Origin of the sequence: Vibrio atypicus, assembly GCF_009811315.1 — a bacterium.
Lineage (GTDB): Bacteria > Pseudomonadota > Gammaproteobacteria > Enterobacterales > Vibrionaceae > Vibrio > Vibrio atypicus.
The window spans coordinates 451,530-509,200 of sequence record NZ_BLID01000002.1 but is presented as its reverse complement, the minus strand read 5'-3'; the positions used below and the strand labels follow the sequence as shown (position 1 = coordinate 509,200).

The following is a 57,671-nucleotide window of genomic DNA, read 5'->3' as shown; positions in this document are numbered from 1 at the left end:
CTACTTCTGCTCGTTAGTGGTTTGATGAATAAGGTGTGGGTTGATGATCTTATTCAATGAATGCAGTAATAAACCAACGCCACTGATGGCCATAAAGAAGAAGGAAAGAGGAATCATAGCCTTGATGATCCAACGGTAAGGTAAACCACCTGGGTCTCCTGATGTTTCACCTAAAGAGTAACTCTCTTTGGCAAAATCAATTCCGTACCATGCCACCAATAGACAAAATGGGAATAGAAAAAACAGTGTACCCAGCAGGTCGATGATCGCCTGAGCTTTGTGGGACAAGCGCTCATAGAATAGGTCTACTCGTACGTGTCCGCCGGCTTTAATCGCATAAGGGACACCAAGTAGGAATACAGCTGAGAATAAATGCCATTCCATTTCTTGGAAGGCGATGGAGACATCGTTAAATGCATAACGCATCACAACGTCATAAACGACATTAGCGAGCAGTAAGATAAATAACACACTCGATAACCAGCCTAGGAAATCACCAAAGCGGTTAAATAGGCGTTCGACATATATCAGGCTTCTCATTCCCAACTCCATGGAATTTTGAAAGTGCGCCATCAGAACATGCTGTGGCGCATTATATTAATTTTTCTTGGGCTTCCCGATGAGCGGTGACAACGCCACCGCCGGGATTAGTTTTATTATTGAGCTTGGCTATTTAGGTACGCGCGGTGTGAAATATCAGTCCACGAACGTACTTGTTGTAGGTAATCAGCCTGAGACTTTTGAATCTCTTTCGCTAGATCATCTTTCTCTGCGTGTTTAGCAAGTAGACGATCATTTGCTTCACGAAGAGCTTTCATTACTGAAGGTGGGAAATCTTTTACTTCTACGTCTGGGTACTCAGATTTCATTGAAACCCAGTTCTTGCCACTTTCGTGAGTTGCTTGCGTGTACATATCATAAGCAGCGGTACGCATCGCAACACGCAAGATTTCTTGCAAGTCTTCAGGTAGACGCTCCCATACACGCTTGTTCACTAGGAACTGAAGCTCTGAACCTGGCTCGTGCCAACCTGTGTAGTAGTAAGGCGCAATCTTGTGGAAACCCATGCGCAAGTCAAGAGAAGGACCAACCCACTCCAGCGCATCGATAGTACGGCGCTCAAGAGACGTATATAGCTCTCCTGGAGCAATATTTGTTGGCTTAGCTCCTAGCTCAGCTAAAATTTCACCCGCGAAGCCTGGGATACGCATTTTCAGACCTTGAAGGTCTTCCACTGAGTTGATTTCTTTCTGGAACCAACCACCCATCTGGATATCCGTGTTACCACCAGGGAAAGAGAGAAGATTGTGTGGAGAGTAAACCTGCTCCATAAGCTCCATTCCGCCACCGTGGTAGAACCAAGCGTATTGCTCAGAAGGTGTCATACCGAAAGGCATAGAGGTAAAATAAAGCGTGTTTGGTACTTTACCTTTCCAGTAGTAAGAGCCCGAGTGACCTAAGTCATACTGGCCAGACTTAACCATATCAAAGATACCGAGTGGTGCTTTGTGCTTGTTTGCTGAATCGATACGAATTTGTAAACGACCATTCGACATTTTTTCAGCCATTGCCGCCATGTTTTTCGTTGCATCACCAAATACTGGGAAGTTTGGTCCCCAAGTTTCAGCAAGTTTTAAGCGATACACTTTTTCAGCAGCTGTCGCTGAAGTAGCCATTACAGCAAGCGCAGCCGCTATTGCAGTGCCTTTCAACACTCGTTTCAAAGATTGTTTGATTAAACTCATGTTCACGTCCTTTGTTAACCGACATACCTTTATAGGCAGTTTCTGTATCGAATACAGATTGGAACAATATCGAATAGGAAGAAATCAGCGTGAACACGCATAAAGTTTAACAAACCAAGTAAGTATTAGACCAAAGAACTACGTAGTTCTACGTAGACTACTTGCTATGAACATTTATTAGGTTCTATTTTTCAATCAGATAGCACTAAAGGGAATAGAGTGCGCGGGGAGTATATACGTAGAGATGAACCAAGCTAAAAATGTAGCAATAATGTAATAAATGTGATCGAAACAGACGCCATGAGCAAACTGTTCCATAAAAGAAAAAGCCTCGAACGAATCGAGGCTTAAAAAGTATCTGCTACAAATTAGCAGTTAACTGGTGCGGTCATTAAACGGCTTTGTAGATAACTTTGTTGCCCGCTAGCTGCTCTTTCACGACTAGGTTTTCTTCTAGTAGTTTTTTAAGAGCGCCTGTTGCCCAAGATGCTGCTTTAGCGTCTTCTTGGCCAGCTTCTAGGCCGATACCTTTAGGGTTAATGCCTTCAGCATTTGCCACAACGATATCTAGAACTTGTTGTTGTTTTGGCGTTAGTGCAACGTCAGTTGCTTTCGCGACTACAACTTTCTCCGCTGCTGGTGCTACAGCTACTTTTTTCTCAACTACAGGCTTAGCTTTCTTTGTTGCTTCAACGTTAGCAACTGTCGCTTTAATACGCTTTTGCAGTTTCATCTGCACTTTGCGCTTATGAGCAAGTCTCATCGAGTATTTCTCCATTTCACTGCATACGGAGCAGTGGTGAAAATTTGAAGCGCGTTTTATACCAAAATTTTGCGGCCATTTACAGGGTATGAGCGGCTTTATAGGGGAAAAATGCGTGATATGCTGTTATCAGACTACAATTTAATCAATACCATTAATGATCGTTTACACACTACTGAGTATATAAACAGAGGTAAAAGCGCTTAAGAGAACGGCATATGCAAACACGACATTTAACCAATCAACCTTTCAATCCTCACTCTCCAATGAGTAAAATTATTGGTTGGTTGTCTGTCGTTGCTCTGATTTTTTTGCTCATACTCTCACCAGGTTGGCAGCAGACAATATTAACCATCATCTCCGTCGGTGCTGTCTTCGGCTTTAGTTATCTCATGATTCAAAAAGCGACGGTGGGATACACATTAACCGCCACCCACTTTCAGCAACACCTGTTCAAAGGGGGTTGGGTAGTAAAGTGGAACAATGTAAGTAAAATCGGGATCTGCCAATACAATCAAGATGGGTGGGAGCAACCATTACCCTGGATTGGCATAAAACTGAAACACTATTCTCCCTACTTACAAGGCATCTGTCCCCGTATTGCAACAGAGATTTTACTTAGCCAAAGAGCGTTGCTCTATTTAGGGGCAAAACAGCAACAACAAAATGTTCAATTCGAAGATATCGTTCTCGATTCAACACCATATCGAAATAATGACGGAGAAGAATTCTCAGGCTTACAAGCAATGTTAGCCAATAGAATGAAATACCAGCGTCGCTACTTTGACTACGACATTTTTATCTCTGCCCATGACTTAGACAGGCCCGCTGATGAGTTTGTCGGTTTAATACGCCGATACTTAGCCGCTGCCGAGTCAGAATAGCAATCACAATGATAAATTTATCGCATAATAAAAAAGACCGCCGAAGCGATCTTTATAGAGAAAATGGTAATACTCGATTAGTACAACGGCATTTCATCCGCAACAAATGGGTTAGAAGCGCGCTCACGACCGAACGTAGATTCTGGTCCATGGCCGGGTACAAATCGCACATCATTACCTAATGGCCAAAGTTTTGTTTTAATCGAATTAATCAAGGTGTTGAAATCACCTTTAGGGAAGTCTGTACGACCCACAGAGCCGTTGAACAACACATCACCTACAAACGCCAGCTGTGCTTCTTCACTAAATAGGACAACGTGACCAGGCGTATGACCAGGCGTATGGATAACGTCCATTACTTGATTACCAAAAGTCACTTTATCGCCTTCGTTTAACCACTCGTGCGGTTCAAAGGCTTCTGTCAGTGGAAAACCAAACATTTGGCTTTGGCCTTCAAGACCTTGCAACCAAAAATTGTCCGCCTTATGAGGACCAACAATTTCTACTCCACCAAGCTCTGCTGCAAGAGGCTCTGTTCCACCGACATGATCTAAATGACCATGAGTAAGAACCAAGTTGACTACCTTTACACCCAACTCTTTGATCAACATGGCAAGCTGCTTCACATCACCACCGGGATCAACTACTACGCCTTCCATGGTTTCGTCACACCAAACGATGGAGCAATTTTGTGAGAATGAGGTAACGGGAACAACTTGATACTTCAGTGACATATATCGACCTTACTGGAAATCTGAACTGGCAGAACTATGACATCTGCCAACGCCTTTGACAATACTCAGATAACTAAGTCAATTACGACCAGTGTCTAACAGGGCCGGTATCAATATGAATAAAGTTACTTCTCGGGTAATAACCAACCCCACCCGCTTTCAGGCTTATCGCAGCTTCACGAACCTGCTTTAAATTCACACCATCAAGGCGGAAATCTATTGCCTGTCCTAGCATGTGATAACTCTTTTTCGCTACACCACCAGACTTAGAGCGCAATGCTTCATTTGTCGCAGGAGAACGATAGCCAGAAATCACAATCACTTCACTTTCAACGCCTAACTCGGATTGGATTAAAGAAATCTGATCGAACAAATACTTGTCCATTGGGTGAACTTCGTTACGACGAAAATCACGACATAGGTTATCTATGCGAGATAACTCGTCGGCAACGTAGTCGCGGCCATCAAAATAACACGTTTCAAGCGCTTCGCCCGTGTTTAAGCTTGTTAATGCTAAAGCGCGGGATTGGTCTGAATAAGAAGCCAGCGCTACACTCGGCGCGCAGCTAGCAACAACTAGCCCACTTCCTGCCAACTTAATAAAATCTCTACGAGAAAAATCCACAACAAAATGCCTTCATAAAAAATGGTTAATGGAAACGTGTCGAAAAAGGACACTACCTAACTCTTATATGAAGTGCAAATGCATAAAGCGTGCTAGAAATGTATTCATAGCACGCTTTATTTGCTTAACCTTTGAGCTGATTAGGAAATTTCTTACGCTGACAGATTTGTCATTTTTTGGTCAGCTTCACCCTTTTGTGTAACTAAAGGTATCTAGGCGGTAAATATCTTCCCTGTAGTGTGTTTTCCCCTCTTCAAACCATGCCGTTTGGTAAATGATGTGAACGGGAATACGCTTACGTAAAGGGATCTTCTTGTTTGATTTATCTGATGCACCTTTCATTTTTTTACCAGACAAACCTTGATGTTCTAATAATCGAGTCGCAAATACATCTGCATTTTCAACTCGAATACAACCTGAGCTAAATGCTCTTTGAGGCTTATTAAACAAACTTTTACTTGGTGTGTCGTGCAAGTAAATTGCTCGTTTGTTTGGTGTATTGAATTTGTACAAGCCAAGGGCATTAGTATTACCAGAACGCTGCGTCATTCGGTAAGGGAATGCGCTTGGATTTAAGTTATCCCAATCGATCTCTTGTGGGTCAATTCGTTCCTTAGAACCCCACTTTGGCAATATCTCTAGATTCTGTTGAGTAATGTATGCAGGGTCGGCCTGTATTTTAGGTATGATATCTTCAACCATGATTTTCCAAGGCACATTCCAAGTTGGATTCAGGATTAAAGTGTCCAGATTCGTCGTCATCAATGGTGTCGGTCGCGCTTTTCGCCCCACAACGACTTTAGATTCAAATACCGTTTTTCCATCATGCCAATAGGTCATTTCATAACTTGGAACGTTAACCAAGATGATCGTATTTCTATCAGCAGGCCAGTAGCGAACTCTCTCTGCGTTGAGCGCTAAGGTAGACAGACGAGCATCGAGGGGAAGATTCAGCCACTTTAAGGTTGCCGGGCCGATCACACCATCCTCTTTCAGTCCATGTAAACGCTGAAATTGCATGATGGCAGGTTTCAGACTCTTATCATAGTAAGTCACATCTCGACGAACATCGGTAAGATCCACATCAACGACTTCTAATCGCTCAAGCAATAATTCTCGGTTAGTAAGTTTATCACCTTGCTTAATCAACCCGGCTTGCTGGTAACTAGGTAAATCACGTTTATGATGTTTAACGATATGTAGGTAGGTATCAACCAATTGCTGATAATCAGGTGTATCAGGTGTGTAGGCTTCAATTAGCTCTGTTAGTTGCTGGTTAGCAACGGCACGCTTGGTCGCAAATATTGCGCTTTCCAATGAAGGCGTTAATGGTTGATCCAGTTTTTGTTCAAAATACCACTCGCCACCATCTAATTTCGCTTGCTCAGCATAATTTAGATAAAGCAACAAGGTATCCGTTGCGAGAAGGTCATACTCGAACCAACGATTACTTTTACGATAAAATTGTAGGTAGCTCAATTGACGTGACATCAGCGGACTAAATCCAGCGTGTTGAATCAACTCGAGCTGAAACTCAAGATTACTTCCCTGCTGTAGGTCAAACCAGATCAACTGTTCGCCATTTTCTTGATAGATCTGCTCTACCACCTCCGGATATTGGAGCAAGCCGCTGAGTCGGCTTTCAGCACTTGTCCAACCAAGTTGTTGAAAATACTCAGAGGCTAAAACCTGCAGCGGAAGCAAGCAAACCAACAACAACCAAGACTTCCTTATCCTCATTACCTAATCCTTTTTATACGTATCAAAGAAAGTATGGCAGAGAACCATAACGAAAGTATGACTTGTTTTTAAGAATCTAATAGAAGTCTTGATTATTCAATCTGTTGTTAATAGATTACTGACCAATGGTTGTCCCATTGTACGCCCGATTGGATAGTCCGTTTATGGCTAGGAGAATACTGAGTAATCACAGCTCCAGCTCCAGAGCTGACTCTGAAAAATCCATCATGTGAAACCACACCTGATGCATCGGGCAACGGAGAAAGTTCAACCAGCTCTCCCGTCTCTTTCGACCATATACCGTAACAGTTGCCTCTTGGTGAAGTCGCCAAAATCCATTCATTCGTTGCGGCGATGCTAGCAATATAATGGTTGAACCTCGCCCATTGCTCAGGTTCAGCTCTGAGTGGCAACAGTTTTCCACCTTGAGTGTGCATTGCTAGCAGTGATGGGTATTCATCAGGTTCTCCACGGTATTGCTGCCCACAAAGAACGGTTTTATTTCCATCGTGCGCGAGGTGGCGAATACTCAAATGGTGATCAGCTAAACCCACTTGTTCAATCAACTCTCCGTTTGAATCCAAGTAACTCAAGCTTGGAGCCATAGAAGAAAGGTTCAATGGTTTACGTCCATTGGTGTGAACGCCGCCAACACCAATAACCAAAGCGTCATCTGGCATAACAATCACTTCATGAGGTCCCAAGCCGAAGCCAGTAAACTCTGCAACTTTCTCATAGTTTGCTTGCACATCATAAACACCGATTACTCCGCGACTGGTTCCTCTTTCTCCCTCGGTGGCATACAACCATTGACCATCATTGGAGTAGACCCCATGTCCGTAGTAATGACGTTTTGCGGAAGCTAACGAGACTTTGATGTTCTCGCCAGTCAAATAATCAAAAACGACAAAGAACGTTCCTGGCCTTCTTGCAAAAGCAACCGCATGGTTGAGGGCTTTATTCGTCGCAACACCATGGCCACGCTCAGGAAGAGGCAGCTGACGAATAGGCATACCGAATTCGTCGGCCACAACAGCTGAGTAGCGGCCACGGCCTTGAATAGCACAACCTATTAGAGCAGGAGTTTGAGCGTTTGACGTTGAGGCGCAGCCAAAAGGCATCATTGGCGTAGCCGCGCCAAACAGCGCAGCTTTAAGTAGATTTCGCCGAGTAGTATCAGTCACCATCAGTTGCATTAAACCCTATGACAACGCCAAGTTCGATGGCGACTTCTTCATGAATAAGATACTTCAGTTGCTCTAACTTGTTGTAGTTAGAGTACGCTAAACGATAGCCGTCTTTACTTTGAAGAAGATCAAATAGGCTTTGGTCAGTTGGCCAAGTTTCGATGGTCATAGTAAATTGCTGACGAATACTATCGGCTAACCCGCTCTTACCACGTTGGCGCAATAATTTATCTAAGCCGTTGCCATTCGCAATATATAGCGCTTGCAAAGCTTCAACATTCACTTTTAAGTTCAGCATCGAAGTCTCCGAACGCCAAGACTCTGCAAAATATGGACGAGGCTGGCCGAAATTCGCAAGCGGTCGGCTCATCTTCTTCATGCTGTATTCAAGCTGATTAGATAGCAGAGAAATGTATTCCGATGTCCAAGCTTTATCATCCAAGGCAACCCAAGGGTTCACCTTCCAAGCGGTATAAATACTCTTTGCATTGTTCGCTAAATTCTCAGTGATCGCATTACCGGTTTGACACACCTGATTTGAAGAGCCTAATGTTGAAGCGGCATCATAGAGCAGCCATTCAATGGAACCCAAGCCTTGCACCGTAACACTTTGCAATGAGATATCTTGCGCTGTCCATGTTTTGTCTTGCTTAATCAGCGAAGACATTTTTCGCCCTGTTGTGTTCTTTTTATCTGGCCAAAACTGAACATTCCAACTTTGAGCTAAAGCCTGCTCAGACCCTCGCTCTTGTCCTTGCAGTGCCATCCAGCTAACCATGGTGTTATGCCACTGGTTTTGGATCTCATCTTGGCTAATTTCGCCTAGGCAGTACTTTGCAAAATCAGCATGAAGGTTATCAGCGTGTTCAGAAAAACGCTTAGCTGACGCAAATTCAACGGCGTAAACACCTTGGCTAGCGTGGTTTGTTTGCTCAGGAACAGAGCTTTTAGTTACTGTCGAAGATTGGCAACCACTAAGTATCAAAACTGCTGTCGCTAAAATCGAGAGAGTCGTCTTCATAACTAGCCCCTCTTACAAAGAATTCAAGAAAGCGATCAGTGCATCGCGCTCTTTCTGATTAAAGGTCAAGACGGTTTGTTTGGCTTTTTCCGCTTCTCCGCCATGCCAAAGCACTGCTTCCATCAGATTTCTAGCTCGGCCATCGTGTAAGAAGTAAGTATGATCGTTTACTTCCTTGGTGTAGCCGATTCCCCATAATGGTGCGGTGCGCCACTCTTGTCCGTTCGCTAAATACTCTGGACGGTTATCAGCGAGACCTTCGCCCATATCGTGTAGCAAGAGGTCGGTATATGGATGAATAAGCTGATTGGAAATAGCAGGTAGACCTTCACGCTCGCCCGTTTTTACACTCGTTTTATGACAACTTTCACAACCGGCTTTCGCGAAGAGCGCTTGCCCAGCAATAACTTGTGAGTCCTTAGTATTTCGGCGAATAGGCACGGCAAGGTGTTGAGAGTAGAATTCGACAAAATTCAAAATCTTGTCACTGACTTCTGGTTTACCACCATTTGGTAGCTCTGAGCACAAAGTCTGTTTTGTCGTACAGTTTTCATTTGGGAACAAATTACTTGTTAAGCCCACATCACCGTTGAATGCAGCTGCATTTTGCTGCATTAACGTTGGTTGGCCGGCTTTCCAGCCAAATCGACCAATAGCGAAGTCTTCACGCTGTACATCCCAAACTTTGTTGGGTTTGCCAGAGATCCCATCGCCGTTTGCATCATTTTCATCCGCCCACTCAAGCAAAGTTTCATCGGGAATGCTTTCTAATAAACCCAAGCCAATCATAATCGGAGCAACACGAGCAGAGAATTGGGTATCTGGATGCATTTCCCCATACCCTAAATCAATGATCTTCAAATTTGGCTTTCTTAGTGTCACCTGTGTACCGTCTTTAAACGTAACAGGCACATCTGAATAGGTAATGTTAATTTGGCCTTCAGGCGTTTGATCTTGCAATGCAAAATCTTGCAGCTGCCCACCGTAGGTTGGTTCTGGTATCACACCATCTTTAATAAACGCTTTCTTCTGCGCTGGCGTCATTGCCGGAATACTTAACCTGACAAGCATTGAAACAGCATGAAGATCCCCAGCTTCTGGTGGATGGCCACGCCCATCTTTGATATGACAATTTTGGCAACCGTTGGTGTTAAACAGCGGTCCTAAGCCATCTCTTGCATCGGTAGAAGCAGGAGCTTGAACCCATGGATTGCGGAAAAAGCTATTGCCGACACTAAAATCTAGGCGTTTACTCATTGGAAGATTGCCCGCAGGCATAGAGTAGGCATTCGCGCCATCTTTTTTAACGGATGTTCCACCACCTGATTTCGTATCATAGGCAGAGGCTGAAGCACTAAGCAGCAGCAGTGCGAGAAGAGTGGTTTTATTGTACGACTTCATACCAAATAGCTCACATTAGAACCTTACCCAAATGATTGATCGAAATAAGAAATATTCTCAATAAATGTAAGGTTATTAAAACAACAAAAAGGGCTCGAAGGAGCCCTTAGTATTCAAAACTACGAATTAGAATTCGTGATCAGCAGTATCTGGATTTAGGCTGTTAATACCGACGATCTTCGCAGCACGCTCAATTTGAGCTGTTTGAGCAACAAGTGAAACGATAGTTTCATTGACTAGAGCGTTGCCTTGAACGTTGCCTGAAGCGATCAGTTGATCAAAGAATTTGCCATCTTTTTCAGCAGACGTTACTAATTCACCCACTTGTGAACGTGTTACGTCGAACTGCTTCTGAATCTCTTTCGCTGCTTGCTTGTCTTTTTGAGCTACAAGGTCGTTGATGCTTGGCCCTGAAAGTAGTGAACCATCTTGACGCTTGTAAAGGCCGGTGTATACGTTGTAAATACCTTGCTCGTTGTAGTAGTGAGAGTTGTGCGTGTTGTCTGAGAAACAATCATGCTCATCTTCTGTTGAGTTTGCTTCTAAAGCTACTTTCATGCGCTCACCAGCTAACTCACCTAAAGATAGAGAACCCATGCCGAACAACATTTTACGTAATCCGTTTTGTGATGAGTCACCTAGCAACTCTTCGCGGTAGTTGCCTTTCACATCCGCAGACCACTGCTTTTCCATCCACTCAAGATCTTGAATCAGAAGTTGAGATGCAGCTTGTAGGTACTCACCACGACGGTCACAGTTGCCATTAGTACAACCTTTACCGACAACAAAGTCAGTGTAAGCACGCTGACCCGCGCCAGCGTTGGTTCCATTAAGATCTTGGCCCCAAAGTAGGAATTCAATCGCGTGGTAGCCTGACGCAACGTTTGCTTCAGAGCCACCGACTTCGTTGAGATCAGCAATCGACTCAGGTGTCAGCTTTGCAACATCTAAAGTGTTTGCACCAATTTTAAGCTGCTTATTAGCAACGATATTTGCGTTGGCACCTTCATTACCCAGTTCATATTGATAATCTGTTGATACGTAATCAATTAAGCCTTCATCTAATGGCCATGCGTTGAGTTGTCCTTCCCAATCATCAACAACCGCGTTACCAAAACGGAATACTTCAGACTGTTGGTATGGTACGCGAGAGTCAAGCCAAGCTTGTTTTACTTCTTCTAACTTTGCCGCAGAAGGTGCAGCAAGAAATGATTCGATAGACTGGTCAAGTTTTTTTGCGGTAATCACTGAATCTTCAAATACAGCGTGCGCGATATCTGCATAGTGTTCTACCACTTGCTCTTGAGTAACGTTAGCAGCAAAAACTGAACTGCTTGCCAGCACCAAAGTAGCGGTAACTGATTGCGCCAATAGTGATTTTACATTCATGGAAAAGCATCCTTGTTGAGCTTAATATTCATTCTTATTGGTGAGTGCTAATTGTTCTCATTTGCACTATCAGGCGCAATAATACAAACTTACACTTTTTTTGCAAGCTAGAAACAAAAAAGCCTCACAGAAGTGAGGCTTTTATCAACATAGATGAAATAAGGAGTTATAGCTTAAGGTGATGCTTCCCGTGAGACACTTTCGCTTTTAGGTAGCCTTCATTACCGTCTTTTACATGGGCAGATGTATTGACAACGTGTTCGATTTCAATTCCATGCTCTTGCAGTTCACGAATCTTTTTTGGGTTATTCGTAACAAGGCGGATTTTATGCACATCAAGAGCTTGCAACATTTGCGCAGCTTCAGTGAAATCACGTAAATCATCACCAAAACCAAGGTGATTATTTGCTTCGTACGTATTCATGCCTTCACTTTGTAACTTGTACGCATCAATCTTATTGTATAGCCCAATACCGCGGCCTTCTTGGCGTAGATAAAGGATAATACCACCAGACTCACCCATACGATTGATCGTCTCTTCTAGCTGCTCGCCACAATCACATCGAGATGAGTGGAATACATCACCAGTCAAGCACTCTGAATGCATGCGAACTAGCGGTGTCACCTGAGTTTGATCAGCTTGTTTAAAGATGACCGCGACGTGCTCTTTATCCGTTTTCAGCCCTGAAAACGATAAAATCTCGGCCTCAATGTCACTTTTTGTACCTACTTTGAAGTCTACTCTGGCTCTTACTTCCGCCATATTCCTACTCACTTGAATCTTGGTCGTTTCTATTTCTATCACACTAGAAATCTCTTATTGGTCTAACTATGGGGACTCATACTTGATAAATCAATGGTTAGATCACTTTTGTTATAATATAACAATTTAACATCTAGGCAATAAAAAACCCCAACAAAATTGTTGAGGCTTAACAAATCGGTGCGAAACAAAGTTATTCAGCAATTCTGTGTCGTTTTCCAAACCGCATGCTCAATCCAGAGTGATTCCAACTCATGCAACTCTTCTTCGGTTAGCAAAGCTAGTGTCGACATTGTCTGCAGGTGGGCAGTCGACTGTATATTGCTAATCTGAGCATAAAAGTCTTTTCTAAGCTGTGCTTTATTTGTATCCACGACTTTCCCTGAAACTTATAAAATAAGTAAATAGTAACTTTAATTCCCTTCTGTCTAAAAAATGATAACAAATTACACTGTTTGCGCAAAAGTGAATCCTATTTTTGGGTATAAAGTCACATATTAGTTGTGGATATTCACTTTACAACTTATTGAATATTAAAGATCTTATTGGATCGTTTAAAACAGCTCCACATCATCAAAAGGATCTGACTCTGTGTCAGAGTTACGCTCAGAAGCGATATCTTCATAACACTGAATTTGGTTTCGACCACTCTCTTTAGCCAAATAAAGCGCTTTATCAGCATGATCAAGAATTGTAGGTAAATACTCATTGTTAGAGATGGCACAGACACCACAGCTAAGCGTTATTTGTTCAACCTGAGGAAATCGATATAACTCAATATGTTGTCGAAAACCATTGAGCATAGAAATCACTGACCGCTTATCTTGGGGCGGGAGTAAAATAACAAACTCTTCACCGCCAAAACGAAACAGCTGCTCTCGATTTGAGAAATAACTTTGCATCTGTTGTGCAAACATTAGCAAAACTTCATCTCCTATCATGTGGCCATAAGTATCGTTGATCTGTTTAAAATGATCTAAGTCGATGATTGCGACCCATAAATTGAGATCACCTGAACTGGTAGAAGCAATATCAAAGCAGTGAGAGAGTCTTTCTTCTAATGTTCGACGATTGAGTAAACCTGTCAACTTATCACGCTCGCTTTCATGCAAAACGATCAAATAGTTTTTGTATATTTTGGCAAACCCGTCAATCAACAACTTGTACTCTTCAATAGAGCCTTTAATTTCAACATGAAGGACTGCCGAACTATCATCCGAAATTGGAATAGGGAACTGGTAGATAGTCTCGCCCTTCTCTCCCTGAAAACTGACGATTTCATTACTTTCGTGGTTATGATGACAGTTTTCTACGGATTGATCGTAATACCAATGAAAAGAGTGACTTTCTTCGTCATAGGAGACTTCTGCAACAATGACTGCTGTAGAGTTGATGAAGTGTTTTAGGCTGGCATACTTCACTGGCATCATTTCAGTCATTGTTGCTACGAGACAATGACCAAGAGATATCGTATTTCGTTGCTCTGTTATTTCAACCACAGAACTCAGTATCCTATCTTCCATTCTCAGCCAACTCTATTTAGGAATGATAATTAGGATTATAGGTAACAAATAATGATTATGTCGTTAGTTTCATAAGAAAAAAGCAGGCAATGCCTGCTTCTGTTTATTTTCGGTAACCGAGTTTCACGCTACCTTTGGTATCAAACCATAACGCTTCAGCACGTCGGCGGCCTATTAGTATTGGGCCATCATCGTAAAACAAAAAGTTCTTCCAGTGCTTTTTAAATACCGACCATTTCGTTTCAATGACATTGTATTTCTCATAACAGAAATAGACAGTCACATCATCTTGCCAATCTAAGAAACTTAGTACTTCCTCTGGCAACGATTCATCATCAGATTCCCAAGCGGCCATCCAATCAACGCTTTCTTTCCAATTTGACTCTGACATCGGCCAATCACCAGATGCCATGCGATCAGCGTCAGGGCTTTGAGCACTGATGTTTTCTTTCCATAACTGCGCAGCCCTTGCTTGACTCATTGGCTTGATCGCCTCCAAGTCTTGCTCTGGCACAGGCATTGACTGGTGAGTAAAAATCCATTTTCTTTGGTATTCATCCAAAGTTAGATACGACATTCATTTACCTCTTTAACGCAGAATATCAGGCTTTGAGCCATCCATTTGCTGTGGCTTCTTCGATCACTTGCTGTGCTTTTTCCCACAGAGCTTCGGAGCCAAATTCAATTTTTCTGTTTATTGTTAATGCTTGCTGACGAGTCACACCATGTTCTTGCCAACTTTGGCCATTATTATGGTAGTTCAGCAGCATTGGAATAGTTCTATCTAGTGCTTTAGCAAACTTTGCATCTGCCGACTCCGCTTGTTCAAACTCCAACCATAGAGCGAGCAGCGATTTACCTTGATCTTCAGGCAACATACCAAATAGGCGATGTGCGGCCTCAAGCTCTTTCGCTTCCTGTTCTTGTGACGCGGCGACATCATAAACAAAGGTGTCACCCGCATCAATTTCTACAACATCATGCAGCAGTAACATCTTAACGACCCGCGCAATATCAACAGGTTCATTGGCATGTTCTTCCATTAATATTGCCATGAGTGCAACGTGCCAACTATGTTCTGCGCTGTTTTCTAAACGCCCCTCTGCACTTTTTACGCGCGTTCTTCTCAATACAGACTTGAGCTGATCGAGCTCCATGAGTAAAGACAACTGTTGCTCTAAACGATTCATTAATCAGCCTTCCATTTAGGGTTGATGAGCGCGGTGAGATTGTGGTCTTCCCATTGACCATTTATCAACAGGTAGTCTTTGGCAAAGCCTTCTCGCACAAAGCCCAATCTTTCGAGTACAGCCTCACTGCGTTTATTGCGAGGCATATAGCCAGCCATAATACGGTGAAGATTCTGGATAGAAAACATATAGTTCACAGCCATTTTGAGCGCTCGAGTCATCACTCCTCTCCCTTCAGCCGCCTGAGAGAGTGAATAGCCAAGATTGCAAGCATGAAATGGGAAACGAGATAGATTGCTAAATGAGACAGTACCCAACATTTCTTGACTCTGAGCATCAATGATCAACAAGTAGTAACCCAGTCCCATTCGGTGGAGCTCATTGAGTTTTATCAACCGTTGAGTCCAACCTGAAGCACTAAAAAAAGCCTCTTCACGTCTAGGTTCCCACTCACGTAGACGATCTCGATTAGCAATAAAGTAATCTGAGATTAGCTGCCCATCGGTAGGCTCTGCGGTACGCAAAATAATATCACCATCTTGCTCAAAGACTTGTTGAGGGGTACTGACTCTTTCCATTAGTTCTTACGAATTCCGTATTCTCGTAGCTTATTCGCCACTGAGGTGTGTGAAACATTCAATCGTTTTGCCAGTTTTCGACTCGATGGGAATGATTGGTAGAGGCGCTCCAAGACTTGCGACTCGTAATCTTTCATGATTTCATCTAACGAGCCATCTAAATTGATCGTAGGCAGGTTAGCCGAAGCAGAATCGAGCTGAGGTAAGTGGAACAGTTCAGCGTTTAAGATTTCTGTCTCTAACTCGGTCAATGCGCGCAGCACCATGTTCTCCAATTGACGCATATTGCCAGGCCATTGATAAGTGACTAGCTGGTCGATCAGGGTGTCACTTAACTCAGGCTTAGCAATACCCAGTTGTTTGACGTATTTGGCTACAAACAGATCAAGTAACGGCGCGATATCGTTAGAACGCTCACGTAGTGGTGGAATGATCAAAGTAAGAACATTCAAACGATAGAATAGGTCTTCACGGAAATTGCCAGACTCAGCTAAGTCAGCTAAATGATGGCGAGTCGATGCGATCACTCGAACATCAACATGAATCTCATCTTCTTCACCGACACGGCGGAACGTTCCGTCTTGTAGTAAACGGAGCAATTTGATTTGCAGATGTGGGCTCATCTCGCCAATTTCATCAAGGAAGACGGTACCGCCATTTGCTTGTTCAAAGATCCCTTTATGCCCTTGATCGTGATTAAACGATCCTGGTGCATGACCGAATAACTCGGTCTCAGCCACATCATCCGGCATGGACGCACAGCTTAGAACTAGAAATGGGTTGCTCGCTCGATGTGAACGATTATGACAAGCGCGTGCAAGCATCTCTTTGCCCGTGCCAGTTTCACCTTGAATTAAAAGTGGCTGGTCCAACATTGAGAGTTTTTTCGCTTGGCTGATGAGCGCTTTGTGGCGATTTGAAACACCAACAAAATGTTCAAAGCCTAGGTTATTATGCAGCGGTAAAATCTCATCAAAGAGATGTTTCTCTTGAGAGGAGCGAATTGTCATTACCGTACTCGCAAGAATCGATTCATTGCCTTCGCCCGCAATATAGACAGGCATGATTTCCATAGCATAATCAAGGCCACCCAAAACGATATTCTCTCGTTGGCGGGTAATGGTACCTTCGCTCCATTTCGCAAAATTAAAGCTAGGGATCAAGGTCGAGATTGGGTGACCAATCATCTCATCTTGTTCTTGATTGAATAAACCAAGCGCGGCATGGTTCGCCATATCAACGTTGCCTTTGAGATCAATCGCTAATACGGGTTCAGGTAAGCTATTAAGAAGTGAGATAAGCTCGGTGTTATGCCTTTCAATTGGCATAAACTGAATCTTACGTACATCTTTAACGCCAGCAATTCGGCGAATCTCGGCCATGAGTTCACTGAAGGTATCGAAATCGATGTCCGGGCAGTTAAGATAGATAATGCCTGAGATATCAATTTCAATACCCCGTAAATCAATACTCTTTGATGCAAGAATATCGAGTAGCTCACGAGTCAGGCCAAGCCTGTCTTCACAAAAAACTTCTAGACGCACAGATAGGTTCCTAGCTAAGGTGTCACGAAAAGTTGACAGTAGTTTCCCTTAAGCCTAGATCCTCGTCAAGCAAAGCAATAACACTTGCTTCACATTCGCACTATTTCACTGTTATAGCGGCGATTTTTTCTACGATCTGTTTGCGAATTGAACCCAGTTTTACTCGGCGTTCGCCATTCCAAGGAATAGGACGCAGTAAAGCCATCGCTTTAATACCTAATCTCGCGGTTAAAATGCCCACACCTAGCCCCTGCCCTGCACGTGCCGAGACTTTGCCTGCTAAATCCATCGACATAAGATCCATACTTGCATCTATCGCAAGTTCACTTGCACCTGCCGCGGCCATGTTCACAAGCGTTGCTTTGAACAGCTTTAAACGAGACCAATAACCTAGCTCGATACCATACACATCGGCTAAGTTGTCGATCATTTTGAAATTACGCCAAGCCACCAGCAGCATATCTGCAAGCGCTAAGGGGCTAATCGCAACCAAAGCTGCTGATTCGGTCGCATGTTGAGAGACAATTTTGGTGGCAAGTTTGTCTTGCTCAGTAATAACAATGGCATCGTACATATCGAGAACTTCTGCATCGCTATGCTCTGATTTGACGCTGTTAAACCAGCGATCGTAACTTGGGGATTCAGGTGTAATGCCACTCTGTTTAGCAATGGACTCACAAAACGCTTTACCCTGACCAACACTATTTGCATCTATCAAGGCTTCGCTTTGCTCTTGAACACTGAAGTGACCTCGTAATTTGCGCAACTTCCAGAGCTCTTTACCAATCGCACCGATACCCATCGCCGCGATTGTGGAAATGAAACCAGCCCAGCCTAAAGCAAGCCAATCCGCAGTTTGAATTGAAGTCACGACCGTATCTATGGCTTGCCAACCCACTAAGCCAGCAAATGAAGCCAACAAGCCACTCGCCAACCATTTCGAGCCACTTTTCGGGCGTATGATTTGCTCAAGATTCGCTTCTGCTTCAGTTTCAGACTCTTGGTTATCAATGCTGACGGGCACGAAGCTTTCTCGTTGATCAAATTGCATCTGAGCTGTGAACTCTGTCTGAGAACTTTGCTCTTCACGATCCAATGTCTGCTCAAAAACGCGCTTTTGTTTTAATTGGCTATCTGAATTCTTACTCATTTCAATTTATCTCCAATCAAATACTCAAGGGCTTTATCCAGCCTAATATGTGGTAAGGGATCATCATGCGATGAAGCCTGAGGTCGAAATGCTGTGAATTCGAACCCTTGTTGTTGCCAATACACTTGATTCGGTAGTTTCTTCGGCACATCTCCAGGAAACACAGTCATTGGCTGTTCGTCCATCGTCACACCTTGCAGTGCGGGTATAGCTTGATCACCTTGACCAATAAAACCTGTTTGCGTTGCCTGAATAGAAGCCATGGTTAGACAGCTCATTTCAATATTTTCATACGAGGCATTTTGCCAAGCCGGGTGGACCATCTGTTGAAGCAACGAAACCATATTAGGATGTTGCTCTGGCGTAACGTGATCCGCTTTCGTCGCCGCAAACAACACCTTATCAATTCGAGGAGAAAACAAGCGTTTTAATATATTGCTGCGGCCATATTTAAAGCTATGCATTATCTGCTCAAGTGCATCACGCATGTCGTGGAACGATTCATAGCCAACATTAAGCGGTTGCAAACAATCCACCAACACTATTTGACGATCAAACGTTGAGAAATGATGCTTATAAAACGCCTTGACTACTTTCTGCTGATACTCGTGATAACGCGCTTTAAGCATCTCTAAATTCGATCCTTTACGTGCTTTGGCGTTCTCATCAAACTGACATGGGAAGAACTGTAGTACAGGTGCACCTTCTAATTCTCCGGGCAATACAAAACGCCCTGGCTGAACCCAATGTAATCCAGAATCCTTACATGTATGAAGATACTGGGTGTAACTATCAGAAATCGCGAGTAGCTCTTTCTCGTTTAGTTCCGCGTCGAGATCCAGTGCCGCTAATTGGTCCAGCCATGGCTGTGCGAGCTCTTTGCGTAACCCTTTCAATGCCGTGAATTGGCTCTGAGACCATTGATAAAAGTCCATATCCAACAGTGGCAAGTCGAGTAACCACTCACCAGGATAATCAATAATATCGATGTGTAATGTTGCAGTGCTGTTGAGTAGTTTTTTGGTTTTCTTCTTCGGCTTATATTTAAGCGCAAGGCGAATTTCACTCACATCACGAGTTGGCTCTGGCCATTTAGGCGGTTCACTATGAACATGCTCCATCGCTTCATCATATGAGAATCGAGGCACCATCATATTGGTTTGTGGCTCACGCTTCGCCCCAATAACTCGTTTATCTCGCGCAGCCGATAGTAGAGGCAAGTTATCATGCGTAGAAGTATGAAGAAGCTGATTTACTAACGAGCTAATGAACGCCGTCTTACCTGCGCGTGATAAACCAGTCACCGCAATTCTTACGTGGGAGTCAACGCTACGGTTAATAAAATCATTCACTTCTTGGGTCAATCTCTTCATTCACATTCTCTTTGTTTATTCATCCATGCCATCTTAATACGTCCAATCTTAATCAAAGATGAACGAAAAAGCCCTTGATAACAATCAAGGGCTTCTTAGACAAAATCGGATTATTTGCGTCTTTAATCGTCTTCAATCAATTTGTAAATTACAAACAGGGCGATTTCCAATAAGCCGAAGAGTACACATGTAATCGTAACGTACTTTTCATCGAAGATGCTGATGCCGTGAAGAATAAGGTCATACCCAACAAAGGCACCAACCACTGCAGCGATAATCAGCTGTAGAATTTGAATAAAACGAGGCATTTGAGCTCCTGACGTATATTTTTACAATTTAGAGTATATAGACAAAAGGTGCAGTTTTACCCACACCTTTGTCAAATCTTTGCTAACTAAATCAGCACTTTCTCACAATCTTGAGACTAGTTTTCCATCTCTTGGATTTTTACTTTCCAAGTATCAGGACCAATTTGGTGAGCATTCGTGCCGTTTGAATCGACCGCAACACTAACAGGCATATCTTCGACTTCAAACTCATAAATCGCTTCCATACCAAGATCTTCGAACGCCACCACGCGTGCTTTCTTAATCGCTTTCGCGACAAGATAAGCAGCACCGCCCACGGCCATTAAGTAAACTGCTTTATGCTGTTTGATGGATTCTACTGTCGCAGGGCCACGCTCTGCTTTACCAATCATGCCCATGATACCGGTTTCTTCAAGCATCATATCGGTGAACTTATCCATACGAGTCGAGGTTGTCGGGCCAGCAGGACCAACTACTTCATCACCAACCGCATCAACAGGGCCAACGTAGTAGATAAACTTGCCTTTAAGATCCACACCTTCAGGTAAACCTTCTCCGCTTTCAATCATGCCTTGTAGACGTTTATGAGCAGCATCGCGACCTGTTAAGATCTTGCCCGACAGTAGAACGGTTTCACCCGTTTTCCACTCTTGGACTTCTTCTTTCGTGACCGTATCTAGGTTAACACGGCGTGTATTTGCACCGGCTTCCCAAGTGATGTCTGGCCACTCTTCCAGTTTAGGTGGCGTTAAGTCTGCAGGACCTGTTCCGTCTAATGTAAAGTGAACGTGACGTGTCGCTGCACAGTTTGGAATCAAGCATACTGGTTTAGAGGCTGCATGTGTTGGTGCCGTTTTGATTTTCACGTCAACAACCGTTGTTAAACCGCCAAGACCTTGCGCGCCGATACCAAGCTTGTTTACTCGATTAAAGATATCTAAGCGCAGCTCTTCTTCTGCATTTTCAGGACCACGTTCGATCAACTCTTGAATATCGATGTGTTCCATCAATGATTCTTTCGCAAGCACAGCGGCTTTCTCTGCTGTACCACCAATGCCAATACCAAGCATGCCAGGAGGACACCAACCCGCGCCCATTGTCGGTAGCGTTTTTTCTACCCACTCAGCAATGTCGTCAGATGGGTTCAACATAACCATTTTAGTTTTGTTTTCACTACCGCCACCTTTGGCCGCGATCTGAATTTCAACTTTATCGCCAGGTACCATATTGATGTGCACAACAGCCGGCGTATTGTCTTTAGTGTTAATACGCTTGCCTGCCGGATCCATCAGTACTGAGGCACGCAATGGGTTATCTGGGTTGTTGTAAGCTTGACGAACACCTTCATCAACCATTTGCTGTACCGTCATATCAGTCGAGTCCCACTGGACAGCCATACCAATATTAACGAAACAGGTCACAATACCCGTATCTTGACAGATCGGTCGGTGACCTTCTGCAGACATACGCGAGTTAATTAAGATTTGCGCCATCGCGTCTTTTGCCGCTTGGCTTTCTTCTTTGTGGTAGGCTTTTTCCAGGGCTTGAACAAAGTCTAGAGGGTGGTAGTAAGAAATGTACTGAAGTGCATCAGCAACGCTGCTGATGACATCCTGCTTGCGAATTACCGTCATTGCATGCCTCTTTATAGTTATGCTTCCTTTATTTGCCGACTATTGAAACGTTTGCTTATTGAGCAGTTTAACAAGGCTGACAACACCTATTTATTATTAAACGTCTTCAGTAGCGGCTTTGGTTGGCAATATGATACTCTTGCTTTCCCTCTGTTACCATGCAGCGAACGATCTCTTTGTCACAAATTAAACAAATGAATAACAACACGCCAAATTGCTTAGAAATCAAACCGATTACCTATCAAAATGACCTTGCCAAGCTGCTGTTCAGTCACGTCGAGCACCTCCCTTGGGCAATGTTGTTAAGATCGCCTTCTCGCAGCCATATTGATAGTCGATTCGACGTATTAGTTGTAAAGCCTATTGCGACTTTGACCACAAACGGAAACGAAACGTCTATTGTGGCTCCGAATGGCACACGCACATCCAGTGACGACCCATTTACGCTACTCCAGCATGAGCAAACAAAATGGCTAACTAGTGTTGATTACCAAGGTGAACTTCCATTTGTAGGTGGAGCCCTAGGCTACTTTAGTTATGACTTGGGCCGAAGAGTCGAAAAGCTGCCAAGTATTGCAGAAAAAGACTTGTGCACCCCGGACATGGCAGTCGGTCTCTATTCATGGGCAATCGTCGTTGACCACAAGCAACAGCAAGCTTTTGTTGTTGGCGAAGATACCGATACACACTATGCATGGTTACTTGAGCAGAGATCAGCGAGTCAAAATGCGTTTTCACTAACAAGTTCTTGGTCATCGAATATGACCGAGCATAGCTACGGCGAAAAATTTGCTCAGGTACAAGAATTTCTTCGCTCAGGAGATTGCTACCAAATCAACTTGGCGCAGCGATTTATGGCCAACTACCAGGGTAGCGAGTGGGAAGCATATCAAAAGCTTGAATCTGTTAATCAAGGGCCTTTCTCGGCATTTGTTCGTACCGAGCAAGGAGCAATTCTAAGCGTATCACCTGAACGATTCTTGCAAGTCAATCAAAGGGTCATTGAGACAAAGCCAATTAAAGGCACGCGTCCAAGATATGAGGATCCAGTACAAGACAAAGCAGCAGCTCAAGACTTAGCAAATGCAGAAAAAGATCAGGCCGAGAACTTAATGATCGTCGATTTACTTCGAAATGATGTTGGTCGCGTGGCTAAGCCTGGCACTGTTCACGTTCCAAAGCTATTTGATATTGAGAGCTTTCCGGCTGTGCACCATTTAGTCAGTACTATACGTGCCGAGCTTGATAGCCCTTATTCCCCAGCCGATCTATTGAGAGCAAGTTTCCCTGGAGGGTCAATTACAGGGGCACCTAAAATCCGCGCGATGGAGATTATCGAAGAGCTTGAACCTCATTGCCGCAGCGCGTATTGCGGGAGTATCGGCTACATCAGTCGACATGGACGAATGGACACCAGTATTACGATTCGAACTCTCGTAGCTGAAAATGGCAAAATGCACGTCTGGGCTGGCGGCGGCTTAGTTGCAGATAGTCAGTGTGCGGCTGAATATCAAGAAACCCTCGACAAGTTGAGCCGCATTCTTCCGATATTGAAAAACTAGTGCTTAGTCATCAGAAGTGGGAAACGCCCACTTCTCTATCATTAGCTTGAGATCTTGGGCGGTGTATGGCTTGGTCAATATGTCATCCATACCGCTCGATATGCACTTTTCACGCTCTTCGAGCGTCGTTCCTGCCGTTAAAGCAATGATTGGTAGCGCATATTTTTGCTCACGTAAGCATTGTGTTGCTTCAAAACCATCCATTTCAGGCATTCGACAATCCATAAAAATAAGATCATATTGAGCGTCAGTCACGGCATTAATCGCTTCAATGCCATTCGTTGCTATTACTGGAGTAATCGACAGTTTTTTCAACATTTGATTGATAATAACTTGGTTCATACGAATATCGTCGACAACTAATATAGAGAGGCTATCAAATGACTCATTACGAACATGAGAGGTTTTTCTTTCACTGACTCGCTCCTTATCTGCAGCCTCTGTCAAAGGCAACGCGATATTGAACTGACTTCCAACCCCTTTTACACTCGAAACCATTATCTCTCCATTCATAAGTACCACGAGATTTTTACAAATTGCCAAGCCTAATCCTGTTCCTTCAAAGCTGCGTGTTGCGGTTCTGTCTGCTTGAACAAATGGAACAAAAAGTTGCTCAAGGGCACTAGAGTCTATGCCAACACCGGTATCAGAGACACCAACCAATAACCGATCTTGCTCCCAGCTTGCCTCCACACGCACCGAGCCTGCGGCCGTAAACTTCACCGCGTTTCCAACTAAATTGACCAGTATTTGGCAAATACGTTCAAAATCACCAATTAAGTATTTGGGAATGGACGACATCTCTATGATTTCAAAGCTAATACCTTTGTCGATGGCTTTAGGCTCAAATATACCCGCCAACATATTAACGATATCTTGCCAGCAGAATCGAGTCGGAATGAGCTCCATCATACCCGCGCTCATTTTACTAAAGTCCAAAATGTCATTGATAATATGGCGCAGCAAATCACCAGAGTGGGTCAGATTTTGCAGTAAATCACTTTGCTCTTTATCTAACGGAGTATCCGAAAGCAGTTCCGCACTTCCAAGCAAGCCATTTAATGGTGTTCTCAGCTCATGGTTTATCATTGCTACGAACTCTTTAGTCGACCTTTCTGACTCTTCAGCTCTCATCCTTGCTGTCTGATTACTAACAATGATTAGCTGGCGGCTGATCGCACTACAGAGTAGATCGGCGACCAAGGTCATTTGACTAAGAATAAAGTCCCTTTCTATATCATCACTAATTAAGGTAACCGATATTTCTCCGACGATGTTGTAATCAACCTCTAATGGCAAATGAAGAACATCGCCAATCCAATGAGCGTAGGGTTTAACACGTTGTAAATCCATGGCGTCATCGCAGTTAAAGGTCTCGGCTAGCACTGTCGGAATCAAATCAGGCTTCAAAAATAAACTCGCATGACTAAATGCAGACGAAGATATCAGCCTTTCAAGCAAACTCGATATCAAACCATCATCAAGAGTCCGACTTAGAAACGCGCGGCCAAAGTACAGCAAACCTTCATTGATTTGCTGTTCAAATTCTAACTTATTTAAGCCATGGCGATTCTGTAGTTTGAGTTGGCTTAACACGAGCTCCAATTGCTGATTAGCCTGGTACAACTCTAAGCTTTTTTTCTCAAGTAATTGCTCAGCGGCCTTACGTGAAGCAATTTCTCGCGCCAATTTGCGCTCTAGAGGAGAACTACCGCTCATATTCGCTACTCTGCTAATGCGACTCTAAATCGCACCTTACTTCCATCGCCTTGCAGTGGCTTCATCTCGATAACAATCTTTTCATTAAAGTGTTCAGCACAACCTTCCAGTAGCCCTAGGCAAACATGCCCCATACATCTTGCACTTCGATAATCAAACTCCATTTCTGTTGCAGACTCTGAAATAAAATCAAATCGCGGGGGATTCGCTTCTTGATACAGTTTTTTAACTTCAATGTGAATATAGTCTTCAACTAAGCGAATGAACTGAAACGTCGTTTTGCAGCTTTCCAGACTATTAGCTTTGGGCAAAGAGGCATAAAGATTGAGGAATACACTTTGACCGAACACTCTTTGAAGCTCTTCTGGAGAAATACCGGTTTTTTTACTGAGCAGAACAATGAGTGCAACAAGCTTATGATGATCATAACTACCTACGGCTGTGTAAATGCCTTCATCGTTACTTTCGAGAAGCAATTGGTCCAATGTTTCGAGTCCAAACTTACTTTCAACGAGGTCCATGAACTCAGTAAAGATAATTCCTTTCATAATTTGAGCTATCCTTGCTGTATATTAGATAAATAAAAGCATGAGTCATAAAAAACCGTTTTTCAAATTAAGACATGGAGTTATCGTGCTGTCAGAGTTCAATAAAAATCGATTAATCCAGAACTTTCAACTTAACCAACCTGTAGATTACCACCATGAAGCGCTAAAACGCGTCTCTCATCTTGCAAAGAATGATCTTCGTAAGGCGTCAGTCCTTATCGGATTTGTTGAAAGGTCAACGGGCTTAAATATTATCTTCACGAAAAGAGCCCACCATTTGCGTCATCACCCTGGGCAAGTAAGCTTTCCTGGTGGAAAATTTGAATCTGAGGATGTTTCACTTTCAAATACAGCGCTGAGAGAGACTTACGAAGAAATAGGCATAAGTCGTGAAGAGATCTCTATCTTTGGTCAGATGCCAGAGCTAGTGACCATCAGTAAGTTCAGTGTCACACCTTTTCTTGCGTTTATCGATGAAGACTATCAAATCACAATCGATAAAAATGAAGTCGATGAAGTGTTTGAAGTGCCAGCCTCCATTGTGTTTGATCAATCACGACTGCGTAGCCAGCAATTTCAGTTCTCAAGTCACACTCATCGTGTGTTTGGTCTTTCATATAAAAACCATTTTATTTGGGGAATGACTGCACAAATCATACACGCCATGCAAAATCATATTATGCATCAATGTTAATAGAATAACAGGTTGACCAAGTTTTATTCACATTAGTTTAATTCTCTATCAATAAAGCAAACGTTTACTCGGAACGCATAACTAACTTTGCAATAGCAATATTAGAAAAACTAATATCACGGATTAGCATAAATCACTAGTGGCACGGTATTTTCGTGACCAAAAACTCCTTTTTGACATATCATGTTATAAGTCATATCAATTCATGATTTAGATCTATTTTTTGTGCAAGATTTTTCTGCAAAATTGCACCTGACTTATTTCCTGTTCCCAAAAATGAGTATCACAAAATGAATACTACTACTTCTGCGGCTTCGTCCGCACAATCTCCTAGTAAGTTTACTTACAAGGACTTCACCTGGTGTCTGTCACTTTTCGGTACTGCGGTAGGTGCTGGTGTACTTTTCCTTCCAATTAAAGCGGGTGCTGGCGGTTTCTGGCCATTAGTTATCCTTGCTCTAATCGCGGCACCAATGACTTGGTTCGCACACAAATCTCTTGCTCGTTTCGTACTTTCTGCGAAAAACCCTGAAGCTGATATCACTGACACTGTTGAAGAACATTTTGGTAAGACTGGCGCAAACCTTATTACTTTCGCTTACTTCTTCGCTATCTACCCAATCGTTCTGATCTACGGTGTTGGTATCACAAACACGGTTGATTCTTTCCTAGTTAACCAAATGGGTATGGAATCTATTCCACGTCCACTACTTTCTGGCGCGCTTATTCTTGCGATGACAGCAGGCGTGGTTTTTGGTAAAGAGCTAATGCTTAAAGCAACATCAGCAATGGTTTACCCATTGGTTGCTATCCTACTTGCTCTTTCTTTCTTCCTAATCCCAGATTGGAACAGCTCAATGGTGTCTGTAGCACCAGACTGGTCTGCAATGCCTGCTATCGTTTGGCTAGCAATTCCAATCATCGTGTTCTCTTTCAACCACAGCCCAATCATTTCTCAGTTCTCTAAAGAACAACGTCGCGTATACGGTGATGATGCAGTTAAGAAAACTGACGCTATCACTGGTGGCGCTGCAATGATGCTGATGGGTTTTGTAATGTTCTTCGTATTCTCTGTTGTTCTGTCTCTATCTCCAGAGCAGCTAGCAATGGCGCAAGAGCAAAACATCTCTGTTCTTTCTTACCTAGCGAACGTTCACGAATCTCCACTGATCTCTTACATGGGTCCACTAGTGGCATTCGCAGCGATTACTTCTAGCTACTTTGGTCACTTCCTTGGTGCTCACGAAGGTCTAGTTGGTCTAGTGAAATCTCGCTCAGCAGCGCCGGTAAGCAAAATCGAAAAAGCTTCTCTTATCTTCATCGTTATCACAACTTGGATCGTTGCAGTAGTTAACCCAAGCATCCTAGGTATGATTGAAACAATGGGCGCGCCAATGATTGCGGCAATCCTATTCCTAATGCCTGTATTCGCGATGCAAAAAGTACCAGCAATGGCTAAGTACAAAACTTCTGCACCTGTTCAGATTTTCACAACTATCTGTGGTCTTGCGGCAATTAGTTCTGTAATCTACGGCGCTCTTTAATCTCACGACTTTATAAAGTCTGATTAAACAAAGAATATAACGATAATAAATAAGCCTCCCTTATCCCCCTGGGAGGCTTTCTTTTGAGGTAATCGATATGATTAGTGTTTTTGACATCTATAAGATCGGCGTTGGTCCTTCAAGCTCTCACACTGTAGGCCCAATGAAAGCGGGTAAAGAATTTATTGATGATTTACGTTCAATGGGAAAATTGCGCGACATTGATAAAATTACCGTAGACGTATATGGATCATTATCACTGACAGGGAAAGGTCACCACACAGATATCGCCATCATCATGGGTCTTGCAGGCAACACTCCTGAGAAAGTAGATATCGATTCTATTCCGGGCTTCATTGCTCGCGTAGAAGAAACTGAGCGCCTTCCTGTTGGCATGCATTGCCATACAGTATCGTTCCCGAAAGATGGTGGTATGAACTTCCATACAACCAACCTTGAGCTACATGAAAACGGCATGCAGATCCACGCGTGGATCGGCGATGAAAACGTGTACTCGAAAACCTATTACTCTATCGGCGGTGGCTTCATCGTTGATGAAGAACATTTCGGCAAAGAAGAAGAAAACCCGATCAAATCTCCTTACGAATTCACAACAGCAGAAGAGCTAGTGAACCAATGTAAAGAGAACGGTCTTTCTATCAGCACGCTAGTAATGAAAAACCAAGCGGCACTTCACTCTGATGAAGAGTCTCGTACTTACTTTGCGAATATTTGGAAAACCATGCGCGAGTGTATGGACCGTGGTATGAATACTGAAGGTATTCTTCCTGGGCCTCTACGTGTGCCTCGTCGTGCAGCCGCTCTACGCCAACAATTGCTAACCTCTGAAAAAACCACTAACGATCCAATGTCTGTGGTTGACTGGGTAAACATGTTTGCGTTTGCTGTAAACGAAGAGAACGCAGCAGGCGGTCGCGTTGTAACGGCACCAACAAATGGTGCGTGTGGCATCATTCCAGCGGTTCTTGCGTACTACGATAAGTTCATCCAAACAGTAACAGAAAAAGATTACATCCGTTACTTTGCAGCTTCTGGTGCAATCGGTGGTCTATACAAGCGTAACGCTTCAATCTCTGGCGCAGAGGTTGGCTGTCAGGGTGAAGTTGGCGTAGCGTGTTCTATGGCAGCGGCTGGCCTTGCCGAGCTTATGGGTGGTAGCCCAGAGCAAGTATGTATGGCGGCTGAAATCGCAATGGAACACAACTTAGGTCTTACTTGCGACCCAGTTGCAGGTCAAGTTCAGGTTCCATGTATCGAGCGTAACGGTATCGCTGCTGTAAAAGCGATCAACTCAACTCGTATGGCCCTACGTCGTTCTTCTGCTCCTACTGTTTCTCTAGATAAGGTTATTGAAACCATGCTAGAAACAGGTAAAGACATGAACGCAAAATACCGTGAAACCTCTCAAGGTGGTCTAGCAATCAAAGTTATTTGCTAATCCAATCCATTGATTACAAAAAGGAGTGCATATGCGCTCCTTTTTTTGTCTCCTAACCTCGTTTCATTCCCACTTATACCGCACATTGGTTGTGAGATCCTCAGCATAAAGTTATGAAAAGTATCATTAACAACATTGAGAAATGCGATCTATTTAAAACCCATAAGCCTCGCAAATAACTATCTTATGGTCGATTTCTTAATCCAATGAGAACCATTATGACAACAAGAATAACATCTCTAACTCTACTCTCACTTCTTTGCTCTCCCGCTGCTCTTTCTCAAGTCGCTAACGGAGGATTTGAGCAATGGAGTGGCAACTCTCCAATAAACTGGACAACCATTGACTCAGGTATCTCTGTTTCTCCCTCCAGTAACCAAATCCACTCTGGGGGCCTTTCAGGGCTTGTCTCTGTGAATACAGGTTCACAAAGTAATACAGACTTGCTGCAAACTGTCCGCGTCGAACAAGGTAAGACCTACCCTTTCTCTGTCTCGGTTTACCACACGGAAGGCAACGTTAAAGCTCGTCTGTTAATTGATGGGTATCAGAACTATTCTGATCCGAGCAAAACTAACCAATGGCAAACTCTGTCATACAGTTACACTGCTACCAGCAACAAAGAGATTCAAATCGGCGTTCGCTTTTACGACATCGCAGGGTTTGATGGTTCTGAAAATGTCTATATAGACAGTTTCCTTCCTACAGATTCTGCGCAGCCACCAACGGAAACTTGCGCAAATAACGAAGTAACATTCAACTTAACAACCGATCAATACGCCTCGGAGATCAGTTGGAATATTAAGAATGATCAGTCCGTTATTGTAGAGTCTGGCCAAGGCTATGAAAACTCAACGACATACGAAAAGAATCTCTGTCTAGCAGATGGTGAGTATCAGTTCACCATTATAGATAGCTACGGAGACGGCATTTGTTGTGGTTCGGGTAATGGTTCATACAACTTGGTAGCAAATCAACAAACCCTTGCGTCCGGTGGCCAATTCCAATCTAGCCAAACAACCATATTCACGCTAGGTAGCGTCACACCTCCTATTGATGACGAGTACTACCGTGCTGCTTCGGGTAAATCAGGCTACGAGTTAAAGACCGCGCTGTACAACATTATCAATAATCACACCTCTCAGGGTTACTCAGCGGTTTGGAACTTAGTTAAAGTGGCAGATATAGATAGCTATTATGAAAATGACGGCTCGATTCTTGATGTCTACTCAGAAAAACCGGAAGGTAGCGATACAACAAGCTTTGTCAAAGTGACGGACCAATGCGGTCAATACAGCAAAGAGGGAGATTGTTATAACCGAGAGCATTCATTCCCGAAAAGTTGGTTTGGTGGAAAAGTTGAACCAATGAACTCAGATGGTCATCACTTGTTTGCTACCGATGGTTACGTGAACGCAAAACGCAGCAATTGGCCATTTGGTGAAGTCAGCAGTACTACTTATGTGTCTAGTAATGGCTCTAAGCTTGGCGCTGCAAGTTCCACTCTTGGCTACAATGGAACCGTATTTGAACCTATCGATGAGTTTAAAGGCGACTTTGCGCGAGCATACTTCTACATGGCGACTCGCTATGAAAACGTTATTGCTAACTGGGAAAACAATAGCACGAGTTCTGATGCGGTATTGGATGGGACAAACACAACTGTATTTGAGCCTTGGTTGTTAGCAATGCTAAAGCGTTGGCATAAAGAGGATCCTGTTAGTGCCAAAGAACGTGAACGCAACCAAGCGGTATTCGACTTCCAAGGAAACCGTAACCCATTCATCGATCACCCTGAGTTTGTTGGACACATTTGGGGAAACTAACAAGCACATAGCATAGAGTGAAATAAAAGGCCGCAATTAGCGGCCTTTCTTATATTCAATGACGAACGGACTAAATCATTTGTGAAGCAAGCAGAAAACTACCAAAAACCAATGAGAAAATCAGCATGGGTGTCCCACCCTCAGCAGTGTAACGTTCTTGCTCCGTATTCGCTAAACGCAATTTGTAAACCATTGCCAACGGAATGAATACAGCCAAAAAGACCAGAATGATCCCCGCGTAGCCAAGTACAGCAAGGAACTTATCAGCAGCAAACAATGACCCCACCAATGGCAACACAAATGTAATTGCGTAAGTCACCACTTTATTCTGATCAAACATATCTCGGTTTTGATTAAACAAAGACATCGCCACACCAAAAAAGGATGTTAACAAAGCAAGCCCTGTAAACACTGATAGCAAAGTACCTATCCAGCTAGACGAATGTTCAAATGCAGCGATCAGATCACCGACGCCTTTCAGGTTCGCCAACTGGGCTGGATTAAGATTCCCTACCACAGCGAACAGCCAGCATAGATAGCAAGCTAAAGGGATCAGAGAACCAACAATGACCATATTGCGAAGCTGTTTATCCGTTGCTTCATGGTTGTATGTCACTAGTGATGGAATCACCACCATAAAACCAAAGCTAGTAAACAGTACCGCGCTAGTTTTTATCAAATCAATGTAGTCATCATTGATGATACGGCTTATGTTCTCTGAGCTAAAATCTGGCAGCAAAAACAGTAACGTGGCCGTTAAGCTGGCGATCATAATAAAAAACAGACCTCGATTTAACTTATCGATAATGCCTGTGCCCCCTGTAATAACGAGTCCCGAGAGCAATGTAAACGCGATTTGGCTTTGAGTATTGGTTAGCTGCAATCCTAGGCTACCAACCAACTGTGTCACTAAGTCAGCCGCCCCCAAAATGTAAGCCATTAACAAGCAAATAAGCAAAGCGTACAACAGTGCGTTCGTCAGCAGTTGTCCCCCTTTACCTAGAGTTTTACGAGCAACGGAGTTCAAACCTAACCCACCACCCGATTTTACGGTCGCTTCGAGCAACAATAGCGCAGCATAGGTTGTCCCAAAGCAAATAAAGATCATCAGTAATGTGCCCAACAATAGGCCAAATTGCGCAAGAACCATTGGGATCGCGAGCATGCCAGCACCTAGCGCTGTGCCAGAAATAATTAGGGAGCTCCCTAGAAGTTTTGTATTCATAGTTTCCGTATTCTTTTTGATTAATTTTTAATAGATGTGCGCGTGCCTAGCGCTAAGGCTAACAATCAAAAATAATAGGAATAGCGAGGTTTAAAAAAGAAACCGCGAGATAGATAAGCGAAGAAAGAAAAAGACGAAGCAGAAGAGAACAAGCAGAATGCTTTTATTGAAGCAATTGAAATTGAGTTAGAGTTTGCGTGGTGTGGCGACCCTTCAGTGGGCTCAAGAATGGGTGTAGTAATTTTGAAAATCATTGAGGTGTCCAATACAGCTAGACATTCCTTTAATACGAAATAGCAAGTCCTATGCTAGTTGCCTTCAAAATAAAGACCAAATCATCATAACTATTGAAACATCGATTGCAACGGTTATTTTTTAGCGTCCTTTACGACCAAAGTCTTATGCCAAAATAAAGACGCTGCGCCAAAGTTTTGATTACAGCCACTTCACATCACATTTACAATAACCTCACTTAGGGTGTGGTCACATTATAAAATATTGTCTATTCCCCAAAATGGTTAGACAAGTCATCATTTTGAAGTCTATTCCAATAATCAAAAAAACTATCCAATAATGCGCTCAACAATTACAACAAAGCTATTAATTACGCTAGTGACCGTATTTGGCATCGTGTTACTTGCTTCTTCCACATATCAATACCTCCAGCAACGAGATTTGATTAACTCCGTTCTCAGCGAGCAACTTCACGATAAGGCAAGCAACTACTTCGACAGCCTTAATATGATGATGCTAACGGGAACGATGGCTCAAAAAGAAACTTTGAGACAAAAAGCGCTCGCTCAAGATGGTATCGAGCAAGTACGCGTTCTACGAGCAAATGCGGTAAGTAAGCTCTACGGCCCGGGTCAAACCAATCAAACCCCACAAGATGAGATCGATCAACGCGCACTATCTGGTGAGTTAGTCATTGAGCCCATTTCTGCTGATTGGGGTAAAGGCATCGTCGTTGCTTTACCAATGAAGTCGAGCGAAGACTACCGAGGCACCAACTGCGTTGCTTGTCATATGGCACCGGAAGGAGAAGTGCTTGGCGCCATCCGATTAGAATACAATTTGTCCCACGTGAATCAAATGATCAGCCAACGAACCCTTATCGCCTTAGCGATTATGTCAGCGTTCGGTTTTGTCGGCTTTCTCGTCACACTCGCCCTGATTAGAAAAATCATCGTACGTCCAATTCAACAAACTTCTGGCTTCATGCAAAGTGTGAGTAAGACGAAAGATCTCACTCAAAGACTAAGCCACTCGCAGAAAGACGAGATTGGTCAGTTATCAGGTGCGATTAACTCTTTTATGGATACGGTTAACAGCAGCCTGGAACAAGTTCAGACCACCTCTCACAAAGTCGCTAGTAGTGCCACAGAGCTTACTCATGTCGCTCAAGTAACTGACGATGCGGCGAGTAACCAGCAACATGAAACCGCTGATGTCCAAGCTAACATCGAACAAATGCAATCACAGCAAGTGCAAGTCGAGCAATCCACAAATGATGCTTCGTCATTAATCAAACACACAACCGAAGTAGCGGAACAAAGCGCCCATCAAGCTCGCAGCGCAAGTGGTGAAATTAAAGACTTAGTCACCGATATCGAAGCAGTTAAAGGCAATATCGTGGAACTCAATGCACAGACGAGCGAAGTCTCTTCGATCTTAGAAGTTATAAAAGGCGTGGCTGATCAAACCAACCTACTTGCACTCAATGCAGCGATTGAAGCCGCTCGTGCAGGTGAGCAAGGACGCGGTTTTGCCGTTGTTGCGGATGAAGTTCGTCAGCTTGCAAGTCGCACCTCAGAAGCGACAAGCAGCATAGAATCGATCATTTCTCAGTTTCAAAAAGGTAGTGAAGCTTCACTCATGTCGGTGGATGGTGTTTGTGATACCGCCCATCAACGTTCACGTCAGATAGAAGCGTTATCACAAGCAATGTCTGATGTAGTCAATGAGATGAAACAAGCGCTTGATCATGCAAACAGCATTCAACAACAAACCAGCAATACCGCTAGCCTCAGCGAGCAAGTTCAAGATAAGGTTTTGGTGATTACTCAGCACGCTAACGACACGACTAAGTCCGCATCTAGAACACGTGATATTAGTATGAATCTTGAGCAACTCTCCGAGCATCTAGAAACCCTGCTCAATCAATTTGACCTTTCTGATAAGAAATAATCGAGATATGGCGTTTTTTTGTTCGACTAAATGAGAATAAAGGTTGAAGCATAATATTTGACGGGTAATATGTTCCATTGAATCTTAAGAATTCTATCCAACCCAATATTTGTTCGTTATTTATCCAATAATAACGCGATGTTGGGTTGAATTTTTACCTCAATGGAGAATATTGAAAACATGACTTACGCGCCTGTATCAGACGTTTTGAAAGGTCAGCTAGCAGTAGACAGTGAAGTAACTGTTCGTGGCTGGATCCGTTCACGTCGTGATTCCAAAGCTGGAATCTCTTTCCTTGCCATTTACGACGGCTCTTGTTTCGACCCGATTCAGGCCGTGGTCCCTAATAATCTTAATAATTACGAAGACGAAGTTCTAAAGCTAACCACTGGCTGCTCTGTCGAAGTAACAGGTAAGATTGTTGCCTCTCCTGCGAAAGGCCAAGACTTCGAGCTAGCAGCAACTGACGTTAAAGTTGTAGGCTGGGTTGAAGATGCAGATACGTACCCAATGGCGAAAACTCGTCACTCTATCGAGTACTTACGTGAAGTTGCACACCTACGCCCACGTACCAACGTGATCGGTGCGGTTGCACGCGTACGTAACTGTCTATCTCAAGCGATTCACCGTTTCTACCACGAGCAAGGTTTCTTCTGGGTATCTGCACCACTAATTACGGCTTCTGATGCTGAAGGTGCTGGTGAAATGTTCCGCGTTTCAACGCTAGACATGGAAAACCTACCTCGCACAGACAAAGGCGATGTGGATTACAACGAAGACTTCTTCGGTAAAGAAACCTTCCTTACTGTATCTGGTCAGCTAAACGCAGAAGCTTACGCATGTGCTCTTAGCAAAGTGTACACATTTGGCCCGACTTTCCGCGCTGAAAACTCAAACACAAGCCGCCACCTAGCTGAGTTCTGGATGGTTGAGCCTGAAGTTGCGTTTGCTGATCTAAACGATATCGCTAAGCTATCTGAAGATATGCTTAAGTTTGTCTTCAAAGCAGTGCTTGAAGAGTGTCGTGATGACCTTGAGTTCTTCGCTCAACGCATCGATAAAGAAGCAATTACTCGTCTAGAGCAATTTGTATCTTCTGACTTTGCCCAAGTTGACTACACTGACGCAATCCAAATTCTTCTAGATTCTGGTCGCGAGTTCGAGTTCCCAGTTGAATGGGGTATCGATATGTCTTCTGAGCACGAGCGTTTCCTAGCTGAAGAGCACTTTAAAGCGCCAGTAATCGTGAAGAACTACCCGAAAGACATCAAAGCATTCTACATGCGTGCAAACGATGACGGTAAGACAGTAGCGGCAATGGACGTACTAGCACCTGGCATCGGTGAAATCATCGGTGGTTCTCAGCGTGAAGAACGTCTAGACATTCTAGATGAGCGTATGCGTGAAGTAGGCATCGACCCAGAGCACATGAACTGGTACCGCGACCTACGTAAATACGGCACAGTGCCACACGCTGGTTTCGGTCTAGGTTTTGAGCGTCTAGTTTCTTACGTAACAGGTATGGGTAACGTTCGTGACGTGATTCCATTCCCACGTACACCACGCTCTGCAAACTTCTAAACCCTAGAAGATCCAGAACAAAAAACCTCCGTTATGCGGAGGTTTTTTTATGCCTGTAACCAATAGTTGTAAAGTAGAAAATACTGAACACTTACATACCAAGATCGATAATAGAAATGATGCCAAATTAGAGCTAATGTAAAAGTATCTTCAACAATAGAGAGACGACAATGAAACTATTTAAAATCGAAGATCTTTCTTACAACGGCGTACAAGAAGGTGTTCATAGCTGGGACCATCCTCAGGGAGAACAGCCTTACTACTGGCACCCTGATTGGCTACACATTGCGGAAGATATTACTGGGATGCACGGCAAAAAGCCGCTGACATTAACTGATGGTGATACCCCAAGCGAAGAACATGCAAAACAGGCCATCATCGATCACCTCAACGACAAACATCAATAATAGCTATAGTTAATGAATGCTATAGAAAAGTAAGGCTTCTTGTTAAGAAGCCTTACTTAATTAACTCTTGTCATCTGCACTTGCAGCATATCGAATGCTTGCCCAGCACAAACCAAACATCACAAAAGGAATCGCAGCAGCGGTGTATTCTGTCCATGCTAACCCGGCAAAAGACTTAGCCAAAATAAGATGACCAAATACCAGTAAAAATGCACAGACGATTGCGATTCCAATTAGGCGAAACTCATGTTTTGAACTCTGCTTTTCCATTCCCTCTTCCCCTTTAACTTACTGATATTATTGGACCACAAAACTACAATAATGAAGCAGTACAGTTATGACGAAAAAGAGCCGAACAGTTCTATTCTAAGCCTCGCTCTTCTGAATAAGCTCACCGATACGAGAAACTGCTTTATCGACCATAGGCTCAAGGTGACAAGACGCATTAATCCTTAAGCAATGTTGGTATTGTTGTTGAGTACTAAAAAGACTTCCATGACCGATCGAAATACCATCTTCAAAAAGCTGTCGACTCATTTGGTAAGAATCGAAGGTTTCCCGTAATTCCACCCATATAAAGTAACCACCACCTGGCGTATACACTTTGGCCTCTTTGGGGAATGCTAGCCTTACTTTGCGGGACAACTGATACATGCGCTCACTCAAAGTCTTTCGCAGCTTTCTCAAATGACTGTCATAGCTTTCAAACTGCAAATAATGTGCGATGCCTTGCTGGATGGGAGAGCTGCCTGATAGCGTTGAAATAAGTTGTTGCTTCTGCAATCTCTCATTAAATGTTCGATTCACAACCCAACCGATTCGATAGCCAGGGCATAGTGACTTAGAAAATGACCCGCACATCAATACCCTATCTTCATTATCCCAATACTTTAGCGGCTTTGGTTTATCTCCTTCAAAATAGAGTTCTGAATAAACGTCATCTTCCACTATCATGACCTGATATTGATTGGCCAATTTAACAACAGACTGCTTCACTTCATCACTCAAGGTTACGCCTGTAGGGTTATGGAAGTTAGGCATCAGCCAGCACGCTTTGGCACCTGCTTTGAAGGCCTCTTCTAATGCATGTAAGCAAATTCCATTTACAGGATCTACCTGCACCTCATTGACCGTCAAATGATGACGTTTCGCAGCTTGTATTGCCCCATAAAAAGCCGGACTTTCAATGACGATTTGATCACCGACGTGCGTTGTCACCTGTACGCTCAGGTTCAACGCTTCCATGGCTCCAGAGGTAATCACTATATCCTCAGCAGAGACGACTACCCCTTGACTTAGATAACGTTGAGCAATAAGGCGGCGTAAACTTTTATTACCTGGAGGAAGATCCTGAATGATGCTCTGAGATGACATCTTGCGTCCTGCGCTAGCAAGATGACGGGTGAGTGAATCAAATGGAAAAAGCTGCGGATCTGGCAGAGGAGAGCCAAACGAAACTTGCGAAACAGTATTGCTTTGCAAAAACTCGTACAACTCATCATTGTAAGCTGGGCGAATTTCCAGGGCTGGCAGCTTAACTCTTGTCTCAATTACAGAGGTGACAAAATAGCCAGACTGAGGCTTTGCAGTCAGCCATCCTTCTGACTCAAGTAATTGATATGCCTGTAAAACGGTAGCGGCGCTAACAGAGTAATTTCGGCTTGTTACCCTAACCGACGGTATTTTTTCCCCTGCCCGCCATGTGTTACTCATGATCTGCTGTTTAATATCGTCAGCCAACTGTTGATAGCGATTCATACTTCCCTCGATATTGATCCAAGCAAACATATCATACCGTGTGCCAAATTCGGGGATTGCCCACGAAACGCAGCTAAAATAGCTAAAGTGAATGCTATTAATAGACCTGTATCACAATAATTATTTAATGCTTTGTTACATTTATCACTCATTAGTGAACTGAATAACCTTACTAATTGGATAATTATAATGACGAAATACAACGAAACTCATATTGAATATAAAGGCGAAAGTAACGGCGTTCACAGCTGGACCTCTCCATCAGGTCAACCTTACTACTGGCATCCTGACTGGCTACACATTGCTGAAGACGCAACAGGCTCACATCCGAAACAAGATCTTGAGCTACCACAAGGTGAAGCCCCGACAGAGAAACACGCTGTTAAAGCAATCCTCTCTCATCTGAATGATTGGGCAAAAAGCAAGTTGAATGCGAACCCTGATATTGAAACACAGGCTCGCGAATCAGAGATCAACTTGAAAAAATAAAGCGATTCAAAGTGATATACCTACCATAGGTATATCACTAAAACCTACACCCTTCCTCGCCTGACACCTTTCACCAGTAAGAACTAGATTCCAGTTAATAATAATGTTGCAAATATGTATTCAATCGCGAAATTTAGCGATATTATTCCCGGTCATTTATTATTAAATCTTATGGATACTCTAACGTTAATGGATTAACGTAATACGTAAGGGCTAGATGATGGCTAATTCAAACTACAATGCTCCGCTCACTTTTAAGCTCTATGCGGTTGCTGCACTCATTTTTGGCACTTATGGTGGACGCGTTTGCCCAATGTTGGAAACTCTGACGGCAAGCGAGATACTTTTTCATGTTTCGGTTACCTACAGTGCCGTTTTTGTTTTCCGCCATTTCCTGCTCAATAGTCACTCTCTTGTTGCAGAAAATCGATTAGCACGTCTTGACGCCACGTTATTTTTCTTAGCTAGTGTACCACTCGCTCTTTTTTACAATTTCCAGTACAACTTTCCTCTAGATAGTAATTTGAAAGTGCTATTCGGGATGACGCTATTCGGCTTTTTCACGGGATTGATCTTACAACTGACCGCAAAGCTCAAACAATTTGACCAACTTTCAAACGAGCAACAACACGACATTGAGCTGAGCGGCGAGCGCCAGTCGTTAGTCAAACAGATGATCACTATGGTCAGCCTACTGCTTGCAACCTTAACAACCATGCTTGCCATGATTGCTGTAAAGGACATTTTTTGGCTCGAGCACAACCCTGAGCGCGTATTCGATGGCACAGGTAAAATTAGCGTAATTAAAGAGTTCATCTTTATTGCGATCGTCTTAGGTGGTTATGCCATTAGCATCATGATTCTATGGTCTAAATTGATGCATAAGATTTTACTTTCTCAAGAATGCTCTTTAGTAGAAGTGACAAAAGGCAATACACAAGCCCGGCTGCCAATATTCGAACACGATGAGCTTGGCTCGATGGCCTCTCTAACCAACCAAATGCTAGACAGCTTAGAGTCAAGTCAAGACGAAGTGAAAACCACGCGTGATGTCGCTATTGTCAGTCTTTCGGCACTCGCAGAGTCAAGAGACAATGAAACAGGTGCCCATATCTTGCGAACGCAAGAATATATCCGTGCACTCGCTCAATACTTGAGTCAGTTTGAACATCATAAAGCACTACTTACGCCTACCTATATCGAGCTTCTTTATAAGTCAGCTCCGCTACATGACGTAGGCAAGGTGGGTATCCCTGACAATATTCTGCTCAAGCCTGGTAAATTAACTGATGAAGAGTTTGAAGTGATGAAAGGTCACCCTGAAATTGGCGCGAAAGCTTTGTCGATGGCAGAAAAGCAGCTAGGCAGTAACAGTTTCCTTCAGTTGGCTAAAGAGATATCGTTGACTCACCACGAGAAATGGGATGGCTCCGGCTATCCTAATCAACTTTCAGGTGCCGATATCCCGATTTCAGGACGCCTAATGGCGATAGCCGATGTATATGACGCCTTAATCTCGGAGCGAGTTTACAAGAAGGCATTTAGTCACGAAAAAGCCAAATCCATTATCCTCGAAGGCAATGGACAACACTTTGATCCTGAACTCGTCGATGCTTTTATTGCAATAGAAGAACAGTTCGTTGCCATTGCGGATAAGTACCGAAATATGGAAAGAGCAGAGAACGAAATGGAAATGAACAAAGCGTCTTAGTTTTGACAAGAAAGCGCCCTACTCTAAGGGCGCTTTTTCGTTACTATTGAATGGTAATAGTACGTTCAACCGTTTCACCATTAATTTCTAAGCTCAGTTTTACTACATCGCCAGTTTGAAGAGGTGTACTAAGCTCGGCCAAATACGCGTACTTAATGGTGGTCTGTAACGATGAATAAATTCCGACTAAGTTCTGCCCATCGACAATTTTGTAATAAGTACCGCCCGTCTGATCAGCAACTTCTTTAAGATCCGTCTCATTGGCGTTTGCACCTACCGCAACAGCATGTACCGGAATAGAGTTAGCGACAGCAGTGTCAATCAAACCATCTCGGTCGCTGAAATAGCTATTTCCGTCTGTCATCACAAATATACGTTTAATAGCATTATTGCGATTTTGTAGTGCGGTTAGAGAATCTTCAATAGCCCCTTCAAGCTCAGTGCCGCCACCCCAGCGATAATATCCATTGGTTTTGTGAACAATGTCCGTTCGAGCATCGTGTTTTGCATCAACCTGACTTCCAATCCACATATGTGATTCTGGGTTATAGAAATCAACAGCAAAATGCAGTTTTTCTTTTTCAGTGACAAAACTTTCATTGGAATAATCAAACGTTACACTATTCGCATTAACATCCGTCAACGCATAATTGGCCAATAATGTGTTGTCAATTAGCTCTACCCTGCCATCAAAAGCCATTACGCCAACTTCATCAGCTGCACTTTTTTCTGAGACAAATTGATGAGCAGCTAGAGCTGTTAAGCGGTGTAAGGTGTACGTATTACCATCCGCATCAGTCACATAGTCATTGTTCTCATCCAACACCTTACTATACATCGAACCACTTGCATCCAAGGCAATCACATTACTACTCGCAACACCAAGTTGATCAGAAGTATTCAAAGCAGAGATAGCCAAAGGTTGATCATTTACGCTGACAGTAAATGCTGATTTGGTCAACTGTATAACGGCATTGTTAGTTACCGTATCGGTCACTGAGAACATTAGCTCGTCACCACTGGCTTTTTGAATGGCGCTAATAACATAGGTTGCAGTAGTAGGAATGGTAGAGGCAATTACATCTGTATCTTTACTATCACCCGTTTGTTTGAAGTTTTGCGCGTGAGCTTTGAGCTCTTTGAAACCATCTAAATTAGCGCTAATCACAGAGTCTTCACTAATGTTCTCATCTTTAGATATCTGCAATGTAAATACACCGCAAGCATCACTGGTTGTCGTCTCACCCAATTGATTACCATCGGCATCCTCCATTGCGACGGTCGCTTTAGCCATCGGTTTATATCCATCAGGGACATTCGGACATGAAACACTGTAAGAAACGAAAGTATCGTGCGCTAACGCTCTTGCACTTCTCGCTTGTACCCCATCAGGTATCACCAAAGAGCCAGAATAAGTAGAGACCTGCTCCGGAGCCCCCGCATTTTCATTGACTGGATTATCGTCGCTACTACCGCCTCCACCACACGCAGTCATAAACAAAGCTGATGATAAAATAACTATTGTTTTCCTAAGCACCTTATTTCTCCTTTTGTATGCCAACAGTTAATAACCAAGCAACATTTTATAAAAATAAGTTCATATACCTAGGCAAAGATGAACCACTTTTAAGACAGCCGTGTTGTTTCATGTTTTTCAAATAATTTATGCGCGATTACAAATTACTCAATTAATTAGCAAATTATTCGCAGACTCTTAAAGTATTAGCGGTAGTAAAACTCAGTAAAATAGTCCCTTCGCTATATTTGATGCCGAAATATAAATTTTGTTTACTTTTGTTCAGATTAACGGTTGTACCTCGTTAGGTTGGAAGGTATAAATAGCCTATACCCACTTCGACTTACACGGATGATCAAAATGTTTGAAAAAGTAGTAGCTGCACCGGCAGATCCTATCCTCGGCCTTACTGAAGAGTTTAAAAAAGATGCTCGTGCAGAAAAAATCAACCTTGGTGTTGGTATTTACAAAAACGAGCAAGGTGAAACACCTGTTCTTGCCACTGTTAAAAAAGCAGAAGCTGCTCTAATAGAGACAGAAAAAACCAAATCTTACTTAACTATTGAAGGTACTGCTGAGTACGGTCTAGCTGTGCAAAAACTACTATTTGGCGCAGATTCATCGATTGTTGCGAACAAATCAGCAAAAACAGCACAAGCGCCAGGTGGTACAGGTGCACTTCGTGTTGCAGGTGAGTTCATTAAACGTCAGCTAAACGGCGCTAAAATTTGGATCAGTAACCCAACTTGGGCAAACCACAATGGCGTATTTACGGCGGCTGGTATTGAAACTGCTCAATACAGCTACTACAACGCTGAAACCAAAGCAAAAGATTTTGCCGCTATGGTTGCTGACCTAGAAAAAGCAGCAGAAGGCGATATCGTTCTCCTGCACGGCTGCTGTCACAACCCAACGGGTATTGACCCTACTGCGGAAGAATGGGAAGTTCTAGCGAAGTTGGTTGCTGAGAAAAAACTACTTCCTCTATTCGACTTTGCGTATCAAGGTTTCGCAAAAGGCGTTGAAGAAGATGCAGCTGGTCTGCGTATCTTTGCTCAGTACAATAAAGAAATTCTTGTTGCTAGCTCATTCTCTAAAAACTTTGGCCTTTACAACGAGCGTGTTGGTGCATTTACACTGGTTGCTGAATCTGAAGAAGTCGCTACAACAGCGTTCTCACAAGTTAAAGCAATCATCCGTTCTATCTACTCAAATCCACCAGCGCACGGCAGTGCTGTTGTAACGCACATTCTGAATAACCCAGAGCTTCGTGCAGAGTGGGAACAAGAAGTAAAAGAGATGCGCGATCGCATTCAAGACATGCGTGAGCTTTTCGTTACGACACTAAAAGAGCAAGGCGTGAATGCTGACTTCAGCTTCATCGAACGTCAAAATGGTATGTTCTCTTTCTCTGGCCTAACTAAAGAACAAGTAAACCGCCTAAAAGATGAATTTGCTATCTACATCGTAGGTTCTGGACGTATCAGCGTTGCTGGCATGACCAAATCAAACATGCTGCCACTGTGTAAAGGCATCGCAGCAGTTCTATAGCACCGAAACTATACAAATCAAAAGAGCCAGCATTGCGCTGGCTCTTTTTGTATAAAAATATCAATAATAAAACTTCATACCGACACCACCTTCATTGGCTGTGTTTCTCTCTTTTTCTCTGTGCTTATAAAAAGCCCCAAAAGTGATACGCGGAGTAATATAGTAATCGCCTCTAAAGGTATAGACCTCTTCATCGATTACATCACTGCGTCTGAATTCCGCCATCGCCTCTAAGTGCCAATTGAACGTTAACTGATAGCGTAACCCAACCAATCCACCCCACATCAATCGACTATCTTTAGTTATGGTTTTATCGGTTTCGTTATTCGTTTGGTTTGCCCACACGAGACCTGTTTTCGCACCTGTCACAAAATCTAAGCCTTGATGGACGTTGAAACGATAAAACACGCCTGGCAACAAGGTATAAATCTCTGTCGTTGTCTCTTCAGGATGAATGAACCGAGCTTCATAATCTAAGCTAGCAAATAAATTACGACGAATTTGATAATTACCACCCACGCCAAATGCAGATACATCACTGTTGACGCCGATATTTTCATTAAGGGAGCCTGCACTCAGATCTGCGTAAACTTGTTTGTAGTTAAAGCCCTTATCAAGCGCATTACTTTGCGCTAGCACCGGAAACGACAAAGCGATCAAAACCGGAGATAACAGCCCAATCTTTCTTGAATCCATTCTCACCTCACCTTTCCTTAGTTGAACACGATAAGAAATGAAATGTCGTGCAACACCTATAATATAGCGTTAGTTTAAGGACTTATGTGAGTTACAAGGAAAGATTAAAAAATTAGTTACTAGATGTTGAGCGAAGAAAAAGAAAAGGCCTCGATTGAGGCCTTATAGAGTTATCATAAATTCGTCTTGTTGCAATCGCGAAATCGTCGCATGCGAGCGGTGACTCACTCGTTCTAACTGTTCATTATCGAGTTCATAAGGCATCACTAGTTTGATTTCTTCTATGCCTTCGCTCTTTGCCAGTTGAACTAACGTCACGATGTTAACAACGTCACTTCGACTCGCCGACAATGACTTCATAGCTTGCTCCCACAAGCGGTCTTCTACTGATACAGTATCTTTAATCGTATTCTTCCACGCTAAGCTAAAAATCGGCGCGAAAGTACTCATCGCCTCTAAGAAAGTCCATCTCTTAGAACAAGATGCTCCGAGAAAAGAGGTATAGTCAAACACCACACTTGTCTTGCCCTGATGCTCCATATCATCCCCCGTAATAACGGCAACACAGTATTCTAAATATCCACGAAACCTCTTCATATAGCAATAGGATATAAGACAATGGTCTTTTATACCCCCTCTCCGTTTGAAAAAGCTATATAAAAACCAGACTTGTAACAACATGTGTTCAATAAAAATACATACGAATTCGGTTGCTTAATATTTTGGCCACCAAATAATTTCATCCCTATCTTACGTCAACAATACGACTCGCTTTCTTGTATTGAATTCTCCACCCCGTCCACTTAGGTAGCTCCCAGCGTTTTGGGTCTCCTTTGCGTAAACCATCGCGATAAACTACGTAAATAAGCTTCTTAGCAACTTGGTACTCAACCGTGAGCTGCAGATCCCCTAACGCTAACTCAAATGGATAAGTCTCGCTAAAGTCGTCGTATTCCCAATATGGAATGCCTTCAAATGCAAAGTCATCTTCACAGAACATCTCTAACTCTGAGGGTTCAGTCAGTTCCAACATCTCTAGTTGCTCGCTAAACCAAGAGTCAAAGTTTAACTCTTGTGGCTGTTTCTGATTCTCATCTAAACCCAGAGCGACATAGAGCTTCCAATGTTCTATTTGATTGCTTCGTTTTTTAGCAAAACCAGGGAAATAGTTGCCACTCTTTACTGCTTCTAGCAAAGGCTTAACCGCAAACTCACCACTCGCGGGTTCCAATCGACTCGCTACTCGTCGACCTGCGTAATACAGTTCCATCTGTAGCATTGGCAGACCATCGCTCTCAACGACTGCTCCTTGTTGCCATTCACCTAACACTAACCTCTCAATCAACTTTAAGTCCGCTGGCATGGTAAAAGTTGCAAGGTTTAGTGTTTGCTTAACGCCTCGCCCCGGCAAACTGTGTGTATCCAACACTAACGCCGCTTGCGTGTGATTTTTCATTCTCGAATTACGCCCAAGAACAACTTCTAACTTCCCATTCGCCAGAGCGTCTTGGCGTTTCTCACGACGAACAAAAAGAAGCTCGGGATGTAAACTTGCAATTGCCTCTACTAATGCTTGATGCTCATATCGTGACGCTACGCTAAGTTGCGGCAACTCGAAGACTTCTCTCATCTGTATCGCCAAGCCGCGCGCTTCTTTTAAGACATCGGGTTCAATCGTTACGCCGGGTAATACTTCTCCACGAACCACTTGAATTGCTAACTGCCCATCACACCCCAAAGGTTCTTCCTGCGCTAATTTCTCTATTTGCTCTTCATTCGAAGACAAGCGATATACATTCGCCGGAGTCGCAATAACAGCGGTCAGATCAACCATGGCTTCTTTGAGAGCTTTCGTTGGCATGCGTGTCACCAAATCAGCATAGAGCGCATCTATAGGTAATGGATAAATTCGTTGACCATGCTCTGTCGCTAAACCATTAGCATCAATCGCATCCATCGTTTTTAAGATAGCATGGGCTTGTTGCACCGACTTTTCAGGTAACTCTTCAAGAAAAGTAAGTTTCGTCAAAGCCACGCCACAACTTGCCGACGCTAACATAGCTTCCGTTAAGGATTCACGATGCAGTTCCGGTGGCGTAACTTCCGCTAAGGCAGCATGTTCGCCATAGAGCCGAATACAAATGCCATCCATTACGCGCCCTGCACGACCACTTCGCTGTTTCGCGCTCGCTTTCGAGATGTGCTTTAAACTTAAAGTTGTTCGACCGTTTCGTTGCTCTGTTCGGCGTTCTAAGCCCGAATCAATCACGGCAACAATGTTGGGAATCGTGAGTGAGGTTTCTGCAACATTGGTCGCCAGAACCACTTTTTGCTGAGCTTGGACATTAAGAGCAATGTTGCGCTGTTCGTCAGTCACAGAAGCATGCAAAGGCGCGATGATCACATCATCTAATGAAGCTAGCGCAGATTGACACTGACTGATCTCTTTTCGACCAGGAAGAAACACCAAGATATCGCCTTCCATATCCAATAGCGCTTCTACTTCCGCTTTTATACGCTGCTCTAGATAGCGACTATCTGGCAACTGACGCGAATCTTTTGCTCGATGGGCTATTGCTACATCAAACGTACGCCCACTGGCATATAAACGCTGCGCTCCGGCATACCTAGCCAACTTTTCACCTTCAATCGTTGCTGAGGTAATCACTAAACGATGTTGTTGAGTTTGCTTGAGCAACGCCACTAAGAGATCCGTATCCCAGCGGCGTTCATGAAATTCGTCAATGATGATGGTACTAAAATCTTTTAACCGTGTTTCAGAGTACCAGCGTAGAGCAACACCTGGCGTCACAAAAACTACCTCACTACTTTCATCACAACGATTCTCCAGCTTTATGGCATATCCGATCGACTCACCCACTTGCTGTTGTTTTTGCTCAGCGAGATATTGAGCAAGAGAAGTACACGCAATTCGTCTAGGTTCCACTACCAACACTCGTCCTGACTCCGCCGCCCACAATGGTAAGCAAGTCGATTTTCCCGATCCAGTTTCCGCTTCCACCACCAAATGATGGAGCTGTAATTGGTCGATAAATGAAGTTTTAATGGAGTTAATTGGTAGGTTGTTCATCGTTTGTATATAGTTAGCCATGAAGCAAGAAAGTATATCTTGAAACCTGCCTTGTTTGCAGGAATATCAGTTTACAACACGACAACGAATCCCTATCATTTTCAGGTTCCTAGTTCCAAAGGTCTATTGGCCCTACACCCTACTATAGGCAAGTGATGAATAACGATAAACGCCCTCTATATATCCCTTACGCAGGCCCAGCACTGCTTAGTACGCCGTTACTAAACAAAGGCAGCGGTTTTACTGCGCAAGAGCGAAAGTCTTTCAATCTTGAAGGTTTACTACCGGAAAATACCGAAACCATTCAAGAGCAAGTAGAGCGTGCATACCAACAGTATTGCAATTTCGAAAGCGATATGGACAAGCACATCTACCTGCGCAACATCCAAGATACCAACGAGACCCTTTTCTACCGACTGGTTCAAAACCACATTTCAGCCATGATGCCTATTATCTACACCCCTACTGTAGGCGCTGCTTGTGAGAACTTCTCGAACATCTACCGTCGTGGCCGTGGTCTTTTTGTCTCTTACGCAAACCGTGACCGTATTGACGACATTTTAAACAATGCATCCAACCACAACGTAAAAGTTATCGTTGTGACAGATGGTGAACGTATCTTAGGCCTTGGTGACCAAGGTATCGGTGGTATGGGCATTCCTATCGGTAAGCTTGCTCTGTATACCGCATGTGGTGGTATCAGCCCAGCTTACACACTGCCAATCGTATTGGATGTCGGTACCAACAACCCACAACGTCTCGCGGACCCAATGTACATGGGTTGGCGTCACCCTCGCATTACAGGCGCTGAGTATGACGCATTTGTTGAAGAGTTCATGCAAGCTGTTCAACGCCGTTGGCCTGATGCTCTCATTCAGTTTGAGGATTTCGCACAGAAAAACGCGATGCCTCTACTTGAGCGCTACAAAGATCGTGTTTGTTGTTTCAATGATGATATCCAAGGTACAGCTGCAGTAACGGTTGGCTCTCTACTTGCTGCATGTAAAGCAGCAGGCAGCCAACTTTCAGAGCAACGCGTCACTTTCTTAGGTGCAGGCTCTGCAGGTTGTGGTATCGCTGAAGCGATCATTGCGCAAATGGTTTCGGAAGGTATTTCTGATGCGCAAGCTCGCTCGCAAGTCTTCATGGTTGACCGCTGGGGTCTACTACAAGAAGGCATGCCAAATCTATTGGACTTCCAGCAACGTCTTGTTCAGAAACACAAAGACACTGCTGACTGGGAATCAGAGAGCAACGGTTACTCACTGCTTGACGTAATGCGCAATGCAAAACCTACCGTTCTTGTCGGTGTATCGGGTGCGCCTGGTTTATTCAGCGAAGATGTCATCAAAGAGATGCACAAACACTGTGCTCGCCCGATTGTCTTCCCTCTGTCGAACCCAACAAGCCGTGTGGAAGCAACACCGAACGATATTATTCGTTGGACAAACGGTGAAGCACTAGTGGCAACAGGTAGCCCATTTGACCCTGTCGTTCATGATGGTAAAACCTACCCAATCGCTCAGTGTAATAACAGCTACATTTTCCCTGGTATTGGTTTAGGCGTTTTGGCAGTTCAAGCAAAACGTGTGACTGATGAAATGTTGATGGAGTCAAGCCGCGCGCTGGCAACATGTTCTCCACTCGCAATCAATGGTCAAGGTGCACTTCTACCACCACTAGAAGCTATTCACTCAGTATCGAAGAAGATTGCTTTCGCTGTTGGCAAAAAAGCGATCGAGCAAGGTGTCGCGCTAGAAATCACTGACGAAGCGTTAGAAGAAGCAATCGAAGCAAGCTTCTGGCAACCGGTTTATCGCCGTTACAAGCGCACAGCATTCTAAATCTATTCTCAGCCCCTTTTCATAGGGGCTGTTTTATTTAAGCTTATGTTCAATTATCTCGCACCGGCAGCAAAATACCTGCTTCCCTACCTCAGTGAAATATCAACCGCGCTCATTGCCTGCTTCTTGGTGATGGCTGGTGGAGAAATCAACACTTTGGTTCGACGCCAACTCCGAAACTATAACTTTGTCCTCAGAACCATCGTTTTCATCTTGATTAACGCGTTTGGTTACGGCTTAATCATCGTAAAAGCAACACCTTACCTAGCTCGGACATTAGGCAATCTTGATGCTGGCATCATGGTTTTTGTCATCATTGTCAGTTTTATAGTTATTGGTACATGGGCACAGCGGAACCGACAAATTTAGTGAGACGACTCTTCCATAGAAAAACAGACTCCCAACAATATTTGGCAATATTGCTGAAGGGGTTCAAGTATCTGCTTGTTCTACTTTCCATCTCAGGGATACTGCTGTTTTCTATCGACAGGTGGGTTTCTTATCAAGCACAAAGCCAACTCTTTAATGAACGAATTGAGGTCGAGAAATTCGATGTAGCCGTCGTTCTTGGCACGAGCAAATATCTTGGCAAGATTCTCAATGAGTATTACACCCACCGAATTGATGCGGCCATCGACTTATACAATGAAGGAAAGGTTGATCATTTCTTGCTTAGTGGCGATAACGCACACCGCTCATACAATGAACCATGGACGATGAAAAGAGATCTTCTCAGAGCTGAAATTCCCGAAGAAAAGATCTTTTTGGATTACGCAGGCTTTCGAACTTTAGACTCGATTGTTCGGGCGAAAGAGATCTTTGATACCGATAACTTTTTAATCATTTCTCAAAAGTTTCATTGTGAACGAGCGCTGTTTATTGCTAACTCACACAACATAAATGCTAAGTGCTTTGCTGTGCCTGGGCCTACTCGTCATTCTGGGCTTAAAGTGAGAATCAGGGAGGTTTTCGCTAGAGCCAAAGCAGTGTTAGATGTTTATATCACCGACACTAAGCCTAAATTTCTTGGCCCCAAAGAGCCTATTTTACCGGCTGTAGCTCCAGAAGTGCAGATTGCGACAGACGATAGCCCTCAAGCATCAGCTGCAGAACCCGCACTTCCAATTGCCCCTATTCCTGAGTAGGTAAACGGCTTACTTCCGCGCGATTGCGGCCTAATCGCTTAGCCGCGTACAGCGCTTCATCGGCTCTAGCCAACATTTCATTTGTACGTTCGTGTCCCAAAGAAGCCACGCCAATACTGGTTGTCAGTGGATCGCCATGAACCCAAATACGCGCTTCGACCTTGTGGCGAATATGCTCAGCTAATGCCATTGCTTCCTCTAGATTTCGGCCAGGGCAGAACACCACGAACTCTTCCCCTCCCCAGCGGACAAGTCGCTCACTAGGACTCAAAGACCCAAGAACCACCATGGTAAATTCACGCAAAATATCGTCGCCCATTGAATGCCCATATAAATCATTTATCGATTTAAAATGGTCAATATCAAGATAGAGGACCGAGAGAGACTTTGCGTTGGGATTGTCTTGACCATAGTTATTATCTAACCAATCACGGATTGAATGGCGATTCATCGCTCCCGTCAAAGCATCTCGATTAGCGAGCTCTGCAAAATGTATGTTCTGCTCTTTTAGTTCGCGATTTAGTTTTCGTAGATGATCTTGACGATAATGCGAGTGGAGGATCAGCTGATGACTGCGGCGGATCTCAATGACGCTATAGGTCAGAGCGAGCGTAACCCAGAACACCAGTAACCCTAGCATCAGTTTCTCAGCGGAGATGTAGTGCCCTACAAACTCAACATTTCGAATCGTCATCTTGTATTGGCCAACGCTCGAACTAGAGCCTGTTGCTAGCTCCACCATAGTGATATTCGTAAATTCAGGAGCAGAATGCTCAATGGGAATCTTGTTGTCCGCCAACCACCATGTCATAACTTGCAAGTTGGCAATAGGAATCTCAATCGTTCCATGACCAACACCTGGTGTATATTCTAAGCCACTGTATTTTTGCGTGTATTCATTCTCAGTCTTAGAATAGGCCGGATTAAAGTTTCGAAGATAAAAGCGTAATCTTGGGTCTCGCTCTCCATCAAGAAAATCAAAATCAATATTAAGCCTAATGGTATGAAAATCGCTCAGGTTAACACCTTCAAACACGGCATCAGTCAACCTTATTGAAACGCCGCAATATGGCCACGCATAAGATTCAGACTTATCTAGCGTACATTCAACAATAGCAGTTTCACCATCAAACTGAATATTTGAAGTTGTTGCTCCCCCCTGACTTTGGTCATTGGTATCTTGGTAAAGAAATTGACTAGGCAAAATTTTGTATACAAGGTTGCCACCATGCATCCAATAAAGCTGCATAATCAAAATCGTCACTAAGACTAAAACAAAAATCACTTTATGAATTACTTTCAAACCAAGAATTTCCAAACGAGTTACAGAACGACATTTTGATGATTCTAATACTTTGGTTCCATTTTATCTCGTTTTTATTAGCAATTACTCATGAAAAAATTGATATGCATCCTAAAAACAGCTTGTAAGTTACAGTATTACCCCTGTAGTAACTCAACGTACTGCTCTCAGCTTTTCTCTAAACACGGCGTAGAGTATTGGATCAAGATTTTGCTATACTCGCCGAACAGTTGCTTCAACAAGAAAGCGACGGAATTACGACTATAACTAAGAGCACTGTCATGTCTTTAATTGCGAAAGGTACGCTTAACAAAATGCGTGCTTCATTGGATGGAGATGTCCATTACCGTCTTCCTGTGGGTGATGAACTGGTTGATTTAAAACCTTTCATTGGTCAATCGATCACACTTACGCACACTGGGAATATTTTTTGTAGCTCATGCGGTAAGAAAACTAAAAAGAGTTACTCACAAGGTCACTGCTTCGTTTGTATGAAAAAACTTGCTAGCTGCGACATGTGTATTATGAAACCAGAAACTTGCCATTATGATCAAGGCACATGCCGAGAACCTCAATGGGGCGAAGAAAACTGTATGGTGGACCATTTTGTCTACCTATCTAACACCTCAAGTTTAAAAGTGGGCATCACGCGTCACACTCAGATCCCAACTCGTTGGATTGATCAAGGTGCAACGCAAGGACTTCCAATCTTTAAAGTCAAAACGCGCTACATTTCTGGCTTAATTGAAGTTGAGTTAGCTAAACATATCGCCGATAAGACAAACTGGCGAACTTTGCTTAAAGGTGACGGCGAACCAATGGATCTCGCTAAACGATTTGAAGAACTTTTGCCTTTGGTTGAAGAGAAAATTGCACAAATCAAAGCACAATTTGGTGACGATGCCATTGAAGTCCTAAGCAATGAAATAACACCGATCAGCTACCCAGTGTTGGAGCACCCTGTAAAAATCACATCACATAACTTTGATAAAAACCCTGAAGTAACAGGCACTCTACAGGGTATCAAAGGGCAATACATGATCTTTGACACAGGCGTGATCAATATTCGTAAATTTACTTCTTACGAAGTGGAAGTAAGCGCGTAATGCAAAAAGACCTCCTTTCAGTAGGAGGTCTTTCATCGAAGCAGTCTATTAAGGCTTGATGATGCGTTTTAATTCATCAAACAACAAGTCAACTTCTTCTAACGTATTGTAGTGCATGAAGCCAATTCTAACGACGCCACCTGATTGCTCTATATCAAGCTGGCGAACAAGTCCCAACGCATAAAAATGACCATTCCACACACAAATATTGCGCTCACCCAGCTTTCTGGCGATCTCTTCTGGAGTATGGTTGTCAAAAGTCAACGCGAAAGTTGGGGTTCTTAGTTCACTATCCGCTTCCGTTCTTCCCCATAAAGCAACGCCCTCTAAATCGGCCAAACGTGATAAGAACCTTTCACTAATCGCACTTTCATGTTGATTAAACTGCTTGTATGACTCAACCAATTTCTGACGCAGAGAATCTTGGTCTCTCCCCCACTGCGCAAGATATTTTACCGCAGCAATCACGCCCGCTAATCCTTCAAAACTCTGAGTGCCTGTTTCAAATCGCCCTGGTCCTTCATTCGTTGCTGGCTCGACCTTGTAAGGTTGAAGGGTATGCAACCATTTCGGCGCAATATACGCTATACCGACATGAGGCCCAAAAAACTTGTATGCCGAACAAGCAAGGAAATCACACCCTAACCCCTGCACGTCAACTAAATGGTGAGGCGCGTAGTGAACCGCATCCACATATACCATTGCTCCTACGGCGTGCGCAGCATCAACCACTCGTTTTACATTCACAATGGAACCGGTTGTATTTGATGCATAGGTTAAGGCGACTAACTTGGTGTTTGGGTTGATAAGTGACAAAAGATGCTCAACATCTAAGGTGCAGTCCCGTTCATTTATACGAGCCTGATGAACAAGCGCCCCTTTGTCTTCTGCTGCTTGCTGCCAGCTAGAAACATTAGAGTAATGGTCGAGTGAGGTCACTATAACTTCGTCACCTTGCTGCCAACCACGACTAATTGATCGGCTAAGCTGAAAAGTCAGCGATGTCATATTGGCACCGAACACAATGTTATCGCTCGACTCAGCATTAACCAACGCCGCAGCGTGCTCACGAGCCTGTTTCATAAGCCCTGTTGTTTTTTGACTCGAGAAATAATGACCACCTAGATTCGAATTATAAAATCCAAGGTAGGCGTTCATCGCTTCTAATACAGACTGAGGAACTTGGGAACCACCAGGACCATCAAGGAAAGTCACGGGTAGATCGTTATGAGTCTGCTGGAGCGCAGTGAACTGCGATCGCACTAAATTAGGAGTGAAGTTCATTCACCGCTTCCTTTGCCGTTAATACAAACACATCCATGTGACCAGCCTGGCCATCAATCACAGAACGAATAGGAGTTGCGTTATGCCAAAGCTTATTGTCAGCTAGCATCGCCACTTCACCACTTTGTAAAGTCTTACGGAAAAACGGCGCTTCATTGAAGCTGTTGTAAAGCATGATATCGCCACCTTCAATATTGTGACGCCCCATACCGATCAGAGCGATATGTTTGAAACCATCTTGATGCACACCTTCTGGCGCGACTTGAGTTTCATCATAAATCGCCGAAATGCGTATTTGATGAATTTCAATTTCTTGCCCGTTATTTAGCCCATTTGACTGAGCAAACACTTCACAAATCTCGCGCATACCTTCACTTTCAAGCGTACTTGTCTCAATCGGTTCAAATTGACGCACGACATTACCTTGGAAACGATTTATATCATCTGTCTGCATAAATTCATTTTTATTAAGATCGATAACTTTTCCGTTCTCAAATGCAACGACCGAGTAACGGCGCAAGCGATATTGACCGTCCGCATGCTCAGTGTTAGGTAATTTAGTGAATGAAGGCGCTAACTGAGCAATAGCATTATCACTGAGTTTCGTTAGCTGTAGCGTTGTTTCGCGAGTATGTAGCATCATCATCTCCTTAATGAGGTACATAATTGTCAAATGGTTAACATCTTGTTCACATTTATTGTTTGCGCACTTGTATTGTTAGATCAACTTTTTTTAGTGATTACATCTAACATTAACAATAAAACAACATTTAACACTTCGTTTATAATAATAGACAGTGATTAACGCCAACTTTAACAGCGCACACCTCGAAAAATCAGATTACTTCACTAGCCGTTATCTTATAAATCAATCACTTCAATGAGTTAACCTTAATGACTTGCTCAGATAGCGTCATCGTTTGCGTTCTAAACTATAACCATTTATTACAGTTCATCCTCTTGTGTCGGCCTCAATTAGCCCCATATAATCGTGAGAGATAGTTTTAATAAGCGCCACCGCTATGGAGCACAAATGAGCGACGTCAAACACAGTAAGCTACTTATTCTTGGTTCTGGTCCTGCAGGTTATACCGCAGCTGTTTATGCAGCGCGTGCAAACTTGAATCCGGTACTTGTAACAGGCATGCAGCAAGGCGGTCAGCTAACCACAACAACCGAAGTTGAAAACTGGCCAGGTGATCCGGAAGGTCTTACTGGGTCGGGTTTGATGGACCGCATGAAAGAGCACGCTGAACGTTTCGAAACAGAGATCTTGTTCGATCACATCAATGAGGTCGATTTCAGCCAACGCCCATTTCGCTTAAAAGGTGACAGCGCAGAATACACATGTGATTCTCTTATCATCTCAACGGGCGCCTCTGCAAAGTACTTGGGGCTTGAGTCTGAAGAGGCATTCAAAGGTCGTGGCGTTTCGGCATGTGCAACGTGTGACGGTTTCTTCTATCGTAACCAAAAAGTTGCGGTTGTCGGCGGCGGTAATACAGCGGTCGAAGAGGCTCTTTACCTATCAAACATCGCATCAGAAGTGCACCTAATTCACCGTCGCGATAGCTTCCGAGCAGAGAAGATTCTTGTAAATCGCCTAATGGACAAAGTGGAAAACGGTAACATCATTTTGCACACTGACCGTACACTTGAAGAAGTTGTAGGCGATGATATGGGCGTAACAGGCGTTCGAGTTAAAGACACCAAATCCGATGCGGTAGAACAAATCGATGTAATGGGTGCCTTTATTGCCATCGGCCACCAACCAAATACTGCAATGTTCGAAGGCCAATTGGACATGAAAGATGGTTACATCATCGTGCAATCGGGCCTAGAAGGTAACGCAACTCAAACCAGCATTCCTGGTATTTTTGCTGCTGGCGATGTAATGGATCATAACTACCGCCAGGCGATTACGTCAGCGGGAACGGGTTGTATGGCAGCGCTAGATGCTGAGCGTTTCTTAGATTCTCTTGCTGATGCGAAGTAATTTACAGTAGTAAAATAATATTTTTCATTTTTAGCTCAAATCCTTATAGCCCTGCGGTATTCCCGTGGGGCTTTCTTTTGTATAATGCGCAGCTCGAATTGTAATAATAATTATCATTAAGCCTTCACAATGGATAAAAAGAAACAAAGCAGCTTGAATAAGTGGCTCAAACAGCAGAGTAAACTGGCAAAGCGCTGGTTGATGATTGCAGTTGGCCTAGGCGTATTTTCAAGCGTGTTATTGTTGGGTCAAGCGGCCTTGCTCGCCACTATTCTCCACTCTCTCATTATCGAACAAGCCGACAAATATGAGTTAGTGCCCTACTTCATTGGCCTTGCTGTAACCATCGCTATCCGCGCTCTTTGCTCATGGGGAAGAGAAGTTGCCGGCTATCGTTGTGGAGAGCAAATTCGTATCTATATTCGCCAGCTCATTCTCGATAAGTTACGTGAACTCGGTCCTGCTTATATCAAAGGCAAACCTGCCGGTTCTTGGGCGACTTTGCTACTTGAACAAGTTGAGGACATGCACGACTTCTTCGCGCGTTATCTGCCGCAAATGTCTCTGTCCATTTTGGTGCCTTTTGTCATCCTCATCGTCGTGTTCCCAGTAAACTGGGCTGCGGGCTTAATCTTCCTACTTACCGCACCACTCGTCCCATTATTTATGGCTCTGGTTGGCATGAAAGCCGCAGATGCAAACCGTAAAAACTTCAAAGCACTGCAACGCCTTTCTGGTCATTTCTATGACCGTCTTCAGTCGATGACTACCATTCGTCTATTTGATCGCACCAAAGCAGAAACCGAAATAATGCGCGGTGCATCTGAAGTGTTTCGTACCCGCACCATGGACGTTTTGAAAATAGCTTTCTTATCTTCTGCAGTCCTTGAGTTTTTCACTTCAATTTCTATCGCATTGACCGCCGTTTACTTTGGTTTCGCTTTTATCGGTGAGCTTAACTTTGGTGATTATGGCGCTGGTGTTACGCTGTTTTCTGGCCTATTTATCCTGATTCTCGCGCCTGAGTTTTACCAACCACTGCGCGACCTTGGTACCTTCTATCACGCCAAACAGCAAGCAGTCGGTGCAGCAGAAAGCATTGTTGAATTCTTAGAAACGGATGTCAGTACTGTTCGTTCAGGTGATCAAACGTTACCTGAAGATGACGTAACGATTCGCGCGATTGACTTAGAAGTCTATTCACCGGAAGGAACTAAACTTCTTGGCCCAATTAGCTTCGAGTTAAACGCCAAAGAAACCACAGCGCTTGTTGGTCCAAGTGGCGCAGGCAAAACCAGCCTTATTAATGCGATTTTAGGCTTCTTGCCATACCAAGGCTCACTCTCTATCAATGGCGTTGAACGTACCGAATTGGATTTAGCAAACTGGCGTCAGCACATTAGTTGGGTTGGACAAAACCCCTTGCTACTGCACGGTTCAATTCGTGACAACATTACACTTGGCAAAGATAACGTCAGCGATGAAATTATCGAAAAAGCTTTGAAAGAGTCCTACTCTGCTGAGTTTGTCGGAAATCATGGCCTTGATTATCAAATTTCTGACCGTTCAAGCGGCTTATCTGTAGGACAAGCTCAGCGACTTGCTCTTGCACGTGCAATGGTACAAGACGGTAAGTTCTGGTTATTAGATGAACCTACCGCGAGTTTAGATGCGCGCAGTGAGCGGTTAGTAATGGATGGGCTGTCAGGACAAGTTAACGGCAAAACAACCTTGATGGTGACACACCAGCTCTCGCCACTACAGAATGTTGAACGCATTTTGGTCATGGAGAACGGACAACTGGTTCAAGCTGGTCCTTTTAGCGAATTGTCACAACAAGAAGGTTTATTTAAACAGATGCACCAAGCGAACCAATC

General features: G+C 43.6%; 50 protein-coding genes (1 of these 50 only partly in view). 18 read left to right on the top strand and 32 right to left on the bottom strand.

Annotated features, from left to right (window positions below):
* The 3 genes from GVO60_RS06830 to GVO60_RS06820 all read right to left on the bottom strand — a co-directional run bounded on the left by GVO60_RS06830 (position 1) and on the right by GVO60_RS06820 (position 2,508).
* Positions 1-540 carry a TRAP transporter small permease subunit gene (locus GVO60_RS06830; protein ID WP_159652185.1) on the bottom strand — a complete coding sequence of 180 codons (540 nt, stop codon included), beginning with the start codon at positions 538-540 and terminating at the stop codon, positions 1-3.
* A gap of 116 nt (positions 541-656) precedes the next feature.
* A complete protein-coding gene (locus tag GVO60_RS06825; protein ID WP_159652183.1) occupies positions 657-1,745 on the bottom strand; it encodes a TRAP transporter substrate-binding protein in 1,089 nt (362 codons plus the stop codon).
* Between the two features lie 391 nt (positions 1,746-2,136).
* Positions 2,137-2,508: a MarR family transcriptional regulator gene (locus GVO60_RS06820; RefSeq protein WP_159652181.1), complete on the bottom strand. Its 372-nt coding sequence runs from the start codon at positions 2,506-2,508 to the stop codon at positions 2,137-2,139.
* Between the two features lie 218 nt (positions 2,509-2,726).
* Here GVO60_RS06820 and GVO60_RS06815 point away from each other — a divergent pair, with 218 nt between their 5' ends.
* The gene (locus tag GVO60_RS06815; protein WP_159652179.1) at positions 2,727-3,392 is read left to right on the top strand and encodes a DUF2982 domain-containing protein; all 666 of its coding nucleotides are present in this window, start codon (positions 2,727-2,729) and stop codon (positions 3,390-3,392) included.
* Positions 3,393-3,469: 77 nt separating this feature from the next.
* Here the strand turns inward: GVO60_RS06815 and GVO60_RS06810 are convergent, their stop codons facing one another.
* The 17 genes from GVO60_RS06810 to GVO60_RS06730 form a co-directional block, all read right to left on the bottom strand.
* Complete coding sequence (locus GVO60_RS06810) at positions 3,470-4,126, bottom strand: MBL fold metallo-hydrolase (RefSeq protein ID WP_159652177.1); 657 nt, start codon at positions 4,124-4,126, stop codon at positions 3,470-3,472.
* 82 nt (positions 4,127-4,208) lie between these two features.
* Entirely contained in the window at positions 4,209-4,751 is a 543-nt protein-coding gene (gene mepK, locus GVO60_RS06805; RefSeq protein WP_159652175.1) for a peptidoglycan L,D-endopeptidase MepK, read from the bottom strand.
* A gap of 186 nt (positions 4,752-4,937) precedes the next feature.
* Positions 4,938-6,491: a L,D-transpeptidase family protein gene (locus GVO60_RS06800; protein WP_159652173.1), complete on the bottom strand. Its 1,554-nt coding sequence runs from the start codon at positions 6,489-6,491 to the stop codon at positions 4,938-4,940.
* Positions 6,492-6,598: 107 nt separating this feature from the next.
* Positions 6,599-7,687: a DUF1513 domain-containing protein gene (locus GVO60_RS06795; protein ID WP_174855870.1), complete on the bottom strand. Its 1,089-nt coding sequence runs from the start codon at positions 7,685-7,687 to the stop codon at positions 6,599-6,601.
* A complete protein-coding gene (locus GVO60_RS06790; protein WP_159652169.1) occupies positions 7,668-8,699 on the bottom strand; it encodes an imelysin family protein in 1,032 nt (343 codons plus the stop codon). Before GVO60_RS06790 ends, GVO60_RS06795 begins: the two co-directional genes overlap by 20 nt.
* A gap of 12 nt (positions 8,700-8,711) precedes the next feature.
* Positions 8,712-10,100: a di-heme oxidoreductase family protein gene (locus tag GVO60_RS06785; protein ID WP_159652167.1), complete on the bottom strand. Its 1,389-nt coding sequence runs from the start codon at positions 10,098-10,100 to the stop codon at positions 8,712-8,714.
* A 126-nt stretch (positions 10,101-10,226) separates the two neighbouring features.
* Positions 10,227-11,489, bottom strand: a complete 1,263-nt coding sequence (locus GVO60_RS06780; RefSeq protein ID WP_159652165.1) for an imelysin family protein — start codon at positions 11,487-11,489, stop codon at positions 10,227-10,229.
* Positions 11,490-11,655: 166 nt separating this feature from the next.
* Positions 11,656-12,252, bottom strand: coding sequence for a GTP cyclohydrolase II (locus tag GVO60_RS06775; protein WP_159652163.1), 597 nt, complete (start codon positions 12,250-12,252; stop codon positions 11,656-11,658).
* A 554-nt stretch (positions 12,253-12,806) separates the two neighbouring features.
* Positions 12,807-13,775 carry a GGDEF domain-containing protein gene (locus GVO60_RS06770; protein WP_159652161.1) on the bottom strand — a complete coding sequence of 323 codons (969 nt, stop codon included), beginning with the start codon at positions 13,773-13,775 and terminating at the stop codon, positions 12,807-12,809.
* 103 nt (positions 13,776-13,878) lie between these two features.
* Positions 13,879-14,352 (bottom strand): DUF2947 domain-containing protein, encoded by a 474-nt coding sequence (locus GVO60_RS06765; RefSeq protein WP_159652159.1) that lies wholly within the window; start codon positions 14,350-14,352, stop codon positions 13,879-13,881.
* A 25-nt stretch (positions 14,353-14,377) separates the two neighbouring features.
* Complete coding sequence (locus tag GVO60_RS06760; RefSeq protein WP_159652157.1) at positions 14,378-14,965, bottom strand: HD domain-containing protein; 588 nt, start codon at positions 14,963-14,965, stop codon at positions 14,378-14,380.
* Entirely contained in the window at positions 14,965-15,543 is a 579-nt protein-coding gene (gene rimJ, locus GVO60_RS06755; RefSeq protein ID WP_159652155.1) for a ribosomal protein S5-alanine N-acetyltransferase, read from the bottom strand. Before rimJ ends, GVO60_RS06760 begins: the two co-directional genes overlap by 1 nt.
* Positions 15,543-17,087 carry a transcriptional regulator TyrR gene (gene tyrR / locus GVO60_RS06750; protein ID WP_159652153.1) on the bottom strand — a complete coding sequence of 515 codons (1,545 nt, stop codon included), beginning with the start codon at positions 17,085-17,087 and terminating at the stop codon, positions 15,543-15,545. Before tyrR ends, rimJ begins: the two co-directional genes overlap by 1 nt.
* Before the next feature lie 100 nt (positions 17,088-17,187).
* On the bottom strand, positions 17,188-18,237 hold the full coding sequence (locus GVO60_RS06745; protein ID WP_159652151.1) for a YcjF family protein: 1,050 nt from the start codon (positions 18,235-18,237) through the stop codon (positions 17,188-17,190).
* Entirely contained in the window at positions 18,234-19,610 is a 1,377-nt protein-coding gene (locus tag GVO60_RS06740; protein ID WP_159652149.1) for a YcjX family GTP-binding protein, read from the bottom strand. Before GVO60_RS06740 ends, GVO60_RS06745 begins: the two co-directional genes overlap by 4 nt.
* 122 nt (positions 19,611-19,732) lie before the next feature.
* The gene (locus GVO60_RS06735) at positions 19,733-19,918 is read right to left on the bottom strand and encodes a hypothetical protein (RefSeq protein WP_159652147.1); all 186 of its coding nucleotides are present in this window, start codon (positions 19,916-19,918) and stop codon (positions 19,733-19,735) included.
* Positions 19,919-20,034: 116 nt separating this feature from the next.
* On the bottom strand, positions 20,035-21,552 hold the full coding sequence (locus GVO60_RS06730; protein ID WP_159652145.1) for a fumarate hydratase: 1,518 nt from the start codon (positions 21,550-21,552) through the stop codon (positions 20,035-20,037).
* Between the two features lie 194 nt (positions 21,553-21,746).
* On the opposite strand from GVO60_RS06730, the gene pabB reads away from it, so the two are divergent.
* A complete protein-coding gene (gene pabB, locus GVO60_RS06725) occupies positions 21,747-23,114 on the top strand; it encodes an aminodeoxychorismate synthase component 1 (RefSeq protein WP_159652458.1) in 1,368 nt (455 codons plus the stop codon).
* Between the two features lie 3 nt (positions 23,115-23,117).
* Here pabB and GVO60_RS06720 read toward each other — a convergent pair whose 3' ends face one another.
* A complete protein-coding gene (locus GVO60_RS06720) occupies positions 23,118-24,833 on the bottom strand; it encodes a response regulator (RefSeq protein ID WP_159652143.1) in 1,716 nt (571 codons plus the stop codon).
* A 5-nt stretch (positions 24,834-24,838) separates the two neighbouring features.
* Entirely contained in the window at positions 24,839-25,381 is a 543-nt protein-coding gene (locus GVO60_RS06715; protein ID WP_159652141.1) for a heme NO-binding domain-containing protein, read from the bottom strand.
* Between the two features lie 85 nt (positions 25,382-25,466).
* Between GVO60_RS06715 and GVO60_RS06710 the strand changes: the two genes are divergently transcribed.
* The 4 genes from GVO60_RS06710 to GVO60_RS06695 all read left to right on the top strand — a co-directional run bounded on the left by GVO60_RS06710 (position 25,467) and on the right by GVO60_RS06695 (position 30,904).
* Positions 25,467-26,075: a CoA pyrophosphatase gene (locus GVO60_RS06710; protein WP_159652139.1), complete on the top strand. Its 609-nt coding sequence runs from the start codon at positions 25,467-25,469 to the stop codon at positions 26,073-26,075.
* A 290-nt stretch (positions 26,076-26,365) separates the two neighbouring features.
* Positions 26,366-27,619 (top strand): aromatic amino acid transport family protein, encoded by a 1,254-nt coding sequence (locus GVO60_RS06705; RefSeq protein ID WP_159652137.1) that lies wholly within the window; start codon positions 26,366-26,368, stop codon positions 27,617-27,619.
* Positions 27,620-27,716: 97 nt separating this feature from the next.
* Positions 27,717-29,078 (top strand): L-serine ammonia-lyase, encoded by a 1,362-nt coding sequence (locus GVO60_RS06700; RefSeq protein WP_159652135.1) that lies wholly within the window; start codon positions 27,717-27,719, stop codon positions 29,076-29,078.
* 218 nt (positions 29,079-29,296) lie between these two features.
* A complete protein-coding gene (locus GVO60_RS06695; RefSeq protein WP_159652133.1) occupies positions 29,297-30,904 on the top strand; it encodes an endonuclease in 1,608 nt (535 codons plus the stop codon).
* Positions 30,905-30,974: 70 nt separating this feature from the next.
* Here the strand turns inward: GVO60_RS06695 and GVO60_RS06690 are convergent, their stop codons facing one another.
* Complete coding sequence (locus tag GVO60_RS06690; RefSeq protein WP_159652131.1) at positions 30,975-32,129, bottom strand: amino acid permease; 1,155 nt, start codon at positions 32,127-32,129, stop codon at positions 30,975-30,977.
* A gap of 573 nt (positions 32,130-32,702) precedes the next feature.
* On the opposite strand from GVO60_RS06690, the gene GVO60_RS06685 reads away from it, so the two are divergent.
* The 3 genes from GVO60_RS06685 (at position 32,703) to GVO60_RS06675 (ending at position 36,304) form a co-directional block, all read left to right on the top strand.
* Entirely contained in the window at positions 32,703-34,316 is a 1,614-nt protein-coding gene (locus GVO60_RS06685; protein ID WP_159652129.1) for a methyl-accepting chemotaxis protein, read from the top strand.
* 180 nt (positions 34,317-34,496) lie between these two features.
* The gene (asnS, locus tag GVO60_RS06680) at positions 34,497-35,897 is read left to right on the top strand and encodes an asparagine--tRNA ligase (protein ID WP_159652127.1); all 1,401 of its coding nucleotides are present in this window, start codon (positions 34,497-34,499) and stop codon (positions 35,895-35,897) included.
* A gap of 170 nt (positions 35,898-36,067) precedes the next feature.
* Positions 36,068-36,304 carry a hypothetical protein gene (locus GVO60_RS06675; RefSeq protein ID WP_159652125.1) on the top strand — a complete coding sequence of 79 codons (237 nt, stop codon included), beginning with the start codon at positions 36,068-36,070 and terminating at the stop codon, positions 36,302-36,304.
* Between the two features lie 60 nt (positions 36,305-36,364).
* Here the strand turns inward: GVO60_RS06675 and GVO60_RS06670 are convergent, their stop codons facing one another.
* A complete protein-coding gene (locus GVO60_RS06670; RefSeq protein ID WP_159652123.1) occupies positions 36,365-36,574 on the bottom strand; it encodes a hypothetical protein in 210 nt (69 codons plus the stop codon).
* Between the two features lie 96 nt (positions 36,575-36,670).
* Positions 36,671-38,062 carry an aminotransferase-like domain-containing protein gene (locus tag GVO60_RS06665; protein ID WP_159652121.1) on the bottom strand — a complete coding sequence of 464 codons (1,392 nt, stop codon included), beginning with the start codon at positions 38,060-38,062 and terminating at the stop codon, positions 36,671-36,673.
* Between the two features lie 189 nt (positions 38,063-38,251).
* Between GVO60_RS06665 and GVO60_RS06660 the strand changes: the two genes are divergently transcribed.
* Both GVO60_RS06660 and GVO60_RS06655 read left to right on the top strand, forming a co-directional pair.
* On the top strand, positions 38,252-38,551 hold the full coding sequence (locus tag GVO60_RS06660; protein WP_159652119.1) for a hypothetical protein: 300 nt from the start codon (positions 38,252-38,254) through the stop codon (positions 38,549-38,551).
* 220 nt (positions 38,552-38,771) lie between these two features.
* Positions 38,772-40,262 carry an HD domain-containing phosphohydrolase gene (locus GVO60_RS06655; RefSeq protein ID WP_159652456.1) on the top strand — a complete coding sequence of 497 codons (1,491 nt, stop codon included), beginning with the start codon at positions 38,772-38,774 and terminating at the stop codon, positions 40,260-40,262.
* A 43-nt stretch (positions 40,263-40,305) separates the two neighbouring features.
* On the opposite strand, the gene GVO60_RS06650 is transcribed toward GVO60_RS06655, so the two are convergent.
* A complete protein-coding gene (locus tag GVO60_RS06650) occupies positions 40,306-41,799 on the bottom strand; it encodes a vWA domain-containing protein (RefSeq protein ID WP_159652117.1) in 1,494 nt (497 codons plus the stop codon).
* Between the two features lie 339 nt (positions 41,800-42,138).
* On the opposite strand from GVO60_RS06650, the gene GVO60_RS06645 reads away from it, so the two are divergent.
* The gene (locus GVO60_RS06645; RefSeq protein ID WP_159652115.1) at positions 42,139-43,329 is read left to right on the top strand and encodes an amino acid aminotransferase; all 1,191 of its coding nucleotides are present in this window, start codon (positions 42,139-42,141) and stop codon (positions 43,327-43,329) included.
* Between the two features lie 60 nt (positions 43,330-43,389).
* Here the strand turns inward: GVO60_RS06645 and GVO60_RS06640 are convergent, their stop codons facing one another.
* The 3 genes from GVO60_RS06640 to GVO60_RS06630 form a co-directional block, all read right to left on the bottom strand.
* The gene (locus tag GVO60_RS06640) at positions 43,390-44,025 is read right to left on the bottom strand and encodes an outer membrane beta-barrel protein (protein ID WP_159652113.1); all 636 of its coding nucleotides are present in this window, start codon (positions 44,023-44,025) and stop codon (positions 43,390-43,392) included.
* A gap of 162 nt (positions 44,026-44,187) precedes the next feature.
* Entirely contained in the window at positions 44,188-44,565 is a 378-nt protein-coding gene (locus GVO60_RS06635; protein WP_159652454.1) for a transporter, read from the bottom strand.
* Positions 44,566-44,770: 205 nt separating this feature from the next.
* Positions 44,771-47,116, bottom strand: a complete 2,346-nt coding sequence (locus GVO60_RS06630) for a DEAD/DEAH box helicase (RefSeq protein WP_159652452.1) — start codon at positions 47,114-47,116, stop codon at positions 44,771-44,773.
* A 155-nt stretch (positions 47,117-47,271) separates the two neighbouring features.
* Here GVO60_RS06630 and GVO60_RS06625 point away from each other — a divergent pair, with 155 nt between their 5' ends.
* From GVO60_RS06625 to GVO60_RS06615, 3 genes are read left to right on the top strand one after another with little or no spacing between them, the layout of a single operon-like run.
* Positions 47,272-48,960 (top strand): NAD-dependent malic enzyme, encoded by a 1,689-nt coding sequence (locus GVO60_RS06625; protein WP_159652111.1) that lies wholly within the window; start codon positions 47,272-47,274, stop codon positions 48,958-48,960.
* Positions 48,961-49,005: 45 nt separating this feature from the next.
* The gene (locus GVO60_RS06620) at positions 49,006-49,329 is read left to right on the top strand and encodes a DUF3392 domain-containing protein (protein ID WP_159652109.1); all 324 of its coding nucleotides are present in this window, start codon (positions 49,006-49,008) and stop codon (positions 49,327-49,329) included.
* Positions 49,302-50,105 (top strand): SanA/YdcF family protein, encoded by an 804-nt coding sequence (locus tag GVO60_RS06615; RefSeq protein ID WP_159652107.1) that lies wholly within the window; start codon positions 49,302-49,304, stop codon positions 50,103-50,105. Before GVO60_RS06620 ends, GVO60_RS06615 begins: the two co-directional genes overlap by 28 nt.
* Here the strand turns inward: GVO60_RS06615 and GVO60_RS06610 are convergent.
* Entirely contained in the window at positions 50,092-51,408 is a 1,317-nt protein-coding gene (locus tag GVO60_RS06610; RefSeq protein WP_225874902.1) for a GGDEF domain-containing protein, read from the bottom strand. The two genes, GVO60_RS06615 and GVO60_RS06610, sit on opposite strands and share 14 nt — an antisense overlap.
* A gap of 281 nt (positions 51,409-51,689) precedes the next feature.
* Between GVO60_RS06610 and GVO60_RS06605 the strand changes: the two genes are divergently transcribed.
* The gene (locus tag GVO60_RS06605; protein WP_159652105.1) at positions 51,690-52,514 is read left to right on the top strand and encodes a DUF2797 domain-containing protein; all 825 of its coding nucleotides are present in this window, start codon (positions 51,690-51,692) and stop codon (positions 52,512-52,514) included.
* Between the two features lie 48 nt (positions 52,515-52,562).
* On the opposite strand, the gene GVO60_RS06600 is transcribed toward GVO60_RS06605, so the two are convergent.
* On the bottom strand, positions 52,563-53,798 hold the full coding sequence (locus GVO60_RS06600; RefSeq protein ID WP_159652103.1) for a cysteine desulfurase-like protein: 1,236 nt from the start codon (positions 53,796-53,798) through the stop codon (positions 52,563-52,565).
* Positions 53,782-54,441, bottom strand: coding sequence for a 2OG-Fe dioxygenase family protein (locus GVO60_RS06595; protein WP_174855875.1), 660 nt, complete (start codon positions 54,439-54,441; stop codon positions 53,782-53,784). The genes GVO60_RS06600 and GVO60_RS06595 overlap by 17 nt, the downstream gene beginning before the upstream one ends.
* A gap of 390 nt (positions 54,442-54,831) precedes the next feature.
* On the opposite strand from GVO60_RS06595, the gene trxB reads away from it, so the two are divergent.
* Positions 54,832-55,794: a thioredoxin-disulfide reductase gene (gene trxB, locus GVO60_RS06590; protein ID WP_159652099.1), complete on the top strand. Its 963-nt coding sequence runs from the start codon at positions 54,832-54,834 to the stop codon at positions 55,792-55,794.
* A gap of 129 nt (positions 55,795-55,923) precedes the next feature.
* On the top strand, positions 55,924-57,671 hold the 5' portion of the coding sequence (cydD, locus tag GVO60_RS06585) for a heme ABC transporter permease/ATP-binding protein CydD (RefSeq protein ID WP_159652097.1). The gene runs 37 nt beyond the window's last position; 1,748 of the gene's 1,785 nt are visible here — the first part of the coding sequence; its start codon is at positions 55,924-55,926; its stop codon lies off the right edge, out of view.

Excerpts from the sequence above, each read along its gene's own strand:
- GVO60_RS06695 (WP_159652133.1), top strand. The coding sequence starts at position 29,297 with ATGACAACAAGAATAACATCTCTAACTCTACTCTCACTTCTTTGCTCT.
- rimJ (WP_159652155.1), bottom strand. The coding sequence starts at position 15,543 with ATGGAAAGAGTCAGTACCCCTCAACAAGTCTTTGAGCAAGATGGTGAT.
- GVO60_RS06775 (WP_159652163.1), bottom strand. The coding sequence starts at position 12,252 with ATGGCGGAAGTAAGAGCCAGAGTAGACTTCAAAGTAGGTACAAAAAGT.
- GVO60_RS06635 (WP_159652454.1), bottom strand. The coding sequence starts at position 44,565 with ATGGAGCATCAGGGCAAGACAAGTGTGGTGTTTGACTATACCTCTTTT.
- GVO60_RS06675 (WP_159652125.1), top strand. The coding sequence starts at position 36,068 with ATGAAACTATTTAAAATCGAAGATCTTTCTTACAACGGCGTACAAGAA.
- GVO60_RS06625 (WP_159652111.1), top strand. The coding sequence starts at position 47,272 with ATGAATAACGATAAACGCCCTCTATATATCCCTTACGCAGGCCCAGCA.
- GVO60_RS06690 (WP_159652131.1), bottom strand. The coding sequence starts at position 32,129 with ATGAATACAAAACTTCTAGGGAGCTCCCTAATTATTTCTGGCACAGCG.
- GVO60_RS06715 (WP_159652141.1), bottom strand. The coding sequence starts at position 25,381 with ATGAAAGGAATTATCTTTACTGAGTTCATGGACCTCGTTGAAAGTAAG.
- GVO60_RS06800 (WP_159652173.1), bottom strand. The coding sequence starts at position 6,491 with ATGAGGATAAGGAAGTCTTGGTTGTTGTTGGTTTGCTTGCTTCCGCTG.
- GVO60_RS06735 (WP_159652147.1), bottom strand. The coding sequence starts at position 19,918 with ATGCCTCGTTTTATTCAAATTCTACAGCTGATTATCGCTGCAGTGGTT.
- GVO60_RS06820 (WP_159652181.1), bottom strand. The coding sequence starts at position 2,508 with ATGAGACTTGCTCATAAGCGCAAAGTGCAGATGAAACTGCAAAAGCGT.
- GVO60_RS06605 (WP_159652105.1), top strand. The coding sequence starts at position 51,690 with ATGTCTTTAATTGCGAAAGGTACGCTTAACAAAATGCGTGCTTCATTG.
- GVO60_RS06830 (WP_159652185.1), bottom strand. The coding sequence starts at position 540 with ATGAGAAGCCTGATATATGTCGAACGCCTATTTAACCGCTTTGGTGAT.
- GVO60_RS06825 (WP_159652183.1), bottom strand. The coding sequence starts at position 1,745 with ATGAGTTTAATCAAACAATCTTTGAAACGAGTGTTGAAAGGCACTGCA.
- GVO60_RS06655 (WP_159652456.1), top strand. The coding sequence starts at position 38,772 with ATGGCTAATTCAAACTACAATGCTCCGCTCACTTTTAAGCTCTATGCG.
- GVO60_RS06780 (WP_159652165.1), bottom strand. The coding sequence starts at position 11,489 with ATGAATGTAAAATCACTATTGGCGCAATCAGTTACCGCTACTTTGGTG.
- GVO60_RS06720 (WP_159652143.1), bottom strand. The coding sequence starts at position 24,833 with ATGAGCGGTAGTTCTCCTCTAGAGCGCAAATTGGCGCGAGAAATTGCT.
- GVO60_RS06600 (WP_159652103.1), bottom strand. The coding sequence starts at position 53,798 with ATGAACTTCACTCCTAATTTAGTGCGATCGCAGTTCACTGCGCTCCAG.
- GVO60_RS06790 (WP_159652169.1), bottom strand. The coding sequence starts at position 8,699 with ATGAAGACGACTCTCTCGATTTTAGCGACAGCAGTTTTGATACTTAGT.
- GVO60_RS06700 (WP_159652135.1), top strand. The coding sequence starts at position 27,717 with ATGATTAGTGTTTTTGACATCTATAAGATCGGCGTTGGTCCTTCAAGC.
- GVO60_RS06630 (WP_159652452.1), bottom strand. The coding sequence starts at position 47,116 with ATGAACAACCTACCAATTAACTCCATTAAAACTTCATTTATCGACCAA.
- GVO60_RS06640 (WP_159652113.1), bottom strand. The coding sequence starts at position 44,025 with ATGGATTCAAGAAAGATTGGGCTGTTATCTCCGGTTTTGATCGCTTTG.
- GVO60_RS06765 (WP_159652159.1), bottom strand. The coding sequence starts at position 14,352 with ATGTCGTATCTAACTTTGGATGAATACCAAAGAAAATGGATTTTTACT.
- GVO60_RS06770 (WP_159652161.1), bottom strand. The coding sequence starts at position 13,775 with ATGGAAGATAGGATACTGAGTTCTGTGGTTGAAATAACAGAGCAACGA.
- GVO60_RS06815 (WP_159652179.1), top strand. The coding sequence starts at position 2,727 with ATGCAAACACGACATTTAACCAATCAACCTTTCAATCCTCACTCTCCA.
- GVO60_RS06795 (WP_174855870.1), bottom strand. The coding sequence starts at position 7,687 with ATGCAACTGATGGTGACTGATACTACTCGGCGAAATCTACTTAAAGCT.
- GVO60_RS06785 (WP_159652167.1), bottom strand. The coding sequence starts at position 10,100 with ATGAAGTCGTACAATAAAACCACTCTTCTCGCACTGCTGCTGCTTAGT.
- GVO60_RS06810 (WP_159652177.1), bottom strand. The coding sequence starts at position 4,126 with ATGTCACTGAAGTATCAAGTTGTTCCCGTTACCTCATTCTCACAAAAT.
- GVO60_RS06645 (WP_159652115.1), top strand. The coding sequence starts at position 42,139 with ATGTTTGAAAAAGTAGTAGCTGCACCGGCAGATCCTATCCTCGGCCTT.
- asnS (WP_159652127.1), top strand. The coding sequence starts at position 34,497 with ATGACTTACGCGCCTGTATCAGACGTTTTGAAAGGTCAGCTAGCAGTA.
- GVO60_RS06595 (WP_174855875.1), bottom strand. The coding sequence starts at position 54,441 with ATGATGCTACATACTCGCGAAACAACGCTACAGCTAACGAAACTCAGT.
- GVO60_RS06660 (WP_159652119.1), top strand. The coding sequence starts at position 38,252 with ATGACGAAATACAACGAAACTCATATTGAATATAAAGGCGAAAGTAAC.
- GVO60_RS06685 (WP_159652129.1), top strand. The coding sequence starts at position 32,703 with ATGCGCTCAACAATTACAACAAAGCTATTAATTACGCTAGTGACCGTA.
- GVO60_RS06705 (WP_159652137.1), top strand. The coding sequence starts at position 26,366 with ATGAATACTACTACTTCTGCGGCTTCGTCCGCACAATCTCCTAGTAAG.
- GVO60_RS06670 (WP_159652123.1), bottom strand. The coding sequence starts at position 36,574 with ATGGAAAAGCAGAGTTCAAAACATGAGTTTCGCCTAATTGGAATCGCA.
- GVO60_RS06620 (WP_159652109.1), top strand. The coding sequence starts at position 49,006 with ATGTTCAATTATCTCGCACCGGCAGCAAAATACCTGCTTCCCTACCTC.
- GVO60_RS06730 (WP_159652145.1), bottom strand. The coding sequence starts at position 21,552 with ATGACGGTAATTCGCAAGCAGGATGTCATCAGCAGCGTTGCTGATGCA.
- GVO60_RS06665 (WP_159652121.1), bottom strand. The coding sequence starts at position 38,062 with ATGAATCGCTATCAACAGTTGGCTGACGATATTAAACAGCAGATCATG.
- GVO60_RS06760 (WP_159652157.1), bottom strand. The coding sequence starts at position 14,965 with ATGAATCGTTTAGAGCAACAGTTGTCTTTACTCATGGAGCTCGATCAG.
- pabB (WP_159652458.1), top strand. The coding sequence starts at position 21,747 with ATGAATAACAACACGCCAAATTGCTTAGAAATCAAACCGATTACCTAT.
- GVO60_RS06740 (WP_159652149.1), bottom strand. The coding sequence starts at position 19,610 with ATGAAGAGATTGACCCAAGAAGTGAATGATTTTATTAACCGTAGCGTT.
- GVO60_RS06745 (WP_159652151.1), bottom strand. The coding sequence starts at position 18,237 with ATGAGTAAGAATTCAGATAGCCAATTAAAACAAAAGCGCGTTTTTGAG.
- trxB (WP_159652099.1), top strand. The coding sequence starts at position 54,832 with ATGAGCGACGTCAAACACAGTAAGCTACTTATTCTTGGTTCTGGTCCT.
- GVO60_RS06615 (WP_159652107.1), top strand. The coding sequence starts at position 49,302 with ATGGGCACAGCGGAACCGACAAATTTAGTGAGACGACTCTTCCATAGA.